Here is a 57,671-nt window from a genome sequence, read left to right on the forward strand (position 1 = left end):
TTATGTTGGGGGAATAATGTCGAAGCACTTTCCTGGGCGAAAGTTGTCCTGGATTCGGCTCTCCGTGCTGCTGGCCGTTGTAGCGGTAGTTGTAGGGGCCGGCGTCGTTTCCTGGCGGAATTACACCGATACCCGTGCCGCGGCAGGGTCACCATCCCAGTTCATGGGATACGTTGATGTGACCGCAACACCCCGGTACGCCTTTGAGCAGCCGGCCAGCGACACCACCAAATCAGTAGTTTTGTCATTCATCGTGGCGAACGCCAAAGACGGATGCACGCCGTCCTGGGGCAATTTTTATAGCTTGGACGCAGCGGCCTCGGACCTGGACCTGGACCGGCGGATCGCCAGGCTCCGCCAAACCGGTGGCGACGTTGCGGTCTCCTTCGGTGGGCTGGCAAACCAAGAGCTCGCCACCGCGTGCAGGGACGACGAACGGCTCCAGCAGGCCTATTCGACTGTGGTTGAACGCTACGAGCTCAACACCATTGACCTGGACATCGAGGGCACCGCCCTGGCAGACAAAGCCGCCCTTGCACGGCAAGCCAAAGCCATCTCCGCTCTACAGAAGGACCGGCAGGCCGAGGGCAAGAGCCTGTCCGTTTGGTTGACGTTACCCGTGGCCCCATCGGGGCTGACCGCGGACGGGACGGCCGCCGTCGCTCAGATGCTCTCCGGCGGCGTGGAACTGGCCGGTGTGAACATCATGACCATGGATTATGGCGAAAGCAGGGTGGCCGGGCAGTCGATGCTGCAGGCCTCCATCGCGGCCGCCGAGGCAACGCATGCCCAGTTGGACGATGCTTACTCGGCGGCGAAGCAGAGTCTTGGTGCACAGACCCTGTGGCGCAAGATCGGCCTGACCCCCATGATCGGCCAGAACGACATTGTGGCTGACGTGTTCACCCTGTCCGACGCCCAGGGTTTGCACGACTTCGCGCAGGGCAAGGGTGTTGGCCGCATGTCCATGTGGTCCTTGAACCGGGATGCCGAATGCGGGCCTAACTACCCCACCCTGACTGTGGTGTCCGACGCCTGCAGCGGTGTGCCACAAGGCGCCGCGCGTTTCTCCGACGTCCTGGGTACAGACATTGGCTCCAAAGCAACAGCCTCACCCAGCCCGATGCTGCCAACCACCACTGCCACCGCCGTAGTGGATGACCCAGCCACCAGCCCCTATCCGGTGTGGTCGCCGGTAGCCACATACGTGCAGTCGGACAGGATCGTGTGGCAAGGCAACGTCTACGAGGCCAAGTGGTGGACAAAAGAAGACGTTCCCAATGACCCCGTCCCGGACCGGGCAGCGGCCCCCTGGAAACTAATCGGGCCAGTCCTACCCGGCGACCGGCCCAAGCCTGAGGTCACTGTGCCCCCAGGAACTTACCCTGCGTGGTCTGCCACAACCGTCTACCACAAGGGCGACCGGGTGATGCTGGACCAGCGAGTCTTCGAAGCCAAATGGTGGGTCCAAACGCAGAGTCCGGAGGCCGCATTGCAGGGCTCAACGGATTCGGCGTGGAGGAATCTAAGCACCGAAGAATTGGCCAAAGTGCTTGCCGGCCAAGCAGCAAAATAGGAGCAACACAGTATGAGGAAGTACCTGGCTGCGGTGGCATTGCTGACGGCGGCCACTCTTGTCCTGAGCGGATGCGCTCAGGGGCACGACGACGCCAAAGCCAGCGACCTAGGCATCACCTTCGCTTACTCGTTGGCGGGTCACAACGGCAAATTCTGCGAGCACCTGGATAGTTCCAGTGAACAAAGCGTGGATGACTGTAAGAAGAGCGAAGCGGAAGCAGCTGCCAAGCAAGAGGCCAACCAAGAGCCAATAATGTGGGTGCCAAAGATCTACCAGCTGATCCCCGGGAAAGAAAAGATTCTCGGAATAGTGGTGGAGTTCAACCGGGCAGGAAACCAGGAGTTTGTTGCCATTGAAGCGATACGGCGGGGAGACGAGTACAAAATCCTTCGCTGGGCCTACCCGGATAAGGCCGACTACAAGACCGACCGTGCCATCACCAACACCTTTGGTTGGTGAATCCTAGCCTTCTCAGTGCATGAAGCCGCTGCCATCCCAGTCACGATCGTATTTGCCGCAGACGGTGCAGCGCCTGTACCGGCCGCTGCCATCCTCCGAGGATTCCACGTGCCAGCGGTGGCGAAGGTTCAATTTGCACATGATCATCTGGAGCATCGCTATCTCCGTTCAATGCACGCTGACCCGCGGAGGCGTTACATGCGTGTGATCAAGTTTATGCCGCTGCGTGAGGGGAAGGTAGCGGCCGATGGAGCTAGCCCTTGAAAACGGGCGCCCGCTTCTCCTGGAATGCACGGAAACCCTCGGCGTAATCGTCGGTTTTGCAGAGCCGTGCCTGTTCCGAGTTTTCCTCGGCCATGGATGCCCACAGGCCCAGGCGCTGATCGCGGATGTGCGCCACCAGTTCCTTCGAAGCATTGAAGGCCTCAGTGGCGCCAACGGCAACACGCGCAACAATAGCCCGCGTCTCGTCCAGCAAAACATCGGCCGGCATCGCCCGGCTGAACATTCCTTGCTCCACGGCTTCCGCCCCGGAAATAAGGTCCGCGGTGTAGATCAGGTCCAGCGTGCGGTGCATGCCCAGACGTTCCGTGAAGTACCAGTGCCCGCCCGAGTCCAACGTGGCCCCAAGCTTCGCAAACGGGGACCCGAACTTGGCGTTGTCCGCCACGTACACCACGTCCGTGGCCAGCAGCAGTCCCAGCCCAACCCCCAGGCAGGCGCCGTGCGCGGCGGCAAACGTGGGCGCCGGGAACGCAGCCATCTTCCTCAGCAGCGGTTCAACAAGTCCGCCGAGATAAGCCTGGGCATCATCGGTTTCCGGTGTCACCCCTGAAATGTCGCGCCCGGCACAGAAGGCGCGGCCTTCTCCGCGAAGCAGCAGCGCCCGCACCTCACCGCGTGAGGCGGCGGCAGCAGCGTCGTCGTACGCTTTGTCCAGCTGGGCAAGCGCGTCCTCGTTGAGCGAGTTCAGCTTGTCCGGGTAGTTGAGGACGATTTCGGCAATGCCGTTGGCAATGGAGAGCTCGATCATGGGACTCCTTAGACGTCGAAGTCGACGGTAACTTCTTCGCTGGTGGGGTGGGACTGGCAGGTGAGGACGTAGCCTTTGTCCAGCTCGTCCTGTTCAAGGGCGTAGTTCTCATCCATGGTCACCGTACCGGTGATCAGCTTGGCGCGGCAGGTGCCACAAACGCCACCGGCGCACGCGAACGGAACGTCCGGGCGGACGCGCAATGCAGCGTTGAGGATGGACTCGCGGGCGTGGGTGGGGCTGGCTACATCACCGGTCAACCCATCCAGGGTGAAGGTGATCTTGTACGTATCCTGCGACTCGTCCTCCACAACCGGGCGGCCGGCGTTGCCCTCGGGACGATCCGGGCGGCCCGTGGTGAACAGCTCGAACCGCACATGCTCGGGCTCCACGCCGCGGGCAGCGAGGGTGTCGCGGCACAACTGGACCAGCTCGAACGGCCCGCACAGGAACCATTCGTCCACGTCCTCGGCACGGATGGCGCTGCTGAGGAGGGCCTGCAGTTTCTCGGAATCGATACGTCCGGTCATCAGCGGAGCAATGCGCTGCTCGCGGGACAACACGTGGTGCAATGCCAGGCGGGACGGGTACTTGTCCTTCAGGTCCGCCAGCTCTTCGAGGAACATCACGTCCATGGCAGCCTTGTTGGCGTACACCAGGTCAAAAGTTGTCTCCGGATTGGCGGCCAGCAGCGTCCGGGCGATGGCGATGACCGGCGTGATGCCCGAACCCGCGGCGATCGCCACGAAGTTGCCCGGCTCCCCCGCCAGCTCCTCCGGGTGGTTCATGGAGTTCATGACGTTGTGCTGAACCGAGGCGCCGTCTCTGCCGTGCCGGGAGATGAACGCACCCTGCGGGCTCATCACATCCAGGACATCCCCGGCTTTGAGCTCGGCGTTGGCCCACGTGGAGAAAAGGCCGCCCAGGTCTTTTTTGATGGCCACGCGGATCTCGCTGCTGCCGTCCTCAAAGCTGCGCGGCTCTGCGCAAATCGAGTAACTGCGGCGGACCTCGTGCGGCTCACCGTTCTCATCCGGCAGCGTGGCGCGCAGGGCGACGTACTGCCCCGGAAGGTAGTCGTACTGCCCGGCAAGCTCGGCCGGAACACCAAACGTGACCTCAATGGCATCGTCCGTGAGGCGCCGGACTTCCGCGACGGTCAGGTTGTGGAAAGACGCACGACGGCGGCTGGCCGTCTGGGTTTCGGTGGTCATGGAATTCCTTAGAGGACTTTGAAGTAGTCGAACGGTTCCTTGCAGTCCTGGCAGACGAACAACGCCTTGCAGGACGTGGAACCAAAGCGGGTGATTTCCTTGGTGTTCAACGACGAACACTGCGGACATTTCACAGCCAGGCTCAGGCGAATAGGACCGGAGTGGCCCCCGGCGGCAGCCATGCCGCTGGGCGGAGCGATCCCGTACTCCTCCAGCTTGGCCTTGCCGGACTCGGTCATCCAGTCAGTGGTCCACGCCGGAGACAGCACCAGGTTTACGTGCACGCTCGCGTAGCCCTCCTTTTGGAAGGCTGTCCGCAGGTCGTCACCAATGGCATCCATCGCCGGGCAACCCGAGTACGTGGGCGTGATGGTGACCTCGACGGCGGTAGTTGCGGTGCCGCCGTCGTGCTGGCCATCTGCGGTGGCCGCCTCAGGCGACTCAACAACCCGCACGCCGCGGAGAATCCCCAGGTCCTCGATGGTGAGGACCGGGATTTCCGGATCGCAGACCGTGGACGCGATGTCCCAGGCCCGCTGCTCAGCTGTCTTTGACTGCATCGCCATGCTGGTCACCAGCTCGCGCCTGGATGCTCGCGGGCCAGGACCTGCATTTCAGCCAGAATGTAGCCCAGGAACTCGGAGTGCTTGCCGTGCCGCCCGCCGCCCAATGACTGCGGGACACCGGGAACTTCCAGCTCTGCCTCGGCCATGATGTTGCCGGTGAGGCGATCGAATTCCGCACGGAGGCTGGAAGGCTGAACAGTAACTCCAGCTTCAGCCAGGCGGGTGGTGAGATCGTCATCCTCGAAGAGTTCGTCCACATACGGCCACACCAGCTTGAAGCCTTGGATGATGCGTGCACGGGACTCATCAGTGCCGCCGGCGAGCCTAAGCACCCACTGTGCGCTGTGGTCGCGGTGGTAATCCACCTCTTTCACGGCCTTCGCGGAGATGGCAGCGATGGTGGGATCGGTGGACTCCATGAGCTTGGTGTAGAGCTCGAACTGGTAGAAGCTCACAATGAACTGCCGGGCGATGGTCACCGCGAAATCGCCGTTGGGCTGCTCAAACAGGTGGGCGGAACGGAATTCGTGTTCGCGGCGGAAGTACGCGAGGTCGTCCTCGGACTTGCCCCAGGCGGCACCGGCATAGGTCAGGAACGACCTTGCATGGCCCAACTGGTCCAGTGCGATGTTGCCGAGGGCAATGTCTTCCTCAAGCTCGGGGGCCCGGGAAATCCAGTGCCCCAGGCGCTGGGCGAGGATCAGGCCATCGTCGCCGATGCGCAGGGCAAACTCTGCAACATCGTCGGTGGGCTTGACCTGTCCCCGGCTGATCTCAAGGGCAATGTCCTCCGGGCGCAATGCGTTGCCCGGCGTGATGCGGGTGGCGCTTGCCGAACCGTCGCCGGACGCACCTGCCCCGTGCACGCCAACGGAGATGTCGCCGTGGCCTTCGATTGCGAAGTCAGTATCTTTGGTAGTCACGTCTTTGGTGCTCACGTCTTCGGTAGTCACAGGTGCTTCACGCCCTCACTCTTGGTGTAGTACGTTGCGTGGCGGTAATCCTTGCCCTGCGGAGATTCGAAGAAGGAACCCTTGGAGTCGGGATCGCTGGAGGAAATCGCCTCGGCCGGGACAACCCAAATGGAGACACCCTCATTGCGGCGGGTGTAGAGGTCCCGGGCATTCCGGAGGGCCATGGCCGCATCCGGGGCGTGCAAGGAACCGGCGTGCACGTGGGACAGGCCGCGGCTGGAGCGCACAAAAACCTCCCAGAGGGACCAGGGAGACTCTTCCTTTGCCCCATAAGAGGTGACGTCCGGGCCTGAGGCTGGTGCCGTCGTCGTGCTTTCAACGTTGGTGGTGGCCGCAACCTTGGGGGCCTCGCGGTTGATTTCGCTGGCGGCGCTGGCCGGTGCTTCCGGGTTACCGTGAGGAGCCATTATGCTGCGTTCTCTTTCTGTGCTTGCTTGCGGGCGTAGGCCACGGCGGCTTCGCGAACCCAGGCACCGTTTTCGTGTGCCTCACGGCGGCGCTCGACGCGCTGCGAGTTGCAGGGACCGCGGCCGGCTAGGACTTCCTTGAACTCGTTCCAGTCCAAAGGCCCGTGCTCCCACTTCTTGGTCTCTTCGTTGAAACGGATGTCCTTATCAGGCAGGGTCAGGCCGAGTACCCGGACCTGCTCCACCATCATGCCCACGAACCGGCTGCGCAGCTCGTCATTGCTGAAGCGCTTGATGTTCCAGGCCATGGATTGCTTGGAGTTAGGTGAATCGTCATCCGGCGGGCCGAACATCATCAGCGACGGCGCGTACCAGCGGTTCACTGCATCCTGGGCCATCTGCTTCTGCGCAGGTGTGCCGTTGGAGAGTTCAAGCAGGATCTCGAAACCCTGGCGCTGGTGGAACGACTCTTCCTTGCAGATGCGCACCATTGCGCGACCGTAAGGACCGTACGAGGCACGGCACAAGGGCACCTGGTTGCAGATGGCAGCGCCATCAACAAGCCAACCGATGGCTCCCATGTCTGCCCAGGAAATCGTGGGGTAGTTGAAGATGGACGAATACCGGGCCTTGCCGGCGATCAGATCTTCCATCATCTGGTCCCGGGACTGACCCAGGGTCTCGGCGGCCGAATAGAGGTACAGGCCATGACCGGCCTCGTCCTGAACTTTGGCCATGAGGATTGACTTGCGCTTCAAGCTCGGCGCCCTGGTGATCCAGTTGGCTTCCGGCTGCATGCCGATGATTTCCGAGTGTGCGTGCTGCGAGATCTGGCGCAGCAAAGTCTTGCGGTAAGCCGCCGGCATCCAGTCGCGCGGTTCAATGCGCGAGTCCTCCGAAATGATGCGATCAAAATACGCCTGACCGGCCGCCTCCCGCTCCTGCTCTTCCGGGGACAGCTCAGCGGGCACTGACTGCAGATTCTGCGATGCCATGGTTGCTCCTAATAAATTACCGACCGTTCGTTCAGAATATGCGGAGCGGGTGATTTCAGTCAAGCGTTCGTTCCCGCGTTTGGACTTGATTCAGCGGCTCCGCGTTGTTGACAAGATCCGTGCTGCCCGCCGTGTTAACTTGGGGTGGGACCTCAGTTGTCCCCCATCAACGCTAGAAAAGAGCCTTACGTGGAATCGCCCCAGCCGTTCAGGATTCTCACCGTCTGCACAGGGAACATCTGCCGCTCCCCCGTGGCCGAACGGTTGCTGCAAACGGGGCTTAACCAGGTAAGCCCCGGCTCCTTTGAGGTTCGCAGTGCCGGAACGCGGGCCATGGTGGGTGAACCCATCCAGCCGCTCTCAGCCCAAATCATCAGCACATTCCGCGGCAGCCCCGACGGTTTTGCCGCCAGGCAACTGACCCCCCGGATCCTCAAGGAAACCGACCTGGTGCTGGCCATGACATCCAAACACCGCGGTGAAGTCCTCCAGCTGGATGCGTCCCTGTTGAAGCGCACCTTCACCGTCCGCGAATTTGCCCGCATGCTGTCCGTCCTGGAGGACCGTGGCGATACTCCCCCGGCCGAAGACATCACGGACTTTTGGCGCGCACTTCCCAGCCGCGCGGCCTCAGTCCGCCACCTCGCGTTGCCCTCCGATCCTGCAGACAACGACGTGGTAGACCCCTACCGACGATCGGAAGAGGTCTACCACCAGATGGAGGATGAGCTGGCCCCGGCCATCCTGGGCATCCTCCGGTTCGCGCGCCTGACGGCGCCGGCCTAGTATTTCCTGATTAGTTGAGCGCAATCACCAGCATCTGACTGGTGCCCGGGATGCAGGTCTGCAGGACCACTGCGGGAAATCCGCCGAAGACTGCTGCCACATCATTGGTGCTTCCCGGATTGGGTACCTGGCCCCTGCCGGTGGCCGTGAAGGTTCCGTAACCCGGAATGGAGACGGTTTCCCCCACGCTGATGCCGGAGAACCGGCCCCATCCTCCACAGAAATCATGCTCCGTTATGAACGTGGCGTAGGCGTTGGTTGGCGTGTAGTGAATCGGCCCGATGCACGCGTCCACCATGGACTGCCCGCCGGCTCCTGCTACGTAGATGGTCCTGACGGCGGGCGCCGGAGCGGGAGCGGGTGCCGGAGCTGGGGCGGCAGCAGCGGGAGCGGCCGCGGCTGGTGCCTGGACAGGTGCAGCCTGAGCGGCTGGAGCCGGTGCTGGTGCTGGTGCGACTACCGCCACAGGCGGTCCGGTGAGCTTCAAGACCTGTCCCGGCACGATCACCGAATAGGCGCTGAGTCCGTTGGCAGCCAACATGGCAGTAACATCCACACCGTAGCGGGAAGCTATGGAACCAACCGTGTCCCCCGAAGCAACCGTGTAGAGGTTGGGGTCACCAGCCGGCGCTGCAGGGACGGCCGCCACTATCGGTGCCTCCACAGCAACCGGAGCCGGCGCTGCGGGTTCCGGCGCCGGGGCTGCGGGTGCAGGAACCGCTGCGGGCACTGCAGCTGCGGGCGGCGCAGCTTCTGCTTCCACGTCCTGGACAGGCAGGGCTGCAGGCGGTTGGGCCCCGTCGCCTTTGGAGAACGGGACTTGGTCCTGCGAAACAGTTTGGTCAACATCACCTGCCGGTTGCGTCGCCCAGTTCACCACGCCGAAAAGCAAGGGAATCAGAGCTAATATCGCGAGCACTGCGCCGGCAATCAACAGCTTGGATTTTGTGGACTGCGGCTGCCGAACATCGCCACCGCTCTTGGTTGTGAGGGAAGTTTGAAGATCTAAGTCATTCATATTCATGGGAAACCCCGGAATCCATGGCTCTGGACCGCGCAATGCAGGCCGATCTTGGCCCAAATGAGAAAGCGCAGCTACGTATTGGGAGGAGCACCACCCACAAAGGGCGGGGGTGCAGTCCACCGCTGAGCCGGAGGAACGGAAGTGCAATAACCCTACGAATTTCAATAGTAGGAATGGGCTGTTCCCGGTGCACGAGTAGGAACTACTCGACTTTCCTCCCAAGGGCCGGAACGGTTACTTGGGCATTACGCAGTTTCCGGAAATGGACTACTTGCTCCAACCGGCCCGGAACGTCGTCCAGCAGGCAGTAATCGTTGATTCCCGGGCATGGATCAAACGGATCAGCAATCGGCTCGTCAGCGCTCCGCCGCAGTACGTTGGGCCAAGCCCTCGCTGCTGCTGCCAACACCAAGGAACACATGACGCTCCCCACCCCTGCCCAAAACCGCTCCGCGGAACGACGTTCACACAGTCCAAAGAGTAGGAAGACCGCCAGGAATGTGCTTTTAGGATTCGCGGCGGCAGTGCTTGTTGTTGGGCTTATTGCCGGGGCCTATGTATTCACGCTGGTACAAACTTTCAACTCAGGCTCTACCAAGATTGAGAATGCCTTTCCTGAAGAGTCCACCCGGCCGCAGAAAACCGACGGCAACACGGCAATGAACATTCTTGTGATGGGCAGTGATACACGCGGTTCTGACGTGGACGTTGAAACCAATGCCGCCACTAACCAGCGCGCCGACACTCTGATGTTGGTACACCTTCCCGCCGACCGAAAAAAAGCCTATGCAATATCCCTGATGCGGGATCTGTGGATTGATATTCCCGGAAAAGGCGAATCAAAGATCAACGCCGCCCTCGCCTACGGTGGTGTCCCCCTGATGGTTCAAACTGTGGAGACGCTTTTTGATCAACGCATCGACCACGTAGCCATGATCGATTTCGAGGGCTTCAAGGGCCTCACCGATGCTCTTGGCGGCGTGGAGGTGGACGTGAAGATTCCGTTTGCGCCAAGCTCAGGACCCATGGCCGGACAGGCCTATAAGGCTGGCAAGCAGACCTTTGATGGAGATGAAGCCCTCGCCTTCGTCCGTGAGCGACTGGCGTTCAGTGACGGCGACTACCAACGTGTGCGAAACCAACAGGGATACCTCAAGTCAGTGATGGGCAAAATCATCGCCCGCGAAACACTGACCAATCCGGTGACCATCAGCAACATGGTCACGGCGGTGTCCCCGTTCGTGAGCGTGGATAAGAACTTTGATGCTGCTGCGATCGGCAGTCTCTCCCTGTCCATGAAGGATGTCCGGGCCCAGGACATAGTGATGTTTACCCTTCCCACCCTTGGCACGGGAACCTCAGCGGACGGGCAGTCGATTGTCCTGGCTGACACCACGGCGATCGCGGACATCGCCACCGCACTCTCCAAGGACCAATTGGGCACGTACATCGTGGCGCATGCCCTTGATAAAGGACAGTGAGCAAATCGGGCCCTCATCGCTGGGCGCTGGTGAGGGGCTGTGTGATGGTGTGGGCGCTTCCCCACTTGGTGAACGGGAACAGGAATCCGTCCACACGGCCAATAATGTCTGCGCGGCCGGCAGTCTTGACGCAGCTACCCGTTGACCCCGCGGCCCGGCAGGCGGTAACGGAATCCTCGGACCGGGAGCGGTGGTCGCCCAAGAGCAGGTACTGATCCTCGCCAAGAAGGATGGGCCCGAAGCAGCGCGGCGACCTCACCGTCGTCGAACAGTCCGTGCTGCCGGTAATGAACGCGAGATCCTCGAAAACGTAGGGTTCCGCAACGGCCCCACCATTGACTGTGACGTGTCCGCCGACGTCACAGCATTCCACAGCATCGCCGGGCAAACCGACCACCCGCTTGGCCAGGTATTCGGTGTTGGCGGGGCCGATTCCGGTCACCTCACCAAACCAGCCAACTCCTGTGCGCAGGGTGCCGCGTTGGGGCGCTGGCCCCCATCCCGCCGGTTTCCTGAAAACAACGACGTCGCCGCGTTTGGGTTCCGAGCCGGTGTAAGCGGTGCGGTTGACCAGCACCCGGTCACCGACGTTGAGTGTCTGTTCCATGGAGCCCGACGGCACCGAGTAGACCTTCACAAGGAATCCCTGAACCAGCGACACCGCCATCAGTGCGAGCAGGACGTGAATCCATGGCGAGCGGAGCAGCGTACGGACTTTCACCGTCTTGGGATTCATGTTTGCGGAAAGGCTCAGCGTTGAAGGTCTAGAGGATGCCCGCACCGATCGGAACGGAGATGCTACTGGTTGCGATCAGGGTGCGACCCCCAATGACCACGGTCACGGTGACCGGGAATGACGCCAGCAAATTGACGGATACGCCGGTGCTGGTGCCTGCCAATCCGAAAACTATCGGCAGATTCAGTGTGCCGTTGCTCGCCACCGTGATGGGGACGCTGTTGCTCCACGTGGTGGAGGGAAAGCCGTACTGTCCGATGACCGGCGCGGACTGGTACGTCGTAGTGCGCTGGCCGGCGGTGGTGGCTGTCCCGTTGAAGGAGTACACACCGAATCCGCGAGCCCGGCCAACCGGGATGTTGATGCCGGTAGGGCGGGAAATCGACACTGTCACCAGAGCGTTGTCCGTGACCGCTCCGGGGCCGTTGGTGAGGGTAAGGATGGTGGGGACGGTGACCAATGACTGGGCCGTGAGTGCACTGGTTCCGTCCAGTAGCCGGAGGCTGAGCAGCGATGTGGAGGAAGCTGTGAAGGCAAGGCCCAGGGTGTTCACGGAGGCTACCGCAGCGGGGGCCGCAACGGCGGCAGCAATGACGGGCATGGACCATGCCACACCCTTAACCACAGCGCGGCGGGCATGCGGCTTGGAAACGGTACCTTCGTTGCTCATCGCTCTTCTTTCACTCATTTTGAGCCGACGTTACGATACCCGGGACGCAGGGCAACAGCTGCTGTAGTAGGAAGGGCTAGGCTGTCCAGCCCACTTCTACCGGATAGTGGACGCGAGCTTCTTGGCTACCACCAGGCCCGCCAAGGCCCCCAAGGTGTTGGCAACGATGTCCGACCAAGCAGTCACCCGCCCAGGTATCAGCAATTGAACGACTTCGATGGTCCCGGACGATGCAGCAGCGAGAAGGGCAAGCGGCCACCACTTCCACAGCGTTGGTTTCAGCAGCCGGACAAACACCCCGAAAGGGACAAACATGACGATGTTCGCCATGAATTCCACTCCGACGCCCGCCGCCTCCTGTGGAATGCCGAGAACCGAAAGCCAGCCGGCAATGACCCCCACAAAACCTGTGACCGTGCTGGCTTCGCGTGCGGGCAGGAAGACAACAAATGCGAGCGCAACCAGGTAGGCGATGAAAAGGGTCTTTAGCCACCACGTGGCGTACTGCCGTACAAGCACTTCTGGCCTTTCCTGAGGCTTCCGGCGCCGTCTGGGGTTTGCGGCAGTGAACTACACCAACTATAGGAGTGAACGGGCTGCCGCCCTGGTGGCCCAACACGCATGGACTATGAGTGTGATCCATCCCTCAACCGGGCTTTTCGGCGTATGCTCTCCTCAGCGCTGGATAAACGCGTTTGTTCGCTTTTGGTGGGGCCACTTTTGAAGGCGGGGGTTCAGTGGCAGGAGTGAAGCACGGGGTTCTTGCTACGCGCCCGGCTTTGCGGCATGGTTGGCCGCTCTTCCTGGTGCCTGTTGGGGTCTGTTTGGTTTTACTGGCTTTCGGTCTGGCAAGCGGATCAGGAACCACGACGGCGCAACTCGCCGGCGACCTGGCAATCCTTCTGGCTGCACTCACCGCGCTCTCAACCCATACCCTCGCTGCCCTTGCTGGCCGGAGAAACCCGGACAACAATCCGGGTCGCTGGTTCATCGTGGCCGGCCTGGCCATCTGGAGCGCCGGTCAAACAGTCTGGACCATCAACGGCATCACCCTGAACCACCAGTACCCTTTCCCGTCCTTCGCGGATGTCGGCTTTGTTTGGTACGCGCTGCCCACCTCCATCGGATTAGTGCTGCTGCTAAAAGGCCAAGGGCGCCGCATCCCGCTGCGTCGCACCATCCTGGACGCAGGAGTAGTGGCAAGCTCCACGTTCTTCATTGCGTGGAGCTCCGTGCTGGGACCCTTGGCCGGGGCCACCGGCCAGGACGCTTTTGCCCAGGCCACACAGATGGCTTATCCCATCGCAGACGTCTTCATGGTCTCCGTGGTGATCGTCCTGACCATGCGCGCAGCCCGGGGCCGCAGGCTTCCCTGGCTGAGCCTGGGAATTGGCTTCTGGGTCCTCGCCATCACGGATATGGCCTATATGAGTTTCACGCTCCAAGGCATATCCGGTGTCACGGGATCCCCGTTGGCGTTGGGGTGGGTACTGGCCTTCCTGCTGGTGGCCTTGAGCCCCTTGCTTCCGGAAGCCGGCACCACGCAAAAAGACGGGCGGGTTTACGCCGCTGCCCTTGAGCTGCTTCCCTACCTGCCCGTGTTCAGTGCCGTGTTCTTCTCGCGCAGCCGTCCCATCGGGGAGGACCGCGTCCTGCTGCTCACCGGGCTGGTGGTGATTGTCTTTGTGATGGTGCGGCAGGTGCTGATCGTCGTCGAGAATGTGACACTGACCCGTGACCTCGAATCGAAAGTGGCCGAACGCACCGCAGAGCTGGAGGGGCTGGGGGCGATCGTGAATTCCTCCGGCGACGCCATCATCGGCGAAACCCCCGACGGCGTGATCACCAGCTGGAATCCCGGCGCCGAGAGGATCTTCGGCTACCCAGCTTCTGAAGCAATAGGACGGAAGGGAGACTTCTTCGTCCCGCAGGAACTGATGGAGAACGAACGCCTCGCCTTGGAAAGCACCGCACAAAGCGGTGAGGTGCAGAACTACGAAAGCCAGAGGCGACGCCTCGACGGCGAAGTCATTCCGGTGTCCGTGACGTTGTCCCCGGTGCGGGGTGAATCCGGCATCCGCGGCGTGGCAACCATTTCCCGGGACATCACTGAACGCAAAGCCGCCGAGAAGGAACTCCTCACTGCCCGCGAGGCAGCGCTGGAGTCCAGCCGCCTCAAATCCGAATTCCTGGCCACCATGAGCCACGAAATCCGGACCCCACTGAACGCGGTGATCGGCCTGACCTCGCTCATGATGGACACGCCCCTCAGCGAAGGGCAAAGGCAGTACGCTCAAGGAGTCAAAGGCGCCGGCGAGGTCCTGCTGACCCTGATCAACGACTTCCTTGACTTCTCCAAGCTGGAAGCCGGGAAAGTGGACCTGGACATCAACGTCTTCGACCCCCGGGCGCTGGTGGAGGAAGTAGCGGGACTGGTGGTGGAAGCTGCACAGGGGAAAAACCTGGAGCTCATTTCCTACTGCCACCCGGACGTGCCGGCACGTCTGATGGGCGACGCCGGCCGCATCAGGCAGATTCTGCTGAACCTGTCATCCAATGCCGTCAAGTTCACCCCCACCGGCGAAGTGGAAGTCCAGGTCTCAGTCCTCGCCCAAGACGCGAACAACGCATCACTGCGCTTCGAGGTCAGGGACACCGGCATTGGCATCAGCGCCGAGAATCATCAGAGGCTCTTCGAATCCTTCGCCCAGGCAGACGCTTCCACCACCCGCCGCTACGGAGGAACCGGACTCGGCTTGGCAATCTCCCGGCGCCTCACCGAAGTCATGGGCGGCAAGATCGGACTGGACAGTGAGCCCGGAGTGGGCAGCCGGTTCTGGTTCGACCTTGAACTGCCCCTTGGCCCGGCCTCCTCCGACACGGAAAACCTACCTGCCACGCTGGCCGGCCGCCGGGTGTTGGTGGTGGACGACAACGCCACCAACCGTCTGGTGCTGGAAACACAACTGGCCAGTTGGGGCATGCTTCCCGTCTCCGTTGCCGACGCCGCGTCCGCCCTGGACGAATACCGTGCCGCTGCCCTAACAAGCCACCCGTACGACATCGCGGTGGTGGACATGTGCATGCCCGACACCGATGGGCTCCAACTTGCCCGCAACATCAAGAACGACGCCAACGGCTCCGGCGGCCCGGGAATCATCCTGTTAACCTCCACCATGCAGGTGGAAAGAAGCGACCTCACCTCAGCCGGAATCCGCGAATACCTCACCAAACCCGTCCGCAGCTCTGAGCTCTACAACCGCCTCCTGCGCGTGCTGGCCACCAAGAGCGCTGGTGCGGCTTCACCGCCGGTGCTTGCCGTTGTTGAAACTCCGGATCCCAGGCCCCGCCTCGGGACGCTGTTGGTGGCCGAAGACAACGAAGTAAACCAGTTGGTGGCGCGCGGAATGGCCAACCGCCTCGGCTACGAAGTACATATTGTGGACGACGGCGAGCAAGCCGTGTCCGCGGCACTGTCCGGCAAGTACGCAGCGGTCCTCATGGACTGCCACATGCCGGTCATGGACGGCTTCGACGCGACCCGGGCCATCCGTGCGCGCAACGGCCACGCCGCCAGAATCCCCATCATCGCCATGACGGCCGGAGCCCTGGACGAGGACCGCGAGCGCTGCTTCGCTGCTGGCATGGATGACTACATCAGCAAGCCCGTGGATCTGGCCAAACTCTCTGAGGTCCTCTCGCGCTGGGTACCGCAACAAGAGCAAGAGTCGACGGCGGCTGGCGGGGTGGACGCTGTTGCGGCGCCGGACGCCGTGGTGGAGGCCGCGCAGCAGCCCGACGTCGTGGTGGAGGCCGCGCAGCAGCGCGACGTCGTGGTGGAGGCCGCGCAGCAGCCGGCGGAAGCACCGGCGTCGGGCTCTGTTGTCCTTGACCTGGCGCGACTGGAGATCCTCCGCGAGCTCGGGCCCGCCGACGGCTTGGGTTTGTTGCCTGAAGCCGTGAAGGCTTTCCGGCAGGATTCTCAAGGAGCTTTGGAGACCTTGCGGTGGGCGCTGGACACCGGGCACGCCGCAAGTGTGGAGGCCGCAGCGCACAAGCTTGCCGGCGCGTCCGCCAATATAGGTGCAGCCGGTGCTGCCGGCCTGTGCAAGGAACTGGAACGGCTGGGCCACGTTGCGGGACCAGACCTTGGAGCCAGCGGATTGCCGATGCTGGACCAATTGCGCGCCGAACTCACGCGCGTGGACGAAGCACTTGAACGAACACTAACGGGGGCACACGTGCGGGAAGCACCACTGCGGGAAACGTCATGAAAATCCTCATCGCTGACGACGACCAGATCTCCAGGATGATCACCAAAGCCGCCGTGGAACAGTCCGGCCATGAGTGCATCGTGGCCGTGGACGGCGACTCGGCCTGGGAACTCTATAAGGAACACAGCCCCGAAGCTGTGGTGACAGACCTCATGATGCCCGGCCTCAACGGGCTGGATCTTTGCCGCGCCATTCGTGCGGCCGAGGCCGACAGCTACACCTACGTGATCCTGGTGACCTCCCACGGTTCACGGAAAGACGTTCTGGCCGGAATGGAAGCCGGAGCTGACGACTACGTCACCAAACCACTGGATCCGTTCAGCCTTCACATCCGTCTCCTTGCGGCCCACCGCATTACCTCCTTGCACGCGGACCTTGCCCGGTACCGTTCGGCGCTGACAGAGCAGGCACGGACCGATCCCCTCACCAAACTGCACAACCGCCTGAAGCTGGCCGAGGACCTGGGCACGCTGCACGGCGGGGGCAACAAGGATCACGACTATTGCCTGGCCATGGTGGATGTGGACAATTTCAAAAGCTACAACGACATCTACGGCCATCAGGCGGGCGACGCCGCACTGATTGCCATTGCGTCGACGCTGGCCGGCGCGGTACGAAAGTCCGATGCCGTCTACAGGTTTGGCGGCGAGGAATTTCTCCTTGTCCTGCGCGATCAGCATGTGGACGGCGCAAGGACTGTCATGGAGCGTGTCCGGTCCGCAGTGCAGGACTTGAGGATTGAACATTCCGGCGATCCCGACGGCGTCCTGACCATCAGCGCTGGAATCTCCGCCTTTACCGCCGGTCACCGGGCAGGAACCGAACAACTCCTGCGTGAAGCTGACCTGGCGCTCTACGCGGCAAAGGCCTCCGGCCGGAACCGGGTGTCCTTGGCTGGTGCCCTCCGCTCAGAATGACCGCGCCCTAGGCCCGCCACGGCCGGGCACAAAGTATGTTTCCGGTTTCAGTGGGATCACTCCGCCGGGAAACAGTGCATCTACCTGTGTGGGGTATTGCCTGATGCGCCCGGGTTTTGCGTCAAGGCCCTCGTCCCAGGTCCACGGAACGAATCCCATAGCGGACAAGCACCGTTCATCCGGGCCGGCCGTCAGATCGTAGGGAAAGTCTGAATACATCACCAGGTTCTCCGGGTGTCCTTTGCCTACCTCGCGGGTGATGAGGTGGTCCACGTGCTTCCCCACACCCGCCGGGCAAAACAGCAGTTCGGCTTGGGTTTGCGCCATGAGAACTGCGACGTCGGTGCGGAGCTGGCGGATGAGTGTCCGATCCCCTTTGGCGACCCTTCCGTGCGCGATATCAAACCTGTAGGTGGGGTACCGGTGTGTCAGCTCCGGGAGCAGGCGGTCCCATGCGCTGCTCCCCATCGCTAATGGCTTGCGTCGGCGTCGGAACAGTGCGTCCACCTCCCCCAAATGTATGGATTGCACTCCCATGTCCTCCAAGACGGCGCGGTCCTCGGACTGTCTCGCCTGGAACAGTTCCCCGGCGTCCGGAACGGTGCATTGGCGCATGAAGGACCGTGCTGCGCGCGTATGCGGTGCTGGTGTTGCCTCGGTGAAGATCGTGGCCACGATGATCTGGCGTCCTTGGGCCTGCGCTTCAATCAGCGCACCGCAGGACAACACAGCATCATCAAGGTGGGGTGACAAAAACAGCCACGGCGCGTCGCCCGCCATGGAACGTTCAACTCGTGACGGAAACGGCATTCAGGACCCTTCAACGTGGCGGACAGGCTGCTGCCGGGTTTGAAGTTCACTGAGGTCGGCAAGCGCGCTGTGGTAGGTCCGCGCCTGCATCCCGGCGAGCGCATCCCAGTTGTAACCGGCGGCAAATTTTCGTCCCTGCTCAGCCACTGGCGCCAACCCCGGCTGTGAATAGCGGCGGGCAATCTCTTCTCCCAGGGCCTTAACATCGAACGCTTCCACGATCCACCCCGTGCCCGGCGGGACGATCTCCTTGAGGCAGGGAATATCAAAGGCGATCACCGGAGTGCCTGCCGCAAGGGCATCGATGGCCACCAGTCCGAAGGTCTCGTGCCGGGACGGCACAACCAACAAACGGGCGTCGCTGAGTGCCTGAAACTTCTTGTCGCCGGACAGCCATCCGAGCATCCGCACGCGATCGGAGAGACCCGCTTGCTGAATGGACGTGCGCAACCGTTCTTCGTCCGGGCCCGTGCCGGCAATCAGCAAGTTACCCTCCACCTGCTCGCAGGCGATAGCCCAGGCTTCCAGAAGGAGGTCCAGGCCCTTGTGCCCGTACTCCAAGCGCCCCAGAAAGAGAACATCTTGTCCCAGGTGCGGCTGAGTGTTCCATATACCTGGGTCCACGCCGTTACCGATCACATCCACCTGCACGTCCGGGTTCAGTTGCTTGAGCCGGGCCGCGATGCCCTGGGACACGGAGATGAGCCTGCGGTATTTCCGGACGCCCAGCCGCTCTATCCAGTGCAGAGGTAGCTTGTACTGCCGCGCCTTGTCCCTCGCGTGAAGCCATTGGACAACGCCGATGGTGGGGCGTTTGGTCCAGATGGGTGCGGCCATGGTGGAAAAGGGCGCAAAGAAATCCTCCACCACCAGCTCGGCAGCCGGACGGCGTTTCCGTACCTCCAACGGCAGCCGGACAACATAGGCAACCAACCTGGTCAAACGGTTCTTTCCCGATCCGATGCCGATGGGGACATAATGCACGCCGTCCTCCACACGCTCCTGCCAGCCGGGATACCGGGTGGTCAGGACCGTGATGCGGAAGCCCTGTGCCGCCAGGCGGCGATTGATTTCGTGGGTCCTCACAGACCCTCCCCCTGCCCCGGGCATGCGGGGATCCTCGAAGCCCAGATGCAAAACTTTCATCGCTATTTTTCCGTCCCGAATTCTTTCGAAGGCTCGCCGATGCCATCCTCAGCTGCCACATCAAGGGCGGCGGGATCCACCAACCAGATAGTGGTTTCCCCATTGGTGGGGCCGGCCGTTGTGACCATGGGAGTCGCATGCTCTTTCAGCCAGGCGAGCATGGTGGGGTTTGCATAGCCGTAACCTTGGCTGGTGGGCTTGGACTGGGTGAGGATGTAACTCACGCCGTTCTGTTTCATTAGTGGTGCGGAGGGCCATATCCCGAACCGGGAATCATGCATATACGCAAAGTGACCGGTGCTGTTGGTAACACTGATCCTGGCGTCGGCAGGAAGGTTGGCCTGGATCCAATCATTTGCCCGGACGAAGCCGTTATCCAGGGTTAGTGCCGTGCGAAGCCCCAAGATCACGGTCAGCACGACGTAGCAGACACTGATAACAGCCAGGGTTAGACGGGTTTTGGGGTACCTCTCCCGGATTTCCACCACCACCAGCACTGAACAAATGGCTCCGGCCACCATGACGCCGTATCCGTACTGTTCCTCAAAAGTGCCGAACACTGCGCTGTATACGCCCGCTGCACCGAGAGCCGCACCGGCCAACCCCATGAGACGGCGACCGGGGTGGTGGCTGAAGCACAAGAGCAAACCCACCACCGGGCAAAGACCCAACAAGAAATAGCTGGTCCCAAAATGCCCGCTCTGTTCGATGAGCCTGGACACGATGCTTGGTGAGCCCTCGGAAGTGAACCCGGTGGTCTTCTCCACGCCGGACATGCGCACCAGACCATTGCTCTTGGCCCACACCCAGCTTGGAAAGTGCCCGTGTGCGGCCACCACCACCAGATAGGCCACGTAAGGCAGAAAGCCGAATCCTGTGACCACCAGCCCCTTCCGCCAAGGGAACGACTTCTTCCACACCATTGCCGCAACCACCGGCGCCACCGTGCAGATCAAAAAGAAATCCTTGCAAAGGATGGAATACCCCAGCAAGAGCCCAGCCGTCGCGAGCCTGAGGAAGGAAAACGGTTTGTGCTGCGAACCCCGGGGTGAGACCAGGAGCAACAGCCCAGCCAGTCCCGGCACCATGGCCGTGGTTTCAAGGAATGCATGGCTGTTGTTCCGCAAAATAAACGGCTCGAACGCCAGCAGCACCGCCGTGAGCCAGGCGGCGGTAGGAGTTGCCAGTTTCCGGACCAGCAGGAAGCCAAGACCCACTGTTACAGCACCCATCACCGCATTGAGCCAACGTAACTGAAGCGTCACCTCAATGATCTGGCCGGTAATCCCAAAAATCTTCACCACCCCGGCTTCAAGGAGGAAGTACCCGGGCGGGTGGAGGAAGAAAGGCCCGTCCGGCAAAGTGGGGAACTCTCCGGCGGCCACGGACTCACCGAGCCGGACGTACAACATCTCGTCCACCCACAGCTCGAAGCCGCGCTCGAGGCCCAGGGCACGGACGCCGAACGCCACAACAACCACAGCGATGAATGCTGTCAGGTTGCTGGAACGCCCCCGGCGCCTCCACCCGCGCACAGGGCCAGGGGACAGCGGTTGAGGCTTGGCCCGGCGGCCTGAAGCCTTGCTGCGCCTGCCAACCTGAGGCCGTCGGGAAATTCTTAAGTCATTCCTGTGCGGCAAAATGCCGCGCTGGTAGGCAAGAACGGTGATGCCACTGATGGCGGCGACAGCAAACCAGACCAGGGGCTGCACCTTCCCGATCAACGCCAGGATCACGATCAGGACGCCGGCCAGGACCAGGAACGTGCCGGCACCACGTCCGGGGCGGGCCGCAACCAGGACAGGACGCGCCAGGACTGCGAGGACCACGCCAGCCATCACCGCCCCAACAGCCGAGCCAACGGCCATGCCCGTGACAGCGTTCAACTGCCAACCAATCCACAGCCCGCCAATCACCAGGGCACAGGCACACGCCAGACCTATTTGGCAGCGACGGTAAGCGCGCATGGCAAGGAGGATGGTGGAAAGCACCATCAGGACGGCGTAGCCGAGGCCGGAAGCCGCCAGCCATGGCAGGAGGTGGAGCGATCCGTGGTACTTCTGCGGAACAATCAGCCCGGACATCATGGGCGGAGCAGTAGCGATGATGGCGAAGGCCACCACCGCAAGCTGCCCGAAGGAGGCAAAGGAAGCACCAAGCACTTCGCCAGGCTTCACGCCGGGGGCGCGCAAAAGCGGGAATGCTACCAATGCCGTGCCCGCGGCCACATAGACGGGGCCCTTGGCGATGGTGGCGAGCGCTTGGAATCCGGCCGCGTCAACAGAGCCGTTATCCAGGAAGCCGACCACCACCACATCCACACCCACCAGCACGGACACCACACACAGGACCGACGCGATATCACTGGTTTCAGCCCATCGCCACTTCTGAAGCAACACCCGGGGACGCCAGCGGAGATCCTGATAGAAGCCCCACGGCACCACCAACGGTGCCAGGCAACCCACCACAAAGCCGAGGACCGCTCCCCCTGCGCCCCATGCCATCACAATGACCAGCAGGCTGAAGAGCAACCGCAGGACCACCTCGCCCATGGTGGACACGGCGTACCACGTGAAGCGCAGCTCCCCCTGAAGCCAACCGGCGGGCGCGTTCACCACGAAAATGGCAAAAGCGGCGAGAGCCACCGCAGCAGCCAGCTCCGGCGTAGCAATGGCTAGCGTCACGCTGCCTGTGATGGTGGCGGCGACCAGTCCGGCCAGGCAGGACACGAACACCGAGAAGGCCACGCCGTCCTGCCGCTCCCGGGACCCCTGCCGGTGTACGGCCACCACATGTGACAGAGGCAGCGGCACCAGCGCGTTGGCAACGATTCCCACCACGCCAAGGATCATGGCGGCGGCCGCAAATTGTGTGTAGTCCGCTGTGCCCAGCATGTTGGCCATGAGCAGGGAACACGCATAGCTCACCACTCCCACGAGGCCGGCTGACACAGCAAGGAAGCCACTGTTTTGGGCTATGTTGACGTCCTGATGCGGAGTCCTCTTCCTACCTTCCGCCCTGGGTCTCAAGCTCACTATCGGGGTCATTGTCTGATCGGATACAACCACTGATCAGTTACCGTTGCCGACCATCGAGGGCATCGGCCGGGGCGAAGACACTCCCTGGCCCGGCAAGCAGAGTACTGCGGCCCGCGGAGTGGATCTCCGTGGAAACCACCCCGAGCCGTTTCATCGCAGCGGAGGCCTCGAATTCATCGCGGCCTTTCATGATGATGGATACGTTGCCGTCAGCCACTGCATACTCATCAGTCGGCCTCAGTGCGGCGGCGAAATGGGCATCGCCGGATTCCTCAAACTGAACCGGTAATTCGAACTGAACCAGAGTGGAAAGATCCGAGTGGCGGGCCAGGGGGTCTCCGCCGTCCCGCTGCATCATGATTTCCTCCAACAGCACCCCGGTGAGCAGCTTGGTGCTGCGATCCCATGTAAAGCAACGGGCCCATTCACGGCACTCACCGGAGACGATGATGGCGGCCTCCGGCGCAGCCAACTCGGTCATTGCATCAACTATGGCGGCGCCAAAATCCTTGGGATGGTCCACCAGCCATCCGGTACGGCCATCCACCACGGAATCCCTGATACCCGGAACCCTCAAAGCCAAACAGGGCACTCCCCAGGCTGCTGCTTCAATCACCGAGCAACCCCAGCCTTCGGAAGCGGACGTGGAAGCCGTCATCCAGGAGCGGCTCAGCAAAGCATCACGGACGTCGTCGGGTTGGTATCCGTGGAAGGTGACGGCGTGGACCAGGCCGAGGTCCATTGCCAGTTGCTGCAGCCGTGCCCGCTCCGGCCCGTCACCGACGATGTCCATGCGCAGGTGCGGAAGCTTCCGCGCCGCAACAGCAAACTGGCCGAGCAGGAGGTCCAACCGTTTGTGGGGCACCAAGCGGCTCACGACGGCGATGGTGGGCTCAGCGGCCCGCGTGGAAACAGCCGGTGGGATATCGATGGTTCCGTTCGGCACCACATGGATGGGGGCCGAGAATCCGAGCTTCCGCAATTCCATGCGCGTGGAAGGGGATACTGCCACCATGGCTCGCTGCCCATAGACCGTCTTGGCGCCGGTGCTTTCGAGAAAGCGGCCCACGGCGGCCATGGGCGGAGAAAACCGGGTGCGGAACTGATCCTGGTGAACGTGGTGGACCAGCTGGACGATCGGGATGTCTCTGCGCAGGAACAACGGAGAGAAGAACGGGATTCCGTTTTGGCAATCCACCACAGCATCGAACCGTCCGTTGGTGCGCAGGAGCCTCAGTGCTGCCTGTCCATAAAGGGAGAGCGCTCCGCCGCCGCGCAGAAGGCGAATGCCGTCAATGATCTCCTCGGCCGCCTGACCGGCATCGCGCCCCGTAAACCACGTGACACGAACTCCGCTGTTCACCCATCGGCGTGAGATTTCATGCATGTACTGCTCGGCACCGCCGGCCTGGGAGTGCATGACGTCGCGCCAATTCAGCACCAACACGTGCTTTCCAGCGAGCAGGGTGGGTGAATTCATGTCAGTTGGGGAGTCCGTCATGATGCTGCTTTCTGAAGTTGGATCACCGAGGCAAAGCTGGCAACTCCGTCCTGGAAGGGGCGGAACGTGGACTCTGCCCCATCGGTCCATGCCACGGGCAGTTCCACAATGCCGGCGTCGTTGTCCTGAAGCCGGAGGAGCAGTTCAACATCGAAGGCAAATCCGGTACTGCGGCACTGCACCATGGCAGCCGTGAGCGCGTCACGTTCAAAAAACTTGAACCCGCACTGGGTGTCCTGGATGCCTTTGACCTTTGACTTGGTCAGTGCCCGGAAGGCTGTGCCACCCATTCGGCGCCCAAGGTGTTGAGGCACAACAAGGGTGGAACCCGGAGCGTAACGGGAGGCGATCACCGCCGCCGCGCCGCCGGCAAGGTAAGACATGGCCAATGTGAGCGTTTCCAAAGGAGTGGCGAGGTCGGCGTCAAAAAAACCCGTGTACTTGGACGTCCCGCTCAGGAGACCGCGCCGCACAGCCGCCCCCTTTCCGCGACGGGAGCAGCCCACCAGCGAGATAGGCACAGAGTCTCCCTTCTCCCGGGAGATCCGGCGGACAACCGAAGCGGTGTCGTCCACACTGCCGTTATCAACCACCACAATGCGCGAAGACCATGGCTGAACTGCCAGGAAATCCACGGTTTGAGTCAGGGTGCCGGAGATCCTTGAGGCCTCGTTGTAAGCCGGGATAATGACTTCGAGATCTACGTAGGAGCGACGCAAAGAGTCTGGATGCCGCTTTGCCTGAAAACTTTCTCTCCTGCCGATCTGAACACTATGCGCGTGAAGCGGAACCATTTGAATCTCCAATATCCGGGAACGGGGCGTAAATCGTGCTCGCACTATGGAGTGGCGCCACCAGGCAACTCATGACGCTGGTCCGGCGCGTTGTGCTCCAAGTCATGGGCCACTCTCACAATTCGCCCGCACCCCGGCCGCTCTGAGCGAAATTGCTGGTTCTGTGTCAGAGCCCGTCTATAGAGTGGCCACATGAGCCACACTTCTTCCGTCCCTGCCGCTGCCAAGGAAACTACACTCCAGCCTCCTGTCGCCCAGCAGATCCCCACCCGCCGCGAACATCACGGCGATGTCTTCGTGGACAACTATGAGTGGCTCAGGGACAAGGAATCAGCCGAGGTTGTTGACCACCTCAAAGCAGAGAACGCCTACCAGGAAGCGGTCACGGCGCACCAGGAGCCACTGCGTGAGGCCATGTTCCAGGAGATCAAGGGCCGGACCCAGGAAACGGATCTCTCCGTACCCAGCCGCAAGGATGGCTGGTGGTACTACAGCCGTTCGGTGGAGGGCAAGGAGTACAGCATCCAGTGCCGTGTCCTGGCCAACAACACCGGCGATCCTGTGGCGGACTGGACTCCCCCGGCAGTTGACGCAGGCGTCGCGCTTCCCGGTGAGGAGGTACTCCTGGACGGCAATATCGAGGCAGAAGGCCAGCCGTTCTTCAGCGTCGGCGGTGCCGCCGTGACCGTCGACGGCAACCTGTACGCCTACGCGGTGGACAACTCCGGAGACGAACGCTTCACCTTGCGGATCAAGGATCTGCGCACTGGCGAGCTCCTCCCGGACATCATCGAAGACATCTTCTACGGGGTTGCTTTCTCCCCGGACGGAACCCGCCTTTTCTACACCGTCGTGGATGATTCGTGGCGCCCCTACCAGGTGAAGGCACACCGGCTGGGTACGCCTGTGGCCGAGGATGAAGTCATCTACCAGGAAGACGACGTCGCCATGTGGCTCGGCTTCGACCTCTCCTCCGACCGCCGGCACTTGGTGCTGAGCGTCGGCTGCTCCGAGTTCAGCGAAACGCGACTGCTCCGCTTCGAGGACTACGATGCCGGACTCACCACCGTCATCTCCCGCGACCATAAAGTTCTCTACGAGGCTGAGCCCTTCCTGCTGGACGGCAAGGAAACACTGCTCCTCACCCACAACAAAGACGCCATCAACTCGATGGTGAGCCTGGTGGACCCGGCCAACCTCACCAAGCCGCTGGCTGAGCAGGACTGGCGCACCGTCGTCGAGCATTCCGACGCCGTTCGTGTCAACGGCGCGGGAGTGACGTCCACGCACCTGGTGTTGTCCGTCCGCAAGGACACCATTGAGCGCGTGCAGGTGATCCCGCTGGCAGGCTTGGGCACGGCGGCTCAGGGGACGCCCGTGGAGCCTGCCTTCGATGAGGAGCTCTACACTGCAGGTGTTGCCGGCTCTGATTACGAAGCCCCGGTGATCCGCATGGGTTATACCTCGTACTTCACGCCGTCCCGCGTCTACGACTTCGTCCTGCCGACACCCGAACAGCCCCGTGGCGAGTTGCTGCTCCGCAAGGAAAGCCCGGTGTTGGGTGGCTACTCGGCAGCGGATTACGTCGCCACCCGCGAATGGGCAACGGCCGACGACGGCACCCAGGTCCCGCTGTCAGTGCTTCGTCACGCGTCGGTCAAGCAGGATGGCACCGCCGCTGGGTTGGTATACGGCTACGGCTCGTACGAAATGAGCATGGATCCCGGCTTCGGCGTGGCCCGCTTGTCCCTTCTGGACCGCGGAATCGTCATGGTTATTGCCCACATCCGCGGGGGCGGTGAACTGGGACGCACATGGTATGAGGATGGCAAGAAGTTCACCAAGAAGAACACGTTCACCGACTTCATTGCGGCCACGGACTGGCTGGCAGGCTCCGGCTGGGTTGATCCTTCGCGTGTTGCTGCAATGGGTGGATCCGCTGGCGGACTGCTCATGGGTGCGGTGGCCAACATGGCGCCGGAGAAGTACGCTGCCGTGGTGGCGCAGGTACCGTTCGTGGATGCTCTGACCACCATCCTGGACCCTGAGCTTCCGCTGTCAGCCCTGGAGTGGGAGGAATGGGGCAACCCCATCACGGACCCCGAGGCCTACGCGTACATGAAGTCCTACACTCCGTACGAGAATGTGAAGGCTGCGGCCTACCCCAAGATCGCTGCCGTGACGTCCTTCAACGACACCAGGGTGCTGTACGTTGAACCGGCCAAGTGGGTCCAGGCACTGCGCTCCGCATCCACCGGTTCCGAGCCGATCGTCATGAAGATCGAAATGGATGGTGGCCACGGCGGCGCATCGGGCCGGTACGTTCAGTGGCGCGAGCGGGCTTGGGATTACGCGTTCATCGCCGATTCCCTCGGTGCCACAGAGCTGCTCCCCGGGGCCGGACTCAAGTAAGAGTTTTAGTACAGCTGATGCCCTCATGAAGCCTGTCCGGGGGCATCAGCTGCGCTAGCCTCAGCTTTGGTGCGCCCTGAGCAGTGCGTAGTAGCCAGGGATGAGATCCGGAGACGTTGGGTTGCTCAACGGGCGTGTCTCGATGCTCGCTGAACCGTCCCGCACGAGGTTCCAATCCGCCGTCGGGAAGGCCTTTGCCCGTTGCGTAGCACCGAAGCGGCCAGGCATAGGCAGTCCCCGGATGGCTCCCTCAAGCGGAGCCGGAATGAATTTCCGTGTGGCCCCGAGGTGGCTGACATAGTCCACGGGGGTGCCCGGGAAGTTGGTCTCGACCAGGAAAACGCCACCGCGGGCCCCGACGACGGGCAGCAGGTTTGCGGCCAAAGCGGCCTGGCCATTGCGGTCCAGTACGTGCAGAACACCTCGGATGAACACGTTTGCGTTTCCCGTCCAGCCCGCAGCTTCAAGGGCCTTTCCCACCGTCTGCGCAGCGTCAGGTGCCGTCATGTCGCACACGGCGAACGACGCCGTCGTGATTCCTGCTGCTTCCTGCCGTGCGCGGTCCACTGCGTTGGCGGAGTAGTCGAGCCCCAATGCGTGCGGGAAATGCTGGGCCAGTAGCCGGGTGAAACTGCCGTTCCCGCACCCAACATCCACTATGGGGATCGTAGGATCCAACAGCTGCAGGTGGGGAAGATAGCTGTTCAATTCATGAGCGCTTCCCGAGTCCCACAGGACATCGCCGGCGGCACCGGTGGAACGGATTCTGCCCCAATACTGGTCCCAGGCCGTGAGCGGATCCTTGGGGGCGGCCGAGGAAAGCCTGATGAGCCGGGGTATCAGCAGGTACTTTCGGAGAGCGGAGATCATGCTCCAAATATATGGGGCGCTACGCCTCCACCAGCCACTCCAACGCTTCTGTTTCGGACGTGAAGAACTTGGTAGGGCATGGCGGCTTCATGATGCCCAGGAAGAAATTGGCAATAACCCTGTCCACCGGGGATGAACCCCAGAGAGCGATCCGGGACGCCTGGCAGGGTTTGGCAAAAACTGATCGGGCACCCCTGGTGACATCGTCCGTTGTTGCCATGTCAACAATCATGGGGTGCCTGTCCGTTCCGCAGAGTTCGTTGACCTTGTCCATGGCCCTCTGCGCGTCCCGTTCCTGGATCCGGGCGCCACGCGGCCATGTCAGGCGCAGTATCCCTGGCTGTTCGAGCTCCAATTCGAACATCACTTCCTGGTGGTCTTGCGGTGTAGCTGGGTGGTCCACAATTCTCCTCGCACATTCAAGGCAGCTGCAGGGAAACCCGGCATGGATCGCCCCTCGCTCATTCCCTCAAGGCTGTCTAATCCCGGAGCCAAAGTAAAGGTGTGACCCGCGACTCAAAAGCTCATTTCCGGTTGGGCGGCCGCTGGCCGCGATGCCGCTGATAGTGTGTTGCCAAATCCTGAAATAATGCGCACCAGTGGTGGAACGGAAGGGGCTCAGTGGGCGAGACCGTTGCCGGGGAACAGCATGCCTCGCGTTCGGCAGTCGTAGCGGACTCCAACCATGACCGCATGGCGGCCACTACATCCGCGCTACACGCCGCGGGTTTCCAGGTCTTTTCTGCCAAGGATTCTGCGTCCATGGCCCACCACCTTCAACAGCAACACCCCACGGTGGTGGTGGCGGAGAACGCTCTCGCTCATGGACTGGGCATCCTTGGAGCTCCCGTGCTGCTCCTTCTTGATGAGCAGGAGTCGGTGGACCTTGAAGAAGTGGAGTCCTGGCGCGTAGCGGACTACGTCATCAACCCCCCGCGTCCAGGGGAACTGGTCCACCGGGTGGAGACCCTGATTGGCCGGGCACGGGAACGCTCACGTTCCCGGGGCGAAGTCGAAGCGCTGCGGGAAAGCCTCCGCAACGTCTCATCGGCAATCCGGCAGACCAACGATCCGCAACTCATCGCAGAGCACGTGGTTCGAGGATTTGGTGAGGCCTTGGACGTGGACCACGTCTGGTTCGCCACTTTCCGTGATGAACGGGTACCCAGTATCCGGGCACAATGGAACCGGCCCGGTCTGCCGCTCCTGCCCGCCAAGTTAGGCGAGAGCGGGAACATCATCACCCAGACGGCCAACAAGCTATGGTCCGACGCCGATGTCCTGGCCGTGGAGGACCACCGCGAATTCCCCGATTCAGAAATCGCAAAGGCACTGAGGGAATGGTCCGGAGAGCTCAAGCCCGTCTCCACTGTGCTGCTCCCCGTGGGCGAAGGCGCCTCCGCCATGGGAATCATCCTCTTGTCCACGGTGAAGGAGCGGCACGACTGGACCCGTCCGGAAATCGCCTTGATGCAGCACGTCGCCGGAAACGTAGCCCACGGGCTCATCCAAGGCCACCTCATCAGCGCCCAACAGCGCGTCCTGCACCAGCTAAGGCAGCTCGATAAGGCCAAGACTGACTTCCTGGCCACCGTAAACCATGAACTGCGGACGCCCCTGACGTCCATCACCGCCTACTTGGACATGATCCAGGACGGTTCCGGCGGCCCGGTTCCCGACGGCATCAGGAAAATGCTGGAAGTCATTGCCCGGAACTCAAACCGCCTGCGCAGGCTCATTGAGGACATGCTCACCGTCTCCATGCAGGACGGCAGCAACTTGGACCTCAAACCGGTTGATATAGACAAACTCCTCCAAGTGGTGGTGGCAACGCTCCGTCCCCTGGCCGAATCCCGCCACGTTTCCGTGTCCTTCACGGAGGCCGCCGAGGACATTGAGGTCACGGCAGACGAAGCCAAGCTGGAACAGGTGTTCACGAACATCGTGGCCAACGCCATCAAGTTCACCCCCGAGGGCGGCCGCGTTGGCATCACCAGCGCCATGTCCGCGTTCGAAGATGGCGGCCCCGCAGCCCTCGTCCGGATAGCGGACAACGGCCTTGGCATCCCTGAGCACGACCTCCCCCACATCCTGACCAGGTTCTACCGCGCTTCCAACGCCACCTCAGCGGCAGTGCCGGGGAGCGGACTGGGGCTGGCAATCGCCAATGACATCATCAGCCGTCACATGGGACGTATGGCCTTCGACTCCATCCTTGGGTCCGGGACCACGGTGTCGGTGGAGTTGCCGGTGGGCGGGCCGTAGTTGTGAATTGCGAGCCAGCGGCTGTGACATCCGAGTCAACGCGGGGCCCAAAAAATTTGGGCTCCCGTCACTAATAGTCGACATCCGGCGAAACAAAACTGATGCCCCGGGCAGCAGCCCGGGGCATCAATTCAGCTAATGAGGCCTTGAGAGGCGCTCCCCCAATGTTTAGTTCGGCCACCAACCGATGCTGGTGGTGTTCGTCTTACCTGTGGTGGTGCTGTTCGGCCACCAGCCAATTGCCGTGCTGTCCTGCGTAGGCTCGGCATTGGCCGGGGCAGCGAAACCGGTGACTGCCAGAACCGCCGCCATGAGCAGGGTTGCCGCAAATTTTTTCATCCGCTATGCCCTTTCGTACTGATGCGAATTTGTTGACCGTGACTTGAATAAAGTCACGGGGCAAACTATACGAGCTTTTCTTCCGCAATGACATGGATAATGGGCATATGCAAAGTCCACACCTGGCCCCCCACCTTGTTGCCGGACTCAATGCACGCGCCAAATGGAAGGTGCGGGACTTTGACGAGGCCTTCAGTCTGGCTGCAGAGGCTGCCGAACTGGCCCGCGACGCCGGCGACGAAACCGCTTGGTGGAACATGCGCTACTTGCAGGCGGAGTGCCTGCGCGATCAAGGAAGCATCGAAGAATATCTGGCACTGGCCATCACACTGAATGAGCACAGTCTTACCGCTACCTCCCCCGAGCTCGGGGCCAAGGCTGGAACGATGGTGGCCATTGGGTTGCAAGGCCTAGGCCGGCTTGCCGAAGCTGCAACCGTGGCAGCAGACGCGGCAAAACTCGCTGCCGCGGACCCCGATCTCCTCTACGTCCAGGTCCTGGCCCAGCGCGCCCTGATCGCGGCCTTGGCGGAGAGCCGGCTGCTGGATGATGCATGGCGGGAATGTCTTGTCCTGGAGACCTTGATTACCGACGACGTTGATGAAGACACAGCGGGCAAGGGTTATTGGGTGATCGGTAACGTTGCTTTTCTGGCGGACCGGGTAGCGGATGGGGGCCGGTACCACGATCTGGCCGCCGAAAGGCTTTCACCGTCCAAAGATGTTGATTTGTGGGCACGTTTCAACCGCGCTTCAGCCGAAATGCGCCTGCAGGCAAAACTCGGTGACGCGGCCACACTTCGCTGCATTGAGCGGGCAGAACTGGCTACCGACATTGTGGGTGGATCCGAGCGGGACCACCTGGAAATGTCCTTGGTCCGCGCTCATTGGAATTACCTGGCCGGTGATATGCATGAAGCTTTGGCCATCCTGGAACCGCTGTGTGCCCGCTCCTCTATTTTGGCTACGCAAACATCCGCCGAAGCGCATTTTCTTTTTGGGCGGACTTTGCTGGAATCACAACGACTTGAAGAAAGCCTCACGGCATTCGAAGAAGCAGCCATACTCTTCGAACAGGCCGCCTTGCCGGAGCGCAGCGCAGCCGTCCGCGAACACCTTCGGCAAAGTGTCAGTCGCCGGGGCGGGCCACACGGGGAGTGAGCATGCCTGACGCAGAATCGTACTCCGCGAACGACCCCCGCTTGGGGCTACTTCTTGAGGGCATCGTGAGGTTGGCCGCGGGTGACCTGCACACCAGGATTGAAGTATCCGATGCCCGGGACGAAATTGACGCCGTGATCATGGGGACCAACCTCTTGGCCGAAGACCTGCAGATCGTCTACGAAGAACTCGAGCAAAGGGTGCAGGCCCGCACACGGCAGCTCAATGAAGCCCATCTGGCAATGCAGCGGATGGCAATGACCGATCCCCTGACAGGCTTGAGCAACCGCTCCGCTTTCGCCAACGCCCTGAGCGAGGCCCAGGCTCATGGCGTGCTGGGAAACCAACGGCCCGCAATCCTGTTGCTGGACATGGACGGGTTCAAAGCCATCAACGATTCCCTGGGGCACACCATCGGTGACAAGGTCCTGGAAACAGTAGCCACGCGTATCAGCGGCGCGGTTCGCGAACAGGACATGGTGGCGCGCATGGGCGGCGACGAGTTCGCTGTCCTGCTTCCCGGCGTGACGCCTTCGGAGGCCAGCGCCATCGGCAGCCGTATCCTCACCGCTGTGGCGGATGTGATGGAGATTGAGGGCCAACACCTTCGCTGCGGGGTCAGCATGGGTCTTCGAATGGCCGATCCTGGCCATCGTGCGGAGGAACTCATGATGGAAGCGGACATTGCCATGTACGAGTCCAAGGCCAACGGACGCGGCAAGCTCAAGGTGTTCGAACCTGACATGCTGCTTGCCCGGCAAATGCGGAATCAGATGGTAGGCGAACTCAAAGAGGCGATCGCCGGTTCTCAGTTGGTGCTTTACTACCAGCCGATCATCAGGCTGGACACCCGCGGGATTGAGGGCGTGGAAGCCTTGGTCCGGTGGAACCACCCCACCCGTGGGATCATCATGCCCGACGAGTTCATCCCCATTGCCGAGGAAACGGGCATGATTTCCGATCTGGGCGGGTGGGTGCTCCGCACCGCCGTCGAGCAGTTAAAACAATGGCGCAGCGACCCCCTGACCTCGGCCCACGACTTCAGCATGCGCATCAATGTTTCAGCGGCGGACCTGCAGCGGCTGGAGTTCATTGAGGACGTACGCGAGGCCCTCTCTTCAGCCGGACTGGACCCGTCGCTGCTGGTCCTGGAGCTGACCGAAAGTGCTGTTATTCAAGGCAACGACCTGGACCGTTACACGCTCAACAGCCTCCGGCGCCTCGGAGTGGGGTTGGAAATCGACGACTTCGGCACGGGCTACTCCTCCATCAGTTACTTGCGCCAACTGCCCGTGGACACGGTCAAAGTGGACCGGACGCTCCTTTCGGCCTTGGGCAGCGACCCCGCGCAACCGGCTCTCCTGGCTGCTGTCCTGCAATTGATCCGCGCCTGCGGACTGGCGGCAGTGTGGGAAGGCATCGAAAGCGCTGAGCAAGCGGAGTATCTGCTGAGCATCGGTTGCACCAGCGGCCAGGGATACTATTTCAGCCGTCCGCTGCCTGAGGCGCAGTTGACCGAACAACTGAAGCACCACAAGACCTGGCCCGTCAGCTGATGGTCCGCGTCCAAGGGTGGTGCCGGGTGCGCCATTCGGAGTCCAGGATCGCGTAGATGTTCTCCGTGGCCCACTTGCCCTTGTAGTGCCAGTTGTCCACCAGAGTTGCTTCAAGCCGCATACCCAGGCGTTTGGCGACGCCGGCAGATCCTTCATTGAGGGCATCCAGCTTGGCATCCACGCGGTGGAATGACAGTTTCTCAAAGGCCAGCCTTAGCACGGCCTCCGCTGCCTCAGTGGCGATTCCGTGGCCCTGGGCATCAGGGTGGAGGATCCAGCCCAGCTCAGCTTGCCCGGTTCCTTCAAGCCACTTCAGCACAACCTCGCCCATCAGACCCGGATGGTCCTGGCGCTCGATGGCAAGGCACACCCAGTCCCCTTCCTGCTGGAACTCGAAGTTCGCGTAGCGGCCAAGGACTTCCATGGACTTGGTTTTGCTCAGCTCGTTACGTAGGAGGAATCGCGCAGTTTGGGGAAGGGACTGGTATCCATGGAACCGCTCAAGGTCCTCGGCCTCGAAGCGCCGCAGGATGAGTCGATCGGTGGTGATGGGAAGCTCAATTTCGGGCATGCTTCCGAGGCTACTAGGTGCAGGCGATTCGTGGTCCAGCCTTGACACGTGGCGCGATCTGGGATTACCTAATGAACATTCGGTAAATAAAGCTGGAGGCAATGACGCATGGTTGAAACAACCCTCTCCGGTGCACAGCACCACATCCTGACGAACGACTACGCGTCTGAATGGATGGGCATTGAGGTCCTCAAACTCGACGACGGCCACGCCACCATCCGCATGCACCTCCGTCAGGAAATGCTCAACGGATTCGGCATGGCCCACGGCGGAATGATCTTCGCCTTCGGTGACACAGCCTTCGCCCTGGCCTGCAACCCGGCCAACCCCACGCCCAAGCAAGCCGCCAACATCACGGTGGCGTCCGGCGTCGACATCAACTTCATCAAGCCCGCGTTCCAAGGCCAGGTGATCACCGCCGTCGCCAACCGCCGTGCGAGCACCGGCCGAAGCGGCCTCTACGACATCCAGATCTACGCGACCAACGCCGACGCCGCCCCCGACACCGAGCCCGGAGAACTCATTGCTGAGTTCCGTGGCCGCAGCCGCACCATCTCCAAGAAGTAGGAATCCCATGACGCAGAACACCGTGGCCGCACCCGCAGCTTCCTCCTCCAAGGAGGCCGACGCCGTGCTGGACCGTGAAGAGACCATCTCCCGCGACGAACTCGAGGCCCTGCAGCTCACGCGCCTCCAGCACACGGTGGCGTACGCCTACGATCGCGTGCCGCTGTACAAACGGAAGTTCGATGAGGCCGGCGTGCACCCCTCGGACCTCCGCGAGCTCAGCGACCTTGGAAAATTCCCGTACACCACCAAGGAAGACCTCCGCCTGGAGTACCCCTTTGGCATGTTCGCCGTCCCGCAGGACCAAGTGGCACGCATCCACGCCAGCTCCGGAACCACCGGCCGGCCCACCGTTGTTGGCTACACCAAGAACGACCTCGCCAACTGGGCAACCCTGGTGGCCCGTTCCTTCCGCGCCTCCGGTGTCCGCCCCGGCATGAAGGTCCACAACGCCTACGGCTACGGCCTGTTCACCGGCGGCCTCGGCGCGCACGCAGGCGCTGAAGCGCTCGGCTGCACCGTCATTCCCATCTCCGGAGGCCAGACCGAACGCCAGATCCAGCTCATCCAGGACTTCAAGCCGGACGCCATCCTGGCCACACCCACATACCTGCTGACCATCGCCGATGCCATGCTGCACCAAGGCATCGACCCCACGTCAACGTCGCTCAAGTACGCCGTTCTGGGCGCCGAACCGTGGACTGAAGAGATGCGCCACGAGCTGGAAACCACCATGAACATCAAGGCCTCGGACATCTACGGCCTCTCCGAAGTCATGGGCCCTGGCGTGGCCGGCGAAGCTGTTGAGACGCAGGACGGCTGCCACATCTGGGAGGATCACTTCCGCCCGGAGATCATCGACCCGTTCGACCACACGCGCGTTCTGGGGGATGGCGAACCGGGCGAGCTGGTATTCACCTCCCTCACCAAGGAAGCGCTGCCGATCATCCGCTACCGCACCAAGGACCTCACCCGCCTGCTCCCCGGAACCGCACGTCCCGCGCACCGCCGCATGGGCCGCATCACCGGCCGCAGCGACGACATGATCATCCTTCGCGGCGTGAACCTGTTCCCGTCACAGATCGAGGAAATCGCGCTCCGCATCCCGGAGCTCAGCCCGCACTTCCAGCTGGAAATCACCCGCCCCGAAGGCAAGCGCATGGATTCGCTGACCGTCAAGATCGAGCGCCGCGAGAACGTCCCGTCCGAGGCAGGCACGACGGCGGCACACACCTTGCGCGAGCAGATCAAGATTCACGTTGGGTCATCTTGCGTAGTAGACGTTGTAGAGCCCGGTTCCCTGGAACGGTCCAACGGCAAGCTTCGCCGGATCTACGACATGCGACCCAAGGGCTGAGCACCTTCCACCACTGAGATCGTGAGAAAATGCCAGCATGCCTACTGAGACCACCACCAAGCGCGGACGGCCCGGTTATGACCAGCAGTCGGTGCTCCGCATCGCCGTCGACGTCTTCAACCGCCACGGGTACGACGCAACGTCCATGGGCATCCTGGCTGAGAACCTCGGGATCTCAAAGTCAGCCATTTACCACCACGTGCCGTCCAAGGGCGATCTGCTGAAGCTCGCCCTGGACCACGCGTTGGGTGGCCTGGAAGCCATCCTGGAGGAGCCGTCCGCTACATCCGGGCCTGCTGATGCGCGGCTGGAGTTCGTGCTTCGCCAGACCATTGCCGTGCTGGTGGACCGGTTGCCGTTCGTGACCCTGCTCCTGCGTTTGAGGGGCAACACGGAGATCGAGCGCAACGCCCTGGAACGCCGCCGCGCCTTCGACCACAAAGTGGCCGAGCTGATTGCCGCTGCCCGGGAAGACGGCTCCCTGCGCCAGGACATTGATCCGCGCACCGTCACACGCCTGCTGTTCGGCACCATCAACTCGATCGTGGAGTGGTACAAGCCCGGCGGCTCGCTGTCCCCGGAAAAGCTCGCCGACGACGTGATCACCATGGCCTTCGACGGCCTCCACACGGCCGCCTGACCCTCTCTCACATCCCGCCGCCTCTCGGCCATCCCTCTCTCACATCCCGCGGTGGCGGGCGTGACGAAGCCCTGTGCCGCCGTCGTCGTGAAATTCGTATCGGCCGCCCTCGTCCTGAACGACAAAACGCCTTTCCACATCTGAGTGGAAAGGCGTTTTGCTGTTTGTTGCAGGAGGGACCCGCCCAAACCCGAGGGATGTGAGAGAGGGACCCGCTCAAACCCGAGGGATGTGCGAGAGGGTTACTTCTCCACGAGGGTCAGGACATCGTAGGTGGCCACAATTTCGTCGTTCTGGTTGGTCAGGACGGCGTCCCAGGCTACCTCTCCGTATTCGTCGGTCTCGCGAGGCGTGATCTTCTTGGCTGTCAGCGTGACCCGAATGGAGTCGCCGGCGGCAACAGGGGTGATGAAGCGAAGGTTCTCCAGGCCATAGTTGGCCAGCACGGGACCCGGAGCGGGCTCAACGAAGAGTCCGGCAGCCCAGCTCAGCAGCAGGTAGCCGTGGGCCACGATGCCGGGGAAGAACGGGTTGGCTTCTGCGGCTTCCTCGTTGGTGTGCGCGTAAAACGTGTCACCAGTGGAGTTGGCGAAGGCAGTGATGTCTTCGAGAGTGACCTCACGGAGTTCCGAACGCACGGCATCACCGATCCGCAACGTGGACAGGTGCTTCCGGAAGGGGTGCTCGCCTTCGGTCTCCACGGTGAAGTTCCGGTCAGCGCCGGTGTGCCAAAGACCGGTAACTGCGGTCAGCATGTTCGGTGATCCCTGAATGGCTGTGCGCTGCATGTGGTGCATGACAGAGCGGATACCGCCAAGCTCCTCACCGCCGCCGGCACGCCCGGGGCCGCCGTGGACCAGGTGCGGGACCGGGGATCCGTGGCCCGTGGATGACCGGGCGTCTTCACGGTTGAGCATGTGGACGCGTCCGTGGTGGGCAGCGATGCCGAGCACCAGCTCCCGAGCAACAGCGGGATCGTTGGTGCAGACCGATGCCACCAACGAGCCGGAACCACGGGCTGCCAAGCGAATGGCGTCGGTGAGATCCGAGTACCCGATCACTGAGGAAACCGGCCCGAAGGCCTCCAACGAGTGAACTTCTTCGGCTTCGGCGTCTGCCCAGCTCAGGAGGACCGGGGACATGAACGCGCCGTCTTCCACTGCGCCTACGGTGCCGCCGACGGAAGTGACCGACGGCGAATCGAGAGATCCGTACGCCAGCTCACCGCCGGCGTCGAGCATGGATTGAACGGCGGCGCGGACATCCGCGAGCTGTTCCAGGGATGCCAAGGCGCCCATGGTGACGCCCTCCGCGCGCGGGTCTCCGAGGACCACGCGCTCGTTGATGCGCGCGCCGATGGCGGCTGCGACGTCGGACGTCAGCTCCTGCGGGACGATGACGCGTCGGATGGCCGTGCACTTCTGGCCCGCCTTGACGGTCATCTCAGTGACAACTGCCTTGATGAAAGCGTCGAACTCGGGGGTGCCCGGAACGGCGTCTGGTCCGAGGATTGCGGCGTTCAGGGAGTCGGTTTCGGACGTGAAACGGACGCCGCCCTGGACCACATTCTTGTGGCCCTTCAGCGAGTTGGCAGTGGATGCCGAGCCCGTGAAGGAGACGAGGTCACGGTAGTCGAGCTCGTCCAGGATGGTGCGGGCGGAACCGGAAATCAACTGGAGCGAACCTGCGGGCAGGATGCCGGACTCGACGATTGCCTTGACCGCTGCGGCGGCAACGTAGCCCGTGGGCGTTGCCGGCTTCACGATGGTGGGGACACCGGCCAGGAACGCGGGAGCGAACTTCTCCAGCATGCCCCAGACCGGGAAGTTGAACGCGTTGATTTGGACAGCAACGCCGGGAATCCGGGTGTAGATGTGTTCGGCGACGAACGATCCGTCCTTGGACAGCGTCTCCATGGGACCGTCCACCACAACCTGCGAGTTGGGCAGTTCGCGCCGTCCCTTGGAGCCGAACGTGAAGAGCACGCCGATGCCGCCGTCAATGTCGATCATGTTGTCGATCTTGGTGGCACCGCTCTGCGAAGAGGATTCATAGAGCTCTTCGCGACGACCGTTGAGGTACATGGCCAGCTCTTTGAGCTTGAGCGCGCGCTGGTGGAACGTCAGCTTGCCAAGTTCCGTTTGGCCGGTGGTGCGGCCGTGATTGACGACGGCGGCAAGGTCCAGTCCGTCGGTGCTGACGTTGGCCAGGACCTCTCCGGTGCTGGCATCACGGACCGGGACTCTCTTGGCATCGGGTGCCGGCGTCCACCAGGCATCCTGGACGTAGCTGGGAACGGTTGCAACGGCTGTGGTTTCCGGGGCGACTGCGGTAGTGGTCATCGTCGACGGGTCCTTCCAAGGCACGTGAAATCGGCACGGTCATTGCTGACTGGAGCCAACATTACTGACCGGCCGTTCGGTAATATATACAGGGTACATGAATGCCCGGTGGAGTACAGCAGGAATTTCTTATGCTCGCCCCGGATACGGCGAAGGGCCGGCCTCCATAGCGGGAGACCGACCCTTCGCATTGCTGGCACACGCAGTATGGCTACGAGGGACCGAACTTGGTGTTGTAGCGGAACATGAATGCTGCCATGGCATCACGGTTCACGGGCAGCAAAGGCTTGAACGACCTGGTGGTTCCCTGTTCAGCCCAACCCGTGGAGATGCCCTGAGCCGCGAGCCAGGTGATCTCCTTGTAAAACTCGGATTCAACGGACACATCGATGAACGGCGACTCCGCCGGCGGCGTGAACTCAGGCTCACCAGCCAAGCGGTACATGAACGCCGCCATGGCGTCACGATTCACGGGCTGCAACGGCCGGTAGGTCCTGGTCTTGTCAGCCTCTTCCCAGCCGGTAGAAATCCCCTTGTCGGCAAGCCACGTGATCTCTTTGTAGAACTGCGCCGTCACCGGCAGGTCTTTGAAAGGGGAAACGTTGGGTGCCGTGAAGTCGGGTTTGCCCGACAACCGGTACATAAACGCCGCCATGGCATCACGGTTGACAGGAGTTAGCGGCTTATAAATCCTCGTCCCGTTGGACTCCCACCCCGTGGATATCTGTTTGTCAGCCAACCACTGCATTTCATTCTCAAACTGTGCGCCGATCGGGACATCATCAAAGCCCTGGACGCCCTGCGAAGCGGTGGCGTAGCTCAATGTTCCAACGTCGGTGTTTTGCCCTGCGAACGCGGAAACGGAGCGGGCATTGACCTCCGTGAGAACATTGCCGGAGTAGATGGGGCCCGACTCACCGGCAGGTGTAGCCGACACGAAATAGAGCCCTGTACTGAGCCCGGTCACTTTGAATGCCCCATCAGCTGCCGTTGTCCCGCGACGGGCGACCAGAAGACCATCCTTGCTGTAAACCCGAACTGATGCATCCTTCAAAGGCGCGCCGTTGGCACCCATAAGTTTGCCCGTCAGGGTTCCTCCGACGCGTCTCACTTGGTTAATATTCGAGACGGTTTGACCCGGAGCAACAGTAATTGCGGCGGCACTTCCCAGACCGGCACTTTCGGGCACAGCATTGTAATACTGCCCTTCCTGAGCGGTCCGGTAAGTGTCATGGGTGTAGCGATTAAATTGGACCTTGTAAGTCCCCGGAAACAGCCCGCTGACCGCGTATTCCTCCGGTTTGAGCAACCTGACCGTGTTGACGTATTCTGCGAGCGAGCCGTCAAGGTTGACCACGTCCACACTTTGATAGTTGACGTCACCTGCCGTAAAGCCCCTGATCGTTGCCCCTTTTACTGCTGTGTCCGATAGTCCACTGAGATGCTGCGCATTCCCAACAGTTACGGATGGTGATGCAGCCGGTCCGGCAACACCGCCGTGCCACATGGACGCAAAAGTGGCCTCATCGGGACGGAATTCAAGTTTGTAGGTTCCCGCCTCAAGTCCTCCGATGGTGTAAGACCCACCTTTAACGGCGGCGTATCCTGCCATCTTTCCGAGGTCACCGATCGGCTTTGCGAAAACGGTGCCGCCGAACGGTACGGGGCTCGATAGGGTCCCTGAAATCAATGCGGACTTCCTCAAGACCTGATTTATGCCGGTAGTTGTCTGCCCATCAACAACCTTGACCCTTGTGGCCAAGTCTCCGTTGGGGACTCCCGGATAGTGCGTCTCAATAAAAGGTTCGGAGCCAAAAGCTTGCGTAAATGAGACAACATATTCACCAGGGGCCAAAGGACCAAGCTCGAAGTTACCCTCGGCATCGGAGGGATATGACCAATCGCTGTCTGCTTGATAGTCATTGTGAACCTTGGCATGTACGAAGACATTTCCGGCGTTGGTACCTGCCGGCATGACCACTCTTCCCTTGATTCTGCCACCTGGGGTCATAGTGTGATTGATTCCAGTGACCGCCGCACCCTGTGCCACCGCGATCTTTGTCGCATCATCAAATTTGAAACTACCGTAGTAGGAGTGAATGACCAGATGATCGTAGGCAAAATTCACAAAGCGCAGCCTATATTCGCCTGCTCCGAGTCCTGAGACAGTAAACTGACCGCTGGCATTCGGCCGAGCGCTCGCAGAGGTCGGACCGCCTTCGGCATAAATGTAGACCGCGGTAACATCCACACCGGCGGGCACCGCGACAGTTCCGGAAATGCTCCCCGCGGGCGCGGCTGAAGCTGGGGATGCGAGCCCGACGGGGAATGTACCCAAAATGAGTGCTGCTAAGAGTGTGAGTGCGAGCCGAAAACGGCCGCGAGAATAACCCCTCATGGGTCCCCCATATTTATGCGAACGAAAGGGCCGCTTAATCAGCAGCCCTTCCGAGATCATAGGGCCTCAGGCACAGCACAGTCGATAGTCGAGGCTCACATGACACATCGAGCGAAGAACGCTTGCATGACCGTTTAGCTCCGGCGGAGCATCTTCCTCACCAACAGCATGGGCTTCTTCAGGAACTCACCCACACTGGTCCGCACCACCACGGTCTGGTTCAGCGCTTCGAGGCGTTCCAGAATGTGATCGAGTTTGGCTGCGGACTCATCCAAGCGGCGCTGCTGGGTAACGATGAGTTCCTCCTGCTCTGACAGCACCCGAGTCAGGTACAACATGGCTCCAAGTCCGCCCTGCGCGGCCTGGTCGCGGAGGTAGTCGTCGCGGACCAAGGCATCGTATTGGGCGTGTTCGGCAACCTTCGCGAAGATGCTGTTGCTGTGATGACCATCGGATTGGGGCCGCTGCGACCAGAAGGCGAGCGGTTCGCCGTCGAGAAATCCGATGCGCGAGTGGCTCAGGACGCGGAGGTGGAATTCCCAGTCCCCCACCACCGGCAGGTTTTCGTTGTAGTAGCCCACATGATCGTGAAGGTTTCGCCGGTACAGGAAAGAAATGGGGACCGCACGGTTGATCTTGAGCATGTCTGCCAGCGTTATCTGCCGCATGTCAGCCCAGAAGATCTCACGGCGAATGGGCTCGATCTTACCGTCAGCAAGCTCTTCAATGACGATTTCCGTCCGCACCATCACGCCGCTTTCGGCAGCGTGCGCAGGATCGTCGAGGTAGGCCACTGTGCGGGCCAGGAACTCGGGAGCCCAGAAGTCGTCGTCGTCATGAATCACCACGAATTCGCCGGAACCGGCCTTGAGTCCAGCGTTCGATGCCCCTTCCATGCCAGCTGACTCTGTGTGGTGAAGAGTGGTAATGCGGGACCGTTCGGCTTCCGAACGCTGGGCGGTGAGATGGTCGACGTCGCCCGGGTCGCCGCCGTCGTTAACAATCACCAGCTCAAAGTCCTGGAACGTCTGGGCGAAGATGTCGTCCAAAGCCCGAGCCAGGAAGATGGGTCGGTTCTTGGTTCGCGTCACGATAGTGACGCGGGCGCCGGAAGTCATTTCTGGTCCGTCCGTTTCGGAATTAGTCAACTCTCCATTTTAGCAGCGGAGGTACACCCAGCTTGGCCCGGACGGCGTCCAGCTCCCTGTCCGAGACGCCGTTGGCCTTCAGGAACCCGATGACGTCCAACGTGGCAAGAAAGGCCCGCAGACTGTTCCGACGATCGGTCAGCATCGCCTCCAGGTCTTCGTGGGACAGGTAGGGATCGTGGGCGTGCGGCGCCCCGTGCGTACGATGCCGCTCATTGATCCCCCGCGCTGCAAGTACGTATCCGTGCATGATCTCCTCATCGTCGGCGCCGGCCAATCGTTGCAACATCACCGCGATCATGCCGCTGCGGTCCCTGCCCGCGGAGCAATGGACCACCACTTTGCCGGGCGAGGCGGCAATCGCCTTGAAGACTGCAGCGATCCTGTCCGCGAACAGTTCGAGGTAATCGCCATACTGGGCGGGATCTTTGAGGTACGGGCCGAAAAGTTCGCTGAAATCCTGATGGTCCGGATCTTCCGTCGGGCAATGCACGACGGCGATACGCGCCTTCGCCTCGTCAGGCACCTGGGGGTCGGTGTCGCGTTGCCGCCGCTCGCGCGAGGCGCGGAGATCGATCACGGTGCGGACGCCGTCGTCGTACATCTGCTGCCAACCGGACTCGGTGACCCATTCGTGGCGACCCATACGGTAAATGTCCCCCGCGATTCGCCAAGCGTTGACGGCGCCGTCCCACTGGACGCTCTGGTGAGCTGAAGTAGTCCCTTCCATAGGAGCCAGCTAAGCACATCGGCGCCATGGGGTGGGAAGTGAGAGACGGTCGCGGGAAAGCACGCGGGATTGGCTCTCGGCGGAATAGCCTTCGATGACCGCCGAGAGCTCGCCCCCTAACGAATGGGCTATCGCTTGGCCAGCTGCGCGGGTTTCACCGCGGAGATGAGTGCTGAGGCATAGGCCTGGTGCCCTGCCACGTTTGGGTGGAAGTTTGCGTCCGGAAGACGATCGAACGGGGCCACGGGAACGGGGACCAACACAATCCAAGGATCTGCGGAGTTGACGGCGTGTCCACCGAAGCGCTTGGTGACGTCGACGAAGACCACGTTCTTCCCGCTGAGTTGTACGGCTGCTGCGATGGCCTTGTTCAAATCATCAACGGCACTATTGGCCATGACCTGGTTAGCGACAGGGACAACGGTTACGCCCGGGATAACCAGATCACCCTGGCTCGGATCAAAGAGGCGAGGATAGCCCATCACGGCAATAGTCGCGTTGGGAGCCGCCGCACGGATGAGCCCGTACGTACCCGCAAGTGCAGTGGTAACAGAGCCGAGGTTGGCGCGGATCCCCGCAACCGTGCCCGCGCACGTGGCGGTGTCCGGTGAAGCGCAGGCCTGCAAAGCAAGAAGGCTTCCGGCATCTATGGCGCCGGCCGTAATGCTCACGAGCTCGGCTTTTTGGAGGTCAGCCTGGCCAGAGAAAATCTGCTCAACAACGGTTGGAGCTCCGTTGTAGAACGGGCTCGGATTCAGCGGATCAAAGGACAGTAAAGCACCATGGCAGGCTAAATTGCTCAGTAAATCCACGCGACCGGAAGCCGCCACAACGTCTACATATCCGGGTTCGCTTTGCCAACAAACCGCGTCCCGATACAGTCCGCCCGCCCCGGTCCCCGCAGTATACGAGTCCCCGAGCGCAACGTAGTCGACCGGTGGCGGTGGAGCGGCCGTCGCTGGACTGGCCACGAAACCTAAACAAAGTGCCACAATGGCGAGCCCGCCTGCAAAAGCCGCATGCCGCCGTCGTCCTTGATGAGTTGCCATGGTGAATCCCCTTTTTTACCGCTCGATGGGGCTCCGGTCCCGCATGTGCGGAAGTCGCGGCTCGCCCACCATTCGGCCGTGTACCGGGGCAATGTGTTGGCAAGATTACGCCTAAGGGTGTGCAGGGGAAAGACCTTGACACCATGCCGAGCTATGCGCCGTACTTGGCCAGCCGGAATTCCAGCCCGTTGCGAACAGCTGGCCATTCGTGGTCGAGGATGGAGAAGACCACCGTGTCGCGGAGGGCTCCATCGGCACTGCGGGAATGGCTTCGAAGCACGCCGTCCTGCTTGGCGCCGAGCCTGGCGATTGCTTCGCGGGACTGCTGGTTCATCCAGTGGGTGCGGAATTCCACGGCGGGGCAGCCCAAGGTTTCAAAGGCGTGGCGCAGTAGCAACAGCTTGGAATCCGGGTTGGTGCCAGTGCCGTGAGCCGACGCTGCGTTCCATGTGGATCCGATCTCCAAGCGAGGTGTTTGGGCGTCGATATTCATATAGGTCGTCATGCCGATCAGCTCGCCTGTGAGGTTTGATCGCGTCGCAAAAGGCAGCATGGATCCCTTTGCCTGTAGTCCCAGGCGGCGATCGATTTCAGCGGCCATACCCTCAGGTGTGGGGACCGAGGTGTACCAAAGTTTCCAGAGATCGCCGTCGCGTGCAGCGTCTACCAGTCCGTCATGGTGTTCCTGGCTCAACGGTTCCAGCGTTACGAACTGGCCGGTCAGGGTGATGGGTTCAATGGAAGTCACCCGGTTAGCCTAACCGGCCCGGCCGTTAGTGGTTCCAGTCGAAGAATCCCTTGCCGGTCTTCCGGCCAAGCTCCCCGCGCGCCACTTTGTCCCGAAGGATCTGCGGCGGAGCGAAACGGTCGCCCAACGTGGCGTGCAAATATTCGGCGATACCCAACCGAACGTCCAAGCCAACAATATCCGTGGTCTTGAGCGGACCGGTGGGGTGCTTATAGCCCAGGACCATGGCGGCATCGATGTCTTCCGCCGATGCCACTCCCTCTTCCACCATACGCATCGCTTCAAGGGCAATCGCGACGCCCAGCCTGGACGAGGCGAAACCCGGGGCGTCATTGACGACGACGGCGGTCTTGCCGAGTGCCTCGGTCCAGTTTTTGGCCGCCACAGCGAGTTCGGGGGAGGTTTTCATGCCCAGAACCACCTCAATGAGGGTGGAAGCGGGCACCGGGTTGAAGAAGTGCAAGCCCACGAAGTTAGCCGGACGGCGAAGTTCGTCGGCCAGTCCGGTCACCGACAAGGAGGACGTGTTCGAGGCCAGGTAGGCGTCGGCTGAGAGGTGTTCCTCTACGGCCTTCAGCGCTGTGACCTTGAGGTCGAAGTCCTCCGGCACTGCCTCCACAACGAGGCCGCAATGAATGAAGGATTCGTAGTCCGTGGAAGTGCTGAAACGGGACATCGCCTTTTCGTGAGATTCGTTCAGGGTCCCGCGGGCGACTGACTTGGTGACGGCGTCAGCAACGCGATCCTGGGCTCCGGCTGCTGCCTCGTGGTCGCGTTCTACAACGATCACATTGGCGCCTTTGGTGAGGAAAGCGTGCGCGATGCCGGCACCCATCCGGCCACCACCAAGGACTCCAACGACGTTCGGGATGGTGGGAGCTTGGGTCATTTCCGGGTCCTGTCTTGCGAATCGGCGGTGTGGGTAGCGGTGTCGGGTGCGGCTGCGGTGTCTTGCGAAGCCTTGGCCGTTTTCTTGTCCAAGAAAGCCTGCATGCGATCAAACTTGGCTTGGGATTCAAAGAGGATTCCCTGCGCAAGGGTATCGATCAGCGGGTGAGCTTCAGCCGGGGCGTGGAAGACCGATTTGGTGATCCGCACAGCTAGAGGGTCCTGACGCCCGATCCGGTCCGCCAGTTTGTGTGCTGCATCCATGAGTTCGGGAGCCTCGTGGATCTCAGTGATGAGGCTGATGCGCAGGGCTTCCTCGGCACGGAGAACGGCACCGGCCAGGAGGATCTCCTTGGCTTTCGGCTCACCCACAAGCTCCTTCAGCCGCCAACTGGCCCCGGCGGCCGCGAGGATTCCCAGCCCGGTCTCGGGGTTGCCAATCCGAACGCTCGGTGTGCCAATACGGAAATCGGCAGCGTAGGCGAGTTCCGCTCCCCCGCCCAGGCAATACCCGTCCAGAGCCGCAATAACCGGCATGGGCAGCTTGGCGATGCGCACAAAGATGGTGGAGTTGATCCCCTGCAAGGCGTCGTCCCGGCGGCGTTCGCGGAGCTGTCCAATGTCCGCGCCGGAGGCGAACACACCCTCAGTGCCTGCAATGATCAGCACTTTCGGGTTCCGCTCAAGCTCAGCGCAAACCGTGTGAAGCTCGTCCACCATGGTCTGGTCGATCGCATTACGGACCTCGGGACGGTTCAGCAAAACAGTGACGCGGTCCTCGCGTTCCTCGATCAGGAGGGTGGCGAAGTCTTTCGTATCCAGGGCCATTACACGCCTTCCAACAGCATCGCGGTACCCTGCCCGACGCCGATGCACATGGTCGCCAACCCGAGCTTAGGTCCGGTAGTTGAGGCGAGCTCCCGCTCCATACGGCCCAGCAACGTGATCGCGATACGCGAGCCGCTGGAACCGAGCGGGTGCCCCAAACTGATGGCACCGCCGTCGTTGTTGACGATGTCCGGGTCCAGGCCGAGCCGACGCATACTGGCCAGTGACTGCGTGGCGAAGGCTTCGTTCAGTTCCACGGCGCCTAGCTGTCCGACCGTTAGTCCGGTGCGTGCCAGGACCTTCTGGGTGGCGGGGACCGGGCCGATTCCCATGATCTCCGGTTCGCAGCCGGCCGATGCACCGTCCACGATGCGGGCGCGGGGTGTCAGGCCGAACTTCTCTATGGCGGCCTCGGAGGCAACGATGATGGCTGATGCACCGTCGTTGAGTGTGGAGGAGTTACCTGCCGTGACCACTGAACCGCCGGCAACAACAGGCCGCAGGCCGGCCAAAACGTCCATGGTGGTGCCCAAACGGGGACCTTCATCGGTGTCCACCACGGTTTCCGACTTACGGGTCTTTACAGTGACAGGAACGATCTCATCCTTGAAGCGACCGCCCGCGATCGCTGCCAGCGCACGTTCGTGTGAGCGGACGGCAAACGCGTCAGCGTCCTCGCGGGAAATGTTGTCCACCCGTCCCACTTCCTCGGCGGTTTCCGGCATGGAGTAGGTCATCTTGCCGTCGCGGGACAGCTCGCCCTTGGTGAACAGCGGGTTGGCGAAGCGCCAGCCGATGGAGGTGTCAAAGATCTGGCCCGGCTTGGCGAACGCCGTGGTGGGCTTCTCCTGTACCCAAGGTGCGCGGCTCATGGACTCGACGCCACCGGCCACTACGATGTCCGCAGCTCCGGACTTGATCATATGGCTGGCCATGATGATGGCGCTGAGGCCCGAGGCACAGAGGCGGTTCACCGTGATGCCGGGAATGTGGAGGGGAAGTCCGGCGAGGAGGGTGGCCATACGGGCCACGTTCCGGTTTTCCTCACCCGCGCCGTTGGCATTACCGAGGATCACCTCGTCAATGGCGTCAGGATCGACGCCGGCACGCGCCACCGCTTCCCGGACCACCAGCGCGGCGAGATCGTCCGGACGAACGGAGGACAGCGCCCCACCGTAGCGACCTACAGGCGTGCGTGCGCCGCCAACAAGAAAAGCCTCGACCATGAGAACATCCTTCGCGAAGTGAAAGGGACCGGCCTGGAATAATATACCGACCGTTCGTTCTATAAAGATTACACGGCCCGGGGAGCCGGTCAACAGTTGAAGTCCTCAGTTACGGATCAGCTGAGACCGGCCCCTGCCGGCGTCAGAGCACTCGAATTCCCAAATGCCCGGCCAGCAGCGGTGCCATGAGGCTCAGCTGGTAGTCGTCGATCACCACTCCTGCCAGCCCGGCCAATCCGTTGATTCCGCGGAACTCCGAGGTCCGCAGATCCACGTCCTTCAGTTTGGCGCCCGTGACATCCAGCGTTCCGATGGTGCAGTTCTTCAAGGCCAACCGCGTACCCGTGCAGCCGCCAAGATCAAGTTCATTAATGATGCAATCGGAAATCTGAAGGTCCATGAGCTTGGAACCACGCAGGTTCACATAGTCCAGCTTGCCGCCGTCGATTCGGACAGAGCGCCAGTTACCCTCATAGAGTTCGGCCGAGCCCCACCGCGGGTTGGTGATCTCCACGTCCTGCCAGGAAGTCCGCGCAGCCATGAAAACCGGCGCATACGGCTCGGAGAAGATGCACTCGCGGAACGTTGCCCCCCGCAACTGAGCCTCGTTGAAGGAGACCCCGTTCAGCTCGCATTCTATGAAATCGGCGCCGCTGAGTTCCTCTCCGTCGGCAGAAACACGGGTGAGCCTGACGCCGTCGTACCGTTCGCCACGCTGGAAGTCCGGGGCGTCGTCGTCGCGTAGTTCATCCAGGCGCACCGGCGAAATCTTGGGCGCGGCAACCTTCGCAACCGCCATCAGAGCGATTCCGCTTTGGCAGCGATCTCGGCGAGGTCCTTGCTGAGAGCCTTACGGGTCATGCTCATCCCTAACTTCCCGAACAGGGCCATCCCCACCTTGCTGATGAGCGAGGGATTGATCACCTCGGCGCCGAAGGTCAGGGTCAGATCCGTACCGCCATCGCGCTCGGTGAGGTTGAAACGGGTGGTGTAGTCCGCACCGCCCTGAACTGCCTTGACCGTGGTGCTCCGCGGAGGGTCAGTCTCGGAAACCCACATCTCAACCGTCTCCTGCTTACCCATCATGGTCCGGGTTTCCTTCCAGCGCGTTCCCTCCCCGTAGGGGCCTTCACTGAGCATCTGGATTGAGTTGATGCCTGAGAGCGTGCCGGCCGAGCCGGGAATGTCCGAAATGACGGCCCAAACCTTCTCCGGGCGTGCGTTGACGTGCTGCGTCAAGGTGGTGGTGTGTTCCATACATCGAGCCTAGACCCGACCCCCGACACTCCAAACCGCAAAGGCCTACGACGCCGGGCGCCCCCACGGAATCAGTCGAAGCAGCACCACCGTAAGCCACGTGACCACACCGCACACACCAACGCCCCAGGCGATGTCAGTCAAGGCCACCAGGGCAGGGAAGTCCTTGAGGACAGCGAGCGCCGTCAACGCCCAGGTTGCGTAGGTGAAGAAACCGAACAAGGCACCTGCGAAGATCCGCCGGCGCAGCGTCGAGTCCGCCCTCCCGGGCCGCACCCCGTAGTGCACTATCCCCGCAACGAAGACGAGGTAGAACAGCACGGCCGCGACCGGCTGCGGGCTGGCTGCCAGGAGATGCCCCATCTGGCTCTGATACTGCCGCTGCGCCACAGTGAGGATCCAGACGACATCGATCGCGGCGAAGATCACTGCTGCCAGGGCGTAGGCGAGCAACCACCGCTTCATGCTCGACTCCGGGGCTGGTTGTAGAGGCTTTCCACAATGTGGCTTGCGCGGCTGGTGAAAGCACTCCGTTTGAGCTTCATGGTGGGAGTGACAAATCCGTTGGCCTCACTGAGGTCTGTCAGCAACAAAACGAACCGGCGCACCTGCTCGGAGCGGGCAATTTTGGAATTGGCAGCGCTGACGGCCTTACCAATCACGGCCAGAAGCCGGACGTCGTCAATCTGGACAGCACCGCCTTCGTCCGGAATCGTGAGGCCCTTCAGATCGGAGATGCCTTCGCGCTCAGCCCATGCGGCCACTGATTCGGGGTCCAGGAGCACCAGCCCGCCCAGATAGGGCTTGCCCTCCCCCACCATGACGGCGTGGGCCACCAAGGGATCACCTTCTACATAGCCCTCCCAGATGGCTGGTGAGATGGTCTTGCCACCGGCAGTAACGATCACATCCTTGATGCGACCCTTCAGTGTCAGGCGGCCCAAGTGGTCCAGTTCGCCGAGGTCGCCTGTACGGAAGAATCCGTCAACGAAGGCTTCCGCGTTGTCTGCGTCGCGGCGATACCCGGAGAAAACGCCCACGCCGCGCGCCAGCACTTCTCCTTGTTCCGAGAGCCGGACGGTGGTCCCCGGCATGGGAACGCCCACCGACCCGGAGTTGATGGCCCCTGGAAGGTTGCCAGTCAGCGGTGCCGTGGTTTCGGTGAGGCCGTAGCCTTCGATCACAGGAAGCCCTAATCCTCGGAAGAACAGGGATAGTTCGGCGTCAAGGGCGCCTGCACCGGATAGCAGGTAGTCCAGCCGCCCACCCACCAACTGCCGCAGCCGCGAGTAGAAGAGGCGGTCGAACAGGGCGCGTCTGACGCGGAGGCCGGCTGAGGCACGCAGCCGGGGGTCGGCGTCGTGCGCTTCTGCGAACCTGCCCCACTCCACAGCGGTGCGCTGCGCTGCAGACCACACCCGCCCCAGACGTTTCTGCGTTGCGGCAGCAGCCGCGGATGCCTGGATCTTCTGGAGGACCCTCGGGACCACCACCAGGAACGTGGGCTTCAGGGCACCCAGGGCTGGCACGACGTCGCGGGGATCGGACAGGTGGGCGATGCGCATGCCGTTGGCCAGGCAGATCAGCTGCAGCCCGCGGGCCAGCACATGCGCCATGGGCAGGAAAATGATGGTGTTGCCGCCTTCACGGACCACCTCGGTGTACGCGGCCGCCACATTCAGTACCTGTCCCACAAAGTTGCCGTGCGTGATCAGGGCACCCTTGGGAGCGGCTGTTGTTCCGGAGGTGTACACGATGGTGGCAACGCTATGAAGGTCAGCAAGGAGCCGCCGTTCCTCTACGGTGTGATCCGGAATGCCCGCGCCACGCGCCACCAGGTCAGACAGGTCAGCGCCCGGCTGGGCATCAAAGGTCCAGATCCCCAACGCCGTCAGTCCGGCTCCCGCGAAGCCCTGCTCCAAGAGCGCCGCGTGTTCGGCGCTGCCCCCCACGGCGAGCCGGACGTCGGCATCGGCAAGGATCGCTGTCACCTGCGGTGCCGCGGAGGTTTCATAAACAGGAACCACGACGGCGCCGGCGAACCACGCCGCCATGTCGGCAAGCGCCCATTCGTAACGGGTTGGGGACATGATGGCCAGCGACTCACCCGGTTGAATCCCGGCTGCGATGAAGCCCTTGGCCAAGGCGCGAACCTCATCCACGAACTGCTCGGTGGTTACCTGCCGCCACGGATCGGTGATGGCAGCACCGGGCTCGCGGACTTCGAACGCGACATGCCCTGGGCTTGTCCGCAAACGTTGCATGAGAAGGTCGGTGGCATTGCGGTGAACTGTGGCGTCAACCAACGGCGGGGAGGTGAATTCTCTCATCGGACACCCTCTGTTGATATCGCTTGCAAGTGATCCTGCATGAGGTTCAAGACGGCGTCCAGGAATTCCGTGACGACTTCCTGGCGGTCCTGGGGCAATGCGTCCAGTTGCCGGCTGGCAGCGGACAGCAATGGCAGCATCAGATCCTTGACCTTGCTGGATGCCGCCTCTGTAACGTTCACGTGCACTTGGCGCCGGTCCTCGGTACTGCGCATGCGTTCAACGTAACCATGCGATTCCAAGCGGCTGACCAGCGCTGTGGTGGTGGCCGCTGTCGCACCCAGTTCCGCGGCAAGTGCTCCAACGGTGACGGGTCCGGAGTCAGCAAGGACGGTCAGCGCCCTGTAGTCGGTGAGGTTGAGGCCCAGAGTCCGGGCTACCTCACGTTCCGTCTCGTTCGCGAGGCCGAAAAGGCCCTGCAAGGTCAGGGAAACCGGATGTTCCGAGCCTTCGGTAGCACTCTCATGGTTTTGCATGGTTATATAGTAATCAAAATAGATTGAACATCAAACAGGCTAGGTAATCCTTCACGACTCGTCGCGAGGGACCCACCGCGAAAGGAACCACGCCGTGAAGGATTCAGACAGGAAGGGCCTCATTGCCCTTCCCGTGGTAGTGCTGCTGGGGGCACTGGTCGCTTGGGCAGGAAGCCAGCATGGGCAAGTCTTGGCAGGCATTCCACTCTTTGCGGCAGCAGTCGCCGCCGCCTTCATCATTCAATGGATCGTCTTCATCCCGTCCTTCAAAGCCCAGACGGAAAAATTCTTCGACCTCACCGGTTCGCTGACCTACGTAGCCATCACAGTGTTTTTGGTGCTTGCCACACCCGGAATTGACGCCCGCTCGCTGCTCCTCGCGGCCATGGTGACCGCTTGGGCACTCCGCCTGGGCACCTTCCTGTCGCGGCGGATCCACAAAGCAGGCAAGGACGATCGATTCGACGAGATCAAGCCCTCGTTCATCCGCTTTCTGAACGTCTGGACCATGCAGGGACTCTGGGTGGTCTTCACGGCAGCAGCCGCCTGGGTGGCCATCACAAGCACCAACCGGGTGGCCGTGGACTGGCTGGCCATCGTGGGGCTCTTAGTGTGGGCAGCCGGGTTCGCCATCGAAATTGTGGCCGACCTGCAAAAGAGCCGGTTCAAGGCCAACCCCGCCAACAAGGGCAAGTTCATATCCACTGGGCTGTGGTCCAAGTCCAGGCACCCGAACTACTTTGGCGAAATCCTGCTCTGGATTGGCGTTGCGATCGTCACCATCCCAGTACTCCAAGGCTGGCAGTGGGTTGCCATGATCTCACCGGTCTTCGTGGCCCTCCTCCTCACCAGGGTCAGTGGCATCCCCCTGCTGGAGAAGAAGGCGGACAAGACCTGGGGCGGCGAAGCGGGGTACGAGGCTTACAAGAAGAACACACCGGTGTTGATCCCCAAGCTCGGCTAGAACGCAAAGCAGGCCTCACAACACGAACACCTCCCGTTGCGAGGCCCGCTCTGCACCCTATGCGCGAGGAATAACGAGCAAAGCAGGCCTCACAACACGGACACCTCCCGTTGCGAGGCCCGCTCTGCACCCTATGCGCGAGGAATAACGAGCAAAGCAGGCCTCACAACGCCGGGTCCGCAAACGCAAACGGCGCGTGCCCCCGAAAGGAGGCACGCGCCGTCGTACGTTTGAAGCGTCTAAAGCGTTTGGAGCCTTAGCTGAACAACTCGCTCTTGGGCTCGTTGTTCTTGACCTTCTGCCACCCGAGCCACAGCACCAGGGCGAAGAACGGGATCGTGGCAAGGGTCCACAGGCCCAGGAGGAAGACCTCGCCGGTCTCCTTGTCCGTCATGGAATCGAAACCGATCAGCACGGTGATGGCCAGCAGCGCAATGAGGCCGAGCCAGCTGGTCCACGGCGAACCGGGCATCGGCAGGCTGGAGACCTTGCCGCGCTTCTTTCGCAGGGCAATCTGGCTCGCGAAAATGGAGCCCCAGGTGAAGATCACGCCGATGGACGCGGTGTTCAGTGCGAGGTCGAACGCATGCGAGCCGCCCAGCCAGATGTTGAGGAGAATTCCCACCAGGTACACGCCACCGATGGCCAGGATGGCCGCGTACGGCACGTGGCGTGTGGACATCTTGGTGAGCCATTGCGGAGCGTGGCCGTTGTTGGCCATGGTGCGGAAGATGCGGCCGATCGAGTACAGGCCCGAGTTGCAGGAGGACAGCGCGGCGGTGATGACGATCATGTTCATGACGTCACCCATCCAGCCGAGGCCCATCTGGCCGAACACGGTAACGAACGGCGAGGTGCCTGCCACGTACTGGTCGGACGGCAGCAGCATAGCCAGCAGCGTCACCGAACCGACGTAGAAGACCACAATACGGATCACGACGGCGCGGATCGCCTTGGGAACTTCGCGTTCCGGGTTTTCCATCTCACCAGCAGTAATGCCGACGAGCTCGATGGCGTTGTAAGCGAAGATCACGGCGTTGAGGACCAGGATCATCACCAGGCCGCCCTTGGGGAACATGCCACCGTCTTCGTGGAAGAGGTTGGCCACAGACGCGTTTCCGTCGCCCACCTTGGCGTTGGTGACCACCATGAATGTGCCAACAGCCAGGAAGATCACGATTGCCGCGACCTTGAGGCAGGATGCCCAGAATTCGAATTCGCCGAACGCCTTGACGCTGAACAGGTTCACGGCCACCAGCAGCACCAATGCGGCAATGGCGGACAGTTCAATGGGCACGTTGGGGAAGAAGAACTGGAAGTACAGGCCGATCGCGATCAGCTCAGCAATGCCTGTCATGGCCCAGTTGATGAAGTACATCCAGCCGGAAAGGAAGGCGCCCTTCTTGCCGAACATTTCGCCGGCGTAGCTTACGAACGAGCCGGAGGTCTGGCGGTACATGATGAGTTCGCCGAGGGCGCGCATCAGCAGGTATGCGATGACGCCGGCAATGGCGTAGGAGAAGATCAGGGCCGGGCCGGTGGAGGCCAGGCGGCCACCGGCGCCCATGAAGAGGCCGACGCCAATAGCGCCACCCATGGCGATCATGGTGACGTGACGGCGGCTCAGGGTCTTCTGATATCCCTCGGCGCTGAGGTTGGAGTCCGAGGCTGCAGATGAGGCCTTGGGGCTCTGGAGATCTGTGGGAGTACTTTGCGGCACAGCTGTTCCTTGTGGGTTGGGGTGTTGCTGTAGGTGTTACGCCAGTGCCGGGACACAGGCGGCTTTGGCACACAAAATTCGATCTTTCCCTCTTTGGAGGGCCCGAAGTGTGACAAAGGACGCAGAACGCCGAAGCTTCGCGCAACCCGTCTATCTTACGGGATTAACGCGAATGCCCGTGACGCAGGCAACAGGTGGCTGCGGATAAGGCGTCTTCCGGCTACGCCGCGGCTCTGGTTCCCAGGTATATCGAGCTGCGATCCGAGCCCGTGATCTGGTCGGCCAACACGGCGGCCTGCTCCCACAAGGGCGCCACCATCCCGTACACCTCACCGCGGTGCTGGACACACTCACCTACTGCGTAAATGTCGTCCTCGTCCATCACCCTCAGGTGATCGTCCACCACGATTCCCCGCTCAACCGCCAAACCACTGACGACGGCGACGTCCACGTTCGGTCTGATACCTGCCGAAACCACCACCATGTGGCAGTCGATATCAGGTTCGTTGCGTACGCTCAGTCCCGTGATGCGATCAGCCCCGAGGATCGCGGTGACCCGGCTTCCGGAAAGAACCTCCACCTCCAGACCGCAGGACTCCAGACCTCGGGCTGCTTCCAGAGCGAATGAGTCCCCGCCAATCACCGCTGCCCGTCGGTGGTGCTCCTGCTGAGCGAACGTGATCATCCTGCGGGCATCGTCCAAGCTTCGGAAGGTAAAGACTCCGTTGCGGATGGTTCCGCTGGGAGTGTGGAGCCCGGCCATGGGTGGCAGGAACGGGTGGCTGCCGGTTGCGACGATCAACTGGTGGTACTGGACAACGCGGCCATCGGCGGCGAAGACGTGCCGGCTGAACTTGTCGATGCGTTCCACCCGGACCCCTGCATGAAACGTGATGTTGTTCTCCGGGTACCAGGGCAGGGAATGGATGAGTATGTCCGCCTCACTTTCCTTCCCGGACAGCACCCGCCCAAGCCTGGTCCGGTTGTAATTCCCATAGGGTTCGTCGCCGAACACCGTGATGTCGAAAAGATCCGCGCCACCCCTGGCCAGGACCTCTTCCACTGCCCGCGCGCCGGCCGTGCCGTTGCCGATCACCACCAGCCGCTTCTTCACCAGCACGCTCATCAGTGCTCCACCATCCCCAGGTCCACCACCACATATCCCCTGGTTCCCACGGGAGCCACGATGAAAAGCTCAATCACCGATCCGCCCTCGGTGTCTTCCACTACCCTGAGCGGGATATGAACATCGCTCTTGGCTCCAATGGGGAAATAGCGCATGGGAATGCGGTCCCGCATCAGCACCACGGTGACCAGTTCCGGGCTCGAATTGCCCCCGCGAAAGTAGAGCGTCTGGTTAGTAACGCCATCGGGCACGAAGTGGGAGAGCTCGGCATGGAGGGGCACCGGTTTGTCCAGGCCAGCGCCGTCAAAGGTGTAGATGCCCTGCAGGAAGAGATTCTGAATGATCACGGGACAAGTCCTTTCGGCCGTTCCCTTCCATGATCCATTGCCGCTGTTTCAGGACGCTCGACGCCGTGTTTCCACCTTCGGGCCATGCGGTAACCATCTCTTTGCCAACAGCTCACCGGCAGGGAAGCCGCCCGGGGGACTACTGCAATTCGCCGCCCTGCATTCCGTACCGCACCCACGTGCCCGCAACGGGGCGGGCATGGTGGGAAGCACTCCGATCGAACCACTCCCCCAGCGCACGATCGTGGCTCACAATCACCACCGTGCCCTCAAAGGAAGCAAGAGCCGCTTCCAGCTGCTCCACCAGCACCGGGGCCAGATGGTTGGTTGGCTCGTCCACGATCATGGTGTCGAATCCACCCAGGAGGAGCCGGGCAAGGGCAAGTCGGCGCTGTTGACCTGCGGACAAACCGCCCACAGGAACGTGGAATTCGGCCGGCCGGAACAGCCCCAGCCGCAGCAGCCCCTCAGCATGTTCGTCGATGTTGCCGCCCAATCCCGCAGCGAACGCAGGGAGCAGCCGCAGCCCGGGCCGGGCGGGCACCTCGAGTTCTTGTTGCAGATAGCCCACCTTGCCGTTGACGTTCACAGTGCCTGCAGCGGGCTCCAGAGTCCGGGCAAGGACGGACAGCAGCGTGGACTTGCCAGCGCCGTTGGGGCCGGTGATGAGCACTTTCTGTCCGGTTTCCACCCTAAGATCGGTGGGCTGGAGACGCCCGGGGACACTCACACCTCTGGCTTCCAACGCGGGAGCGGACGCAATCTCCGCCACGGCCGCGGCCCGGGACGGTGCTGCCAATTTCAACGGCACTGGTGGCCGATCCACCGGGTTGTCCTCGAGCCTGCGCAGCCGCTCCTGGGCGTTACGGACCTTACTGGCCGCGGCGCTTTGCCAGGTTCCGGTCTTGAATCCGAACGCCATCTTGTCGTTGTCGCGTTTGCGGCCATAGCCCATGCCATCTGCAACCGTGGCAGCCTGGTGGCGTTCAGCAGCCATGGCGTCGAGCCATTGATCGTATTCCTGGATCCAGCGGGCACGCTCGGCCGCCTTTTCGCGGAGGTAGCCCTCATATCCGTTCCCGTACCGGTTTACGGACCGCCGGTCAGCGTCAACTTCGATGATGGTGCTGGCCACCTTCCGCAGCAGCACGCGATCGTGCGAGACCACCACAACCGTGCCCCGATGCGCCGCCAATCTCGACTCAAGCCAGGCCGTGCCGTTCGCATCCAGATGATTGGTGGGCTCGTCCAGCAGCAAGGCCTCAGCCGGGTCGGCCAAAAGACAGGCCAGCGCTACCCGCTCCTGCTCGCCGCCGGACAAAGACCCCAGTGTTCGACGCCGGTCCAAGCCTCCCAGCCCCAGCTTGTCCAACGCTGATTCCACCCGGGATTCGGCAGCGTAGCCTTCACGGAGTTGGTACTCCGTTTGCAGGCTTCCGTAGAGCTCCAAATCCTCCGAATCGGCGTCAGCCAAACCCGACTCAAGCTCGGCAATACGTGCCTCCAGGGAACGCAGCGAACCAAGGGAAGCATCAATGGCGTCACCTACGGTCAGGGACTCGGAGAACCCGTGGGTTTGCGCGAGGTAACCCACGCGGTAGCCGGGGTTACCGGACAAACCCGCCGTGCCGTCGTCGGGCGTCTCCACACCGGCCAGCAAGCGAAGCATGGTGGATTTACCGGCGCCGTTTTCGCCGACAATAGCGACGTGTTCGCCGTGGTGGATGGCCAGGTCAACAGCATTCAGGAGTTGGCGGTCCCCGTAGCCGTGGGAAACGCTGGAAAGGTGCAGGTGGTTAGTCAAGAGGAATCCTCGCAAGTCCGCAGTGGGTGGCAGAAAGCCATGTGGGTACTCGGGATGCAGCCGTTGGGAGGGGGCTGCGCTCAAGACTTCATTGCTCAAGCCTGACGGCGGAAGCCGGATGCGTCAAGCCGACGCAACACCCCTTGGCG

Annotated in this window: 51 protein-coding genes; 14 read left to right on the top strand and 37 right to left on the bottom strand. The window is 61.9% G+C overall.

The genetic code is table 11. From position 1 onward, the window contains the following. Positions 1-16 precede the first annotated feature (16 nt). Together HAV21_RS11155 and HAV21_RS11160 are read left to right on the top strand one after the other, a co-directional pair. Positions 17-1,576 carry a chitinase gene (locus HAV21_RS11155; RefSeq protein ID WP_166841751.1) on the top strand — a complete coding sequence of 520 codons (1,560 nt, stop codon included), beginning with the start codon at positions 17-19 and terminating at the stop codon, positions 1,574-1,576. A 12-nt stretch (positions 1,577-1,588) separates the two neighbouring features. Continuing rightward, positions 1,589-2,038, top strand: a complete 450-nt coding sequence (locus HAV21_RS11160; RefSeq protein WP_166841752.1) for a hypothetical protein — start codon at positions 1,589-1,591, stop codon at positions 2,036-2,038. A gap of 253 nt (positions 2,039-2,291) precedes the next feature. On the opposite strand, the gene HAV21_RS11165 is transcribed toward HAV21_RS11160, so the two are convergent. Genes HAV21_RS11165 through paaA form a run of 6 tightly spaced genes read right to left on the bottom strand, consistent with a single transcriptional unit; the run spans position 2,292 to position 7,227 of the window. Next, the gene (locus HAV21_RS11165; RefSeq protein WP_166841753.1) at positions 2,292-3,071 is read right to left on the bottom strand and encodes an enoyl-CoA hydratase-related protein; all 780 of its coding nucleotides are present in this window, start codon (positions 3,069-3,071) and stop codon (positions 2,292-2,294) included. 8 nt (positions 3,072-3,079) lie between these two features. Continuing rightward, positions 3,080-4,285, bottom strand: coding sequence for a 1,2-phenylacetyl-CoA epoxidase subunit PaaE (paaE, locus tag HAV21_RS11170; protein ID WP_142938157.1), 1,206 nt, complete (start codon positions 4,283-4,285; stop codon positions 3,080-3,082). Between the two features lie 8 nt (positions 4,286-4,293). Then, complete coding sequence (gene paaD / locus HAV21_RS11175; protein WP_166841754.1) at positions 4,294-4,851, bottom strand: 1,2-phenylacetyl-CoA epoxidase subunit PaaD; 558 nt, start codon at positions 4,849-4,851, stop codon at positions 4,294-4,296. Between the two features lie 5 nt (positions 4,852-4,856). Further along, on the bottom strand, positions 4,857-5,774 hold the full coding sequence (gene paaC, locus HAV21_RS11180) for a 1,2-phenylacetyl-CoA epoxidase subunit PaaC (RefSeq protein ID WP_142938213.1): 918 nt from the start codon (positions 5,772-5,774) through the stop codon (positions 4,857-4,859). A gap of 26 nt (positions 5,775-5,800) precedes the next feature. Further along, a complete protein-coding gene (gene paaB / locus HAV21_RS11185) occupies positions 5,801-6,232 on the bottom strand; it encodes a 1,2-phenylacetyl-CoA epoxidase subunit PaaB (protein ID WP_166841755.1) in 432 nt (143 codons plus the stop codon). After that, positions 6,232-7,227 carry a 1,2-phenylacetyl-CoA epoxidase subunit PaaA gene (paaA, locus tag HAV21_RS11190; RefSeq protein ID WP_024817856.1) on the bottom strand — a complete coding sequence of 332 codons (996 nt, stop codon included), beginning with the start codon at positions 7,225-7,227 and terminating at the stop codon, positions 6,232-6,234. Before paaA ends, paaB begins: the two co-directional genes overlap by 1 nt. 189 nt (positions 7,228-7,416) lie before the next feature. On the opposite strand from paaA, the gene HAV21_RS11195 reads away from it, so the two are divergent. Next, positions 7,417-8,013: a low molecular weight phosphatase family protein gene (locus tag HAV21_RS11195; RefSeq protein ID WP_166841756.1), complete on the top strand. Its 597-nt coding sequence runs from the start codon at positions 7,417-7,419 to the stop codon at positions 8,011-8,013. A 10-nt stretch (positions 8,014-8,023) separates the two neighbouring features. Here HAV21_RS11195 and HAV21_RS11200 read toward each other — a convergent pair whose 3' ends face one another. Further along, on the bottom strand, positions 8,024-9,037 hold the full coding sequence (locus HAV21_RS11200) for a LysM domain-containing protein (protein ID WP_166841757.1): 1,014 nt from the start codon (positions 9,035-9,037) through the stop codon (positions 8,024-8,026). A gap of 419 nt (positions 9,038-9,456) precedes the next feature. Between HAV21_RS11200 and HAV21_RS11210 the strand changes: the two genes are divergently transcribed. Continuing rightward, the gene (locus HAV21_RS11210; RefSeq protein ID WP_166841759.1) at positions 9,457-10,518 is read left to right on the top strand and encodes an LCP family protein; all 1,062 of its coding nucleotides are present in this window, start codon (positions 9,457-9,459) and stop codon (positions 10,516-10,518) included. 13 nt (positions 10,519-10,531) lie between these two features. Here HAV21_RS11210 and lepB read toward each other — a convergent pair whose 3' ends face one another. From lepB to HAV21_RS11225, 3 genes are all read right to left on the bottom strand, one after another. Next, entirely contained in the window at positions 10,532-11,254 is a 723-nt protein-coding gene (gene lepB / locus HAV21_RS11215) for a signal peptidase I (RefSeq protein ID WP_166841760.1), read from the bottom strand. A gap of 28 nt (positions 11,255-11,282) precedes the next feature. Further along, a complete protein-coding gene (locus tag HAV21_RS11220; RefSeq protein ID WP_223940796.1) occupies positions 11,283-11,924 on the bottom strand; it encodes a hypothetical protein in 642 nt (213 codons plus the stop codon). A 96-nt stretch (positions 11,925-12,020) separates the two neighbouring features. Further along, the gene (locus tag HAV21_RS11225) at positions 12,021-12,443 is read right to left on the bottom strand and encodes a VanZ family protein (RefSeq protein ID WP_166841761.1); all 423 of its coding nucleotides are present in this window, start codon (positions 12,441-12,443) and stop codon (positions 12,021-12,023) included. A gap of 218 nt (positions 12,444-12,661) precedes the next feature. On the opposite strand from HAV21_RS11225, the gene HAV21_RS11230 reads away from it, so the two are divergent. Further along, on the top strand, positions 12,662-16,198 hold the full coding sequence (locus HAV21_RS11230; RefSeq protein ID WP_166841762.1) for a response regulator: 3,537 nt from the start codon (positions 12,662-12,664) through the stop codon (positions 16,196-16,198). Then, positions 16,195-17,115, top strand: a complete 921-nt coding sequence (locus HAV21_RS11235; protein WP_142938147.1) for a diguanylate cyclase — start codon at positions 16,195-16,197, stop codon at positions 17,113-17,115. Before HAV21_RS11230 ends, HAV21_RS11235 begins: the two co-directional genes overlap by 4 nt. Here the strand turns inward: HAV21_RS11235 and HAV21_RS11240 are convergent. From HAV21_RS11240 to HAV21_RS11260, 5 genes are read right to left on the bottom strand one after another with little or no spacing between them, the layout of a single operon-like run. Continuing rightward, positions 17,107-17,925, bottom strand: coding sequence for a PIG-L family deacetylase (locus HAV21_RS11240; protein ID WP_243753247.1), 819 nt, complete (start codon positions 17,923-17,925; stop codon positions 17,107-17,109). The genes HAV21_RS11235 and HAV21_RS11240 overlap by 9 nt on opposite strands. Further along, on the bottom strand, positions 17,926-19,071 hold the full coding sequence (locus HAV21_RS11245; protein WP_243753248.1) for a glycosyltransferase family 4 protein: 1,146 nt from the start codon (positions 19,069-19,071) through the stop codon (positions 17,926-17,928). A gap of 2 nt (positions 19,072-19,073) precedes the next feature. Then, a complete protein-coding gene (locus HAV21_RS11250) occupies positions 19,074-22,106 on the bottom strand; it encodes a glycosyltransferase family 39 protein (RefSeq protein WP_208096693.1) in 3,033 nt (1,010 codons plus the stop codon). A 40-nt stretch (positions 22,107-22,146) separates the two neighbouring features. Further along, on the bottom strand, positions 22,147-23,610 hold the full coding sequence (locus HAV21_RS11255; RefSeq protein ID WP_166841764.1) for a glycosyltransferase family 4 protein: 1,464 nt from the start codon (positions 23,608-23,610) through the stop codon (positions 22,147-22,149). Next, positions 23,607-24,329, bottom strand: coding sequence for a glycosyltransferase (locus HAV21_RS11260; RefSeq protein ID WP_243753249.1), 723 nt, complete (start codon positions 24,327-24,329; stop codon positions 23,607-23,609). Before HAV21_RS11260 ends, HAV21_RS11255 begins: the two co-directional genes overlap by 4 nt. A 267-nt stretch (positions 24,330-24,596) precedes the next feature. On the opposite strand from HAV21_RS11260, the gene HAV21_RS11265 reads away from it, so the two are divergent. Next, positions 24,597-26,816, top strand: a complete 2,220-nt coding sequence (locus HAV21_RS11265; protein ID WP_166841766.1) for a S9 family peptidase — start codon at positions 24,597-24,599, stop codon at positions 26,814-26,816. Positions 26,817-26,876: 60 nt separating this feature from the next. Here HAV21_RS11265 and HAV21_RS11270 read toward each other — a convergent pair whose 3' ends face one another. Further along, entirely contained in the window at positions 26,877-27,686 is an 810-nt protein-coding gene (locus tag HAV21_RS11270) for a class I SAM-dependent methyltransferase (RefSeq protein ID WP_166841767.1), read from the bottom strand. A gap of 19 nt (positions 27,687-27,705) precedes the next feature. Next, a complete protein-coding gene (locus tag HAV21_RS11275; protein WP_166841768.1) occupies positions 27,706-28,089 on the bottom strand; it encodes an STAS/SEC14 domain-containing protein in 384 nt (127 codons plus the stop codon). A 218-nt stretch (positions 28,090-28,307) separates the two neighbouring features. Between HAV21_RS11275 and HAV21_RS22575 the strand changes: the two genes are divergently transcribed. Then, on the top strand, positions 28,308-29,951 hold the full coding sequence (locus HAV21_RS22575; protein WP_166841769.1) for a GAF domain-containing sensor histidine kinase: 1,644 nt from the start codon (positions 28,308-28,310) through the stop codon (positions 29,949-29,951). 168 nt (positions 29,952-30,119) lie between these two features. Here HAV21_RS22575 and HAV21_RS11285 read toward each other — a convergent pair whose 3' ends face one another. Continuing rightward, positions 30,120-30,290 (bottom strand): hypothetical protein, encoded by a 171-nt coding sequence (locus tag HAV21_RS11285; protein WP_017199100.1) that lies wholly within the window; start codon positions 30,288-30,290, stop codon positions 30,120-30,122. A gap of 107 nt (positions 30,291-30,397) precedes the next feature. Between HAV21_RS11285 and HAV21_RS11290 the strand changes: the two genes are divergently transcribed. Both HAV21_RS11290 and HAV21_RS11295 read left to right on the top strand, forming a co-directional pair. Next, positions 30,398-31,450 (top strand): hypothetical protein, encoded by a 1,053-nt coding sequence (locus tag HAV21_RS11290; protein ID WP_142938139.1) that lies wholly within the window; start codon positions 30,398-30,400, stop codon positions 31,448-31,450. A 2-nt stretch (positions 31,451-31,452) separates the two neighbouring features. Continuing rightward, positions 31,453-33,006: an EAL domain-containing protein gene (locus HAV21_RS11295; RefSeq protein ID WP_142938138.1), complete on the top strand. Its 1,554-nt coding sequence runs from the start codon at positions 31,453-31,455 to the stop codon at positions 33,004-33,006. On the opposite strand, the gene HAV21_RS11300 is transcribed toward HAV21_RS11295, so the two are convergent. Further along, positions 32,999-33,577 (bottom strand): GNAT family protein, encoded by a 579-nt coding sequence (locus HAV21_RS11300; RefSeq protein ID WP_142938137.1) that lies wholly within the window; start codon positions 33,575-33,577, stop codon positions 32,999-33,001. The genes HAV21_RS11295 and HAV21_RS11300 overlap by 8 nt on opposite strands. A 108-nt stretch (positions 33,578-33,685) precedes the next feature. Here HAV21_RS11300 and HAV21_RS11305 point away from each other — a divergent pair, with 108 nt between their 5' ends. From HAV21_RS11305 to HAV21_RS11315, 3 genes are read left to right on the top strand one after another with little or no spacing between them, the layout of a single operon-like run. After that, positions 33,686-34,144 carry a hotdog fold thioesterase gene (locus HAV21_RS11305; RefSeq protein WP_142938136.1) on the top strand — a complete coding sequence of 153 codons (459 nt, stop codon included), beginning with the start codon at positions 33,686-33,688 and terminating at the stop codon, positions 34,142-34,144. Positions 34,145-34,151: 7 nt separating this feature from the next. Next, positions 34,152-35,501 (top strand): phenylacetate--CoA ligase PaaK, encoded by a 1,350-nt coding sequence (gene paaK, locus HAV21_RS11310; RefSeq protein ID WP_166841770.1) that lies wholly within the window; start codon positions 34,152-34,154, stop codon positions 35,499-35,501. A gap of 37 nt (positions 35,502-35,538) precedes the next feature. After that, positions 35,539-36,141, top strand: a complete 603-nt coding sequence (locus HAV21_RS11315; RefSeq protein WP_062071921.1) for a TetR/AcrR family transcriptional regulator — start codon at positions 35,539-35,541, stop codon at positions 36,139-36,141. A gap of 242 nt (positions 36,142-36,383) precedes the next feature. On the opposite strand, the gene paaZ is transcribed toward HAV21_RS11315, so the two are convergent. From paaZ to HAV21_RS11385, 14 genes are all read right to left on the bottom strand, one after another. Then, positions 36,384-38,483, bottom strand: coding sequence for a phenylacetic acid degradation bifunctional protein PaaZ (gene paaZ, locus HAV21_RS11320; protein ID WP_166841771.1), 2,100 nt, complete (start codon positions 38,481-38,483; stop codon positions 36,384-36,386). A 211-nt stretch (positions 38,484-38,694) separates the two neighbouring features. After that, the gene (locus HAV21_RS11325; RefSeq protein WP_347877645.1) at positions 38,695-40,746 is read right to left on the bottom strand and encodes an S-layer homology domain-containing protein; all 2,052 of its coding nucleotides are present in this window, start codon (positions 40,744-40,746) and stop codon (positions 38,695-38,697) included. 269 nt (positions 40,747-41,015) lie between these two features. Continuing rightward, complete coding sequence (locus HAV21_RS11330) at positions 41,016-42,029, bottom strand: glycosyltransferase family A protein (RefSeq protein WP_238703353.1); 1,014 nt, start codon at positions 42,027-42,029, stop codon at positions 41,016-41,018. Continuing rightward, positions 42,022-42,759, bottom strand: a complete 738-nt coding sequence (locus tag HAV21_RS11335; RefSeq protein ID WP_142938132.1) for a tyrosine-protein phosphatase — start codon at positions 42,757-42,759, stop codon at positions 42,022-42,024. Before HAV21_RS11335 ends, HAV21_RS11330 begins: the two co-directional genes overlap by 8 nt. A gap of 128 nt (positions 42,760-42,887) precedes the next feature. Next, on the bottom strand, positions 42,888-43,808 hold the full coding sequence (locus tag HAV21_RS11340) for an SGNH/GDSL hydrolase family protein (protein WP_166841772.1): 921 nt from the start codon (positions 43,806-43,808) through the stop codon (positions 42,888-42,890). A gap of 151 nt (positions 43,809-43,959) precedes the next feature. Then, positions 43,960-44,556 (bottom strand): GNAT family protein, encoded by a 597-nt coding sequence (locus HAV21_RS11345; protein WP_142938130.1) that lies wholly within the window; start codon positions 44,554-44,556, stop codon positions 43,960-43,962. Between the two features lie 25 nt (positions 44,557-44,581). Then, positions 44,582-45,445, bottom strand: a complete 864-nt coding sequence (locus HAV21_RS11350) for a 3-hydroxyacyl-CoA dehydrogenase family protein (RefSeq protein WP_166841773.1) — start codon at positions 45,443-45,445, stop codon at positions 44,582-44,584. Further along, on the bottom strand, positions 45,442-46,272 hold the full coding sequence (locus HAV21_RS11355) for an enoyl-CoA hydratase/isomerase family protein (RefSeq protein ID WP_166841774.1): 831 nt from the start codon (positions 46,270-46,272) through the stop codon (positions 45,442-45,444). The genes HAV21_RS11350 and HAV21_RS11355 overlap by 4 nt, the downstream gene beginning before the upstream one ends. Next, positions 46,272-47,498 carry an acetyl-CoA C-acyltransferase gene (locus tag HAV21_RS11360; RefSeq protein ID WP_166841775.1) on the bottom strand — a complete coding sequence of 409 codons (1,227 nt, stop codon included), beginning with the start codon at positions 47,496-47,498 and terminating at the stop codon, positions 46,272-46,274. Before HAV21_RS11360 ends, HAV21_RS11355 begins: the two co-directional genes overlap by 1 nt. 142 nt (positions 47,499-47,640) lie before the next feature. After that, positions 47,641-48,297, bottom strand: coding sequence for a pentapeptide repeat-containing protein (locus HAV21_RS11365; protein WP_166841776.1), 657 nt, complete (start codon positions 48,295-48,297; stop codon positions 47,641-47,643). Continuing rightward, positions 48,297-48,755, bottom strand: a complete 459-nt coding sequence (locus tag HAV21_RS11370; RefSeq protein ID WP_166841777.1) for an SRPBCC family protein — start codon at positions 48,753-48,755, stop codon at positions 48,297-48,299. The genes HAV21_RS11365 and HAV21_RS11370 overlap by 1 nt, the downstream gene beginning before the upstream one ends. 45 nt (positions 48,756-48,800) lie before the next feature. Continuing rightward, positions 48,801-49,220 (bottom strand): DUF2177 family protein, encoded by a 420-nt coding sequence (locus HAV21_RS11375; protein ID WP_142938124.1) that lies wholly within the window; start codon positions 49,218-49,220, stop codon positions 48,801-48,803. Further along, on the bottom strand, positions 49,217-51,085 hold the full coding sequence (locus HAV21_RS11380; RefSeq protein WP_166841778.1) for an AMP-dependent synthetase/ligase: 1,869 nt from the start codon (positions 51,083-51,085) through the stop codon (positions 49,217-49,219). Before HAV21_RS11380 ends, HAV21_RS11375 begins: the two co-directional genes overlap by 4 nt. Continuing rightward, positions 51,082-51,561, bottom strand: a complete 480-nt coding sequence (locus tag HAV21_RS11385; protein ID WP_166841779.1) for a MarR family transcriptional regulator — start codon at positions 51,559-51,561, stop codon at positions 51,082-51,084. The genes HAV21_RS11380 and HAV21_RS11385 overlap by 4 nt, the downstream gene beginning before the upstream one ends. Before the next feature lie 94 nt (positions 51,562-51,655). On the opposite strand from HAV21_RS11385, the gene HAV21_RS11390 reads away from it, so the two are divergent. Then, the gene (locus HAV21_RS11390) at positions 51,656-52,525 is read left to right on the top strand and encodes a DUF1295 domain-containing protein (RefSeq protein WP_142938121.1); all 870 of its coding nucleotides are present in this window, start codon (positions 51,656-51,658) and stop codon (positions 52,523-52,525) included. 256 nt (positions 52,526-52,781) lie between these two features. On the opposite strand, the gene HAV21_RS11395 is transcribed toward HAV21_RS11390, so the two are convergent. The 4 genes from HAV21_RS11395 to HAV21_RS11410 all read right to left on the bottom strand — a co-directional run bounded on the left by HAV21_RS11395 (position 52,782) and on the right by HAV21_RS11410 (position 57,522). Next, positions 52,782-54,245, bottom strand: a complete 1,464-nt coding sequence (locus tag HAV21_RS11395; protein ID WP_166841780.1) for an amino acid permease — start codon at positions 54,243-54,245, stop codon at positions 52,782-52,784. Between the two features lie 220 nt (positions 54,246-54,465). Beyond that, the gene (locus tag HAV21_RS11400; protein WP_208096695.1) at positions 54,466-55,371 is read right to left on the bottom strand and encodes an FAD-dependent oxidoreductase; all 906 of its coding nucleotides are present in this window, start codon (positions 55,369-55,371) and stop codon (positions 54,466-54,468) included. Continuing rightward, positions 55,371-55,718, bottom strand: a complete 348-nt coding sequence (locus HAV21_RS11405) for a molybdopterin oxidoreductase (protein ID WP_166841781.1) — start codon at positions 55,716-55,718, stop codon at positions 55,371-55,373. Before HAV21_RS11405 ends, HAV21_RS11400 begins: the two co-directional genes overlap by 1 nt. A 139-nt stretch (positions 55,719-55,857) precedes the next feature. Next, the gene (locus tag HAV21_RS11410; RefSeq protein WP_166841782.1) at positions 55,858-57,522 is read right to left on the bottom strand and encodes an ABC-F family ATP-binding cassette domain-containing protein; all 1,665 of its coding nucleotides are present in this window, start codon (positions 57,520-57,522) and stop codon (positions 55,858-55,860) included. Between the last annotated feature and the right edge of the window lie 149 nt (positions 57,523-57,671).

The sequence above is a fragment of the Paenarthrobacter sp. MSM-2-10-13 genome (genome assembly GCF_011605365.1).
Classification (GTDB): Bacteria; Actinomycetota; Actinomycetes; order Actinomycetales; family Micrococcaceae; genus Arthrobacter.

What these genes read in the sequence shown, in the direction of transcription:
- HAV21_RS11155 (WP_166841751.1), top strand. Translation starts at nt 17, where the DNA reads ATGTCGAAGCACTTTCCTGGGCGAAAGTTGTCCTGGATTCGGCTCTCC.
- HAV21_RS11160 (WP_166841752.1), top strand. Translation starts at nt 1,589, where the DNA reads ATGAGGAAGTACCTGGCTGCGGTGGCATTGCTGACGGCGGCCACTCTT.
- HAV21_RS11165 (WP_166841753.1), bottom strand. Translation starts at nt 3,071, where the DNA reads ATGATCGAGCTCTCCATTGCCAACGGCATTGCCGAAATCGTCCTCAAC.
- paaE (WP_142938157.1), bottom strand. Translation starts at nt 4,285, where the DNA reads ATGACCACCGAAACCCAGACGGCCAGCCGCCGTCGTGCGTCTTTCCAC.
- paaD (WP_166841754.1), bottom strand. Translation starts at nt 4,851, where the DNA reads ATGGCGATGCAGTCAAAGACAGCTGAGCAGCGGGCCTGGGACATCGCG.
- paaB (WP_166841755.1), bottom strand. Translation starts at nt 6,232, where the DNA reads ATGGCTCCTCACGGTAACCCGGAAGCACCGGCCAGCGCCGCCAGCGAA.
- paaA (WP_024817856.1), bottom strand. Translation starts at nt 7,227, where the DNA reads ATGGCATCGCAGAATCTGCAGTCAGTGCCCGCTGAGCTGTCCCCGGAA.
- HAV21_RS11200 (WP_166841757.1), bottom strand. Translation starts at nt 9,037, where the DNA reads ATGAATATGAATGACTTAGATCTTCAAACTTCCCTCACAACCAAGAGC.
- HAV21_RS11210 (WP_166841759.1), top strand. Translation starts at nt 9,457, where the DNA reads ATGACGCTCCCCACCCCTGCCCAAAACCGCTCCGCGGAACGACGTTCA.
- lepB (WP_166841760.1), bottom strand. Translation starts at nt 11,254, where the DNA reads ATGAATCCCAAGACGGTGAAAGTCCGTACGCTGCTCCGCTCGCCATGG.
- HAV21_RS11220 (WP_223940796.1), bottom strand. Translation starts at nt 11,924, where the DNA reads ATGAGCAACGAAGGTACCGTTTCCAAGCCGCATGCCCGCCGCGCTGTG.
- HAV21_RS11235 (WP_142938147.1), top strand. Translation starts at nt 16,195, where the DNA reads ATGAAAATCCTCATCGCTGACGACGACCAGATCTCCAGGATGATCACC.
- HAV21_RS11240 (WP_243753247.1), bottom strand. Translation starts at nt 17,925, where the DNA reads ATGCCGTTTCCGTCACGAGTTGAACGTTCCATGGCGGGCGACGCGCCG.
- HAV21_RS11245 (WP_243753248.1), bottom strand. Translation starts at nt 19,071, where the DNA reads ATGAAAGTTTTGCATCTGGGCTTCGAGGATCCCCGCATGCCCGGGGCA.
- HAV21_RS11255 (WP_166841764.1), bottom strand. Translation starts at nt 23,610, where the DNA reads ATGACGGACTCCCCAACTGACATGAATTCACCCACCCTGCTCGCTGGA.
- HAV21_RS11265 (WP_166841766.1), top strand. Translation starts at nt 24,597, where the DNA reads ATGAGCCACACTTCTTCCGTCCCTGCCGCTGCCAAGGAAACTACACTC.
- HAV21_RS11270 (WP_166841767.1), bottom strand. Translation starts at nt 27,686, where the DNA reads ATGATCTCCGCTCTCCGAAAGTACCTGCTGATACCCCGGCTCATCAGG.
- HAV21_RS11285 (WP_017199100.1), bottom strand. Translation starts at nt 30,290, where the DNA reads ATGAAAAAATTTGCGGCAACCCTGCTCATGGCGGCGGTTCTGGCAGTC.
- HAV21_RS11290 (WP_142938139.1), top strand. Translation starts at nt 30,398, where the DNA reads ATGCAAAGTCCACACCTGGCCCCCCACCTTGTTGCCGGACTCAATGCA.
- HAV21_RS11295 (WP_142938138.1), top strand. Translation starts at nt 31,453, where the DNA reads ATGCCTGACGCAGAATCGTACTCCGCGAACGACCCCCGCTTGGGGCTA.
- HAV21_RS11300 (WP_142938137.1), bottom strand. Translation starts at nt 33,577, where the DNA reads ATGCCCGAAATTGAGCTTCCCATCACCACCGATCGACTCATCCTGCGG.
- HAV21_RS11305 (WP_142938136.1), top strand. Translation starts at nt 33,686, where the DNA reads ATGGTTGAAACAACCCTCTCCGGTGCACAGCACCACATCCTGACGAAC.
- paaK (WP_166841770.1), top strand. Translation starts at nt 34,152, where the DNA reads ATGACGCAGAACACCGTGGCCGCACCCGCAGCTTCCTCCTCCAAGGAG.
- HAV21_RS11315 (WP_062071921.1), top strand. Translation starts at nt 35,539, where the DNA reads ATGCCTACTGAGACCACCACCAAGCGCGGACGGCCCGGTTATGACCAG.
- paaZ (WP_166841771.1), bottom strand. Translation starts at nt 38,483, where the DNA reads ATGACCACTACCGCAGTCGCCCCGGAAACCACAGCCGTTGCAACCGTT.
- HAV21_RS11335 (WP_142938132.1), bottom strand. Translation starts at nt 42,759, where the DNA reads ATGGAAGGGACTACTTCAGCTCACCAGAGCGTCCAGTGGGACGGCGCC.
- HAV21_RS11340 (WP_166841772.1), bottom strand. Translation starts at nt 43,808, where the DNA reads ATGGCAACTCATCAAGGACGACGGCGGCATGCGGCTTTTGCAGGCGGG.
- HAV21_RS11350 (WP_166841773.1), bottom strand. Translation starts at nt 45,445, where the DNA reads ATGACCCAAGCTCCCACCATCCCGAACGTCGTTGGAGTCCTTGGTGGT.
- HAV21_RS11355 (WP_166841774.1), bottom strand. Translation starts at nt 46,272, where the DNA reads ATGGCCCTGGATACGAAAGACTTCGCCACCCTCCTGATCGAGGAACGC.
- HAV21_RS11360 (WP_166841775.1), bottom strand. Translation starts at nt 47,498, where the DNA reads ATGGTCGAGGCTTTTCTTGTTGGCGGCGCACGCACGCCTGTAGGTCGC.
- HAV21_RS11365 (WP_166841776.1), bottom strand. Translation starts at nt 48,297, where the DNA reads ATGGCGGTTGCGAAGGTTGCCGCGCCCAAGATTTCGCCGGTGCGCCTG.
- HAV21_RS11370 (WP_166841777.1), bottom strand. Translation starts at nt 48,755, where the DNA reads ATGGAACACACCACCACCTTGACGCAGCACGTCAACGCACGCCCGGAG.
- HAV21_RS11375 (WP_142938124.1), bottom strand. Translation starts at nt 49,220, where the DNA reads ATGAAGCGGTGGTTGCTCGCCTACGCCCTGGCAGCAGTGATCTTCGCC.
- HAV21_RS11380 (WP_166841778.1), bottom strand. Translation starts at nt 51,085, where the DNA reads ATGAGAGAATTCACCTCCCCGCCGTTGGTTGACGCCACAGTTCACCGC.
- HAV21_RS11385 (WP_166841779.1), bottom strand. Translation starts at nt 51,561, where the DNA reads ATGCAAAACCATGAGAGTGCTACCGAAGGCTCGGAACATCCGGTTTCC.
- HAV21_RS11400 (WP_208096695.1), bottom strand. Translation starts at nt 55,371, where the DNA reads ATGAGCGTGCTGGTGAAGAAGCGGCTGGTGGTGATCGGCAACGGCACG.